The organism is Streptomyces sp. NPDC005799 (genome assembly GCF_040630525.1).
Taxonomy (GTDB): Bacteria; Actinomycetota; Actinomycetes; order Streptomycetales; family Streptomycetaceae; genus Streptomyces; species Streptomyces griseorubiginosus_B.
The window spans coordinates 1-55,836 of the sequence record NZ_JBEXXQ010000032.1; the positions used below are offsets into that span (position 1 = coordinate 1).

The 55,836-nt window shown below is 72.3% G+C and carries 51 protein-coding genes, 4 pseudogenes and 1 riboswitch (1 of these 56 only partly in view); of the genes and pseudogenes, 24 read left to right on the forward strand and 31 right to left on the reverse strand.

Annotation, left to right across the window (positions count from 1 at the left end; translation table 11 throughout):
* Window positions 1-501 precede the first annotated feature (501 nt).
* The 3 genes from ABZ453_RS28565 to ABZ453_RS28575 are packed head-to-tail and all read left to right on the forward strand — an operon-like array spanning window position 502 to window position 3,025.
* Complete coding sequence (locus ABZ453_RS28565) at window positions 502-1,464, forward strand: GAF and ANTAR domain-containing protein (protein ID WP_359019118.1); 963 nt, start codon at window positions 502-504, stop codon at window positions 1,462-1,464.
* Window positions 1,421-2,230, forward strand: coding sequence for a GAF and ANTAR domain-containing protein (locus tag ABZ453_RS28570; protein WP_359019120.1), 810 nt, complete (start codon window positions 1,421-1,423; stop codon window positions 2,228-2,230). Before ABZ453_RS28565 ends, ABZ453_RS28570 begins: the two co-directional genes overlap by 44 nt.
* Window positions 2,231-2,287: 57 nt before the next feature.
* Window positions 2,288-3,025: a GAF and ANTAR domain-containing protein gene (locus tag ABZ453_RS28575; RefSeq protein ID WP_359019122.1), complete on the forward strand. Its 738-nt coding sequence runs from the start codon at window positions 2,288-2,290 to the stop codon at window positions 3,023-3,025.
* A gap of 32 nt (window positions 3,026-3,057) precedes the next feature.
* Here the strand turns inward: ABZ453_RS28575 and ABZ453_RS28580 are convergent, their stop codons facing one another.
* Window positions 3,058-3,831 (reverse strand): hypothetical protein, encoded by a 774-nt coding sequence (locus ABZ453_RS28580; RefSeq protein WP_359019124.1) that lies wholly within the window; start codon window positions 3,829-3,831, stop codon window positions 3,058-3,060.
* 285 nt (window positions 3,832-4,116) lie between these two features.
* On the opposite strand from ABZ453_RS28580, the gene thrS reads away from it, so the two are divergent.
* Both thrS and ABZ453_RS28590 read left to right on the forward strand, forming a co-directional pair.
* Window positions 4,117-5,352, forward strand: coding sequence for a threonine--tRNA ligase (gene thrS, locus ABZ453_RS28585; RefSeq protein WP_359019126.1), 1,236 nt, complete (start codon window positions 4,117-4,119; stop codon window positions 5,350-5,352).
* A gap of 236 nt (window positions 5,353-5,588) precedes the next feature.
* Window positions 5,589-6,554, forward strand: coding sequence for a nucleoside hydrolase (locus ABZ453_RS28590; protein ID WP_359019128.1), 966 nt, complete (start codon window positions 5,589-5,591; stop codon window positions 6,552-6,554).
* Window positions 6,555-6,584: 30 nt separating this feature from the next.
* Here ABZ453_RS28590 and ABZ453_RS28595 read toward each other — a convergent pair whose 3' ends face one another.
* Window positions 6,585-7,667 (reverse strand): HoxN/HupN/NixA family nickel/cobalt transporter, encoded by a 1,083-nt coding sequence (locus tag ABZ453_RS28595; RefSeq protein ID WP_359019321.1) that lies wholly within the window; start codon window positions 7,665-7,667, stop codon window positions 6,585-6,587.
* Between the two features lie 25 nt (window positions 7,668-7,692).
* Window positions 7,693-7,882: riboswitch (cobalamin riboswitch) on the reverse strand.
* 80 nt (window positions 7,883-7,962) lie between these two features.
* Between ABZ453_RS28595 and ABZ453_RS28600 the strand changes: the two genes are divergently transcribed.
* The gene (locus ABZ453_RS28600; RefSeq protein ID WP_356771662.1) at window positions 7,963-8,322 is read left to right on the forward strand and encodes a metalloregulator ArsR/SmtB family transcription factor; all 360 of its coding nucleotides are present in this window, start codon (window positions 7,963-7,965) and stop codon (window positions 8,320-8,322) included.
* A 111-nt stretch (window positions 8,323-8,433) separates the two neighbouring features.
* Here ABZ453_RS28600 and ABZ453_RS28605 read toward each other — a convergent pair whose 3' ends face one another.
* Together ABZ453_RS28605 and ABZ453_RS28610 are read right to left on the reverse strand one after the other, a co-directional pair.
* A complete protein-coding gene (locus ABZ453_RS28605) occupies window positions 8,434-9,369 on the reverse strand; it encodes an LAETG motif-containing sortase-dependent surface protein (protein WP_359019130.1) in 936 nt (311 codons plus the stop codon).
* A gap of 313 nt (window positions 9,370-9,682) precedes the next feature.
* Window positions 9,683-10,435, reverse strand: coding sequence for a DUF4142 domain-containing protein (locus ABZ453_RS28610; protein WP_356771708.1), 753 nt, complete (start codon window positions 10,433-10,435; stop codon window positions 9,683-9,685).
* 265 nt (window positions 10,436-10,700) lie between these two features.
* On the opposite strand from ABZ453_RS28610, the gene ABZ453_RS28615 reads away from it, so the two are divergent.
* A complete protein-coding gene (locus ABZ453_RS28615) occupies window positions 10,701-11,387 on the forward strand; it encodes a DUF6445 family protein (protein ID WP_359019132.1) in 687 nt (228 codons plus the stop codon).
* Window positions 11,388-11,409: 22 nt separating this feature from the next.
* Here the strand turns inward: ABZ453_RS28615 and ABZ453_RS28620 are convergent, their stop codons facing one another.
* The 8 genes from ABZ453_RS28620 to pstC all read right to left on the reverse strand — a co-directional run bounded on the left by ABZ453_RS28620 (window position 11,410) and on the right by pstC (window position 22,519).
* Window positions 11,410-11,778 carry a DUF6479 family protein gene (locus ABZ453_RS28620; RefSeq protein ID WP_359019134.1) on the reverse strand — a complete coding sequence of 123 codons (369 nt, stop codon included), beginning with the start codon at window positions 11,776-11,778 and terminating at the stop codon, window positions 11,410-11,412.
* Window positions 11,779-12,001: 223 nt separating this feature from the next.
* A complete protein-coding gene (gene pstB, locus ABZ453_RS28625; RefSeq protein ID WP_308286651.1) occupies window positions 12,002-12,766 on the reverse strand; it encodes a phosphate ABC transporter ATP-binding protein PstB in 765 nt (254 codons plus the stop codon).
* Window positions 12,767-12,905: 139 nt separating this feature from the next.
* Window positions 12,906-13,796 carry a sortase gene (locus ABZ453_RS28630; protein WP_359019136.1) on the reverse strand — a complete coding sequence of 297 codons (891 nt, stop codon included), beginning with the start codon at window positions 13,794-13,796 and terminating at the stop codon, window positions 12,906-12,908.
* 82 nt (window positions 13,797-13,878) lie between these two features.
* The gene (locus tag ABZ453_RS28635; RefSeq protein WP_359019138.1) at window positions 13,879-15,876 is read right to left on the reverse strand and encodes an Ig-like domain repeat protein; all 1,998 of its coding nucleotides are present in this window, start codon (window positions 15,874-15,876) and stop codon (window positions 13,879-13,881) included.
* Window positions 15,877-16,139: 263 nt separating this feature from the next.
* Window positions 16,140-18,545 carry a hypothetical protein gene (locus ABZ453_RS28640; protein WP_359019140.1) on the reverse strand — a complete coding sequence of 802 codons (2,406 nt, stop codon included), beginning with the start codon at window positions 18,543-18,545 and terminating at the stop codon, window positions 16,140-16,142.
* Complete coding sequence (locus ABZ453_RS28645; RefSeq protein ID WP_359019142.1) at window positions 18,542-20,209, reverse strand: substrate-binding domain-containing protein; 1,668 nt, start codon at window positions 20,207-20,209, stop codon at window positions 18,542-18,544. The genes ABZ453_RS28640 and ABZ453_RS28645 overlap by 4 nt, the downstream gene beginning before the upstream one ends.
* Window positions 20,209-21,501 carry a phosphate ABC transporter permease PstA gene (pstA, locus tag ABZ453_RS28650; RefSeq protein ID WP_359019144.1) on the reverse strand — a complete coding sequence of 431 codons (1,293 nt, stop codon included), beginning with the start codon at window positions 21,499-21,501 and terminating at the stop codon, window positions 20,209-20,211. The genes ABZ453_RS28645 and pstA overlap by 1 nt, the downstream gene beginning before the upstream one ends.
* Window position 21,502: 1 nt before the next feature.
* Window positions 21,503-22,519, reverse strand: coding sequence for a phosphate ABC transporter permease subunit PstC (gene pstC / locus ABZ453_RS28655; protein ID WP_359019146.1), 1,017 nt, complete (start codon window positions 22,517-22,519; stop codon window positions 21,503-21,505).
* Between the two features lie 245 nt (window positions 22,520-22,764).
* Here pstC and ABZ453_RS28660 point away from each other — a divergent pair, with 245 nt between their 5' ends.
* Together ABZ453_RS28660 and ABZ453_RS28665 are read left to right on the forward strand one after the other, a co-directional pair.
* Window positions 22,765-23,166, forward strand: coding sequence for a luciferase family protein (locus tag ABZ453_RS28660; protein ID WP_359019149.1), 402 nt, complete (start codon window positions 22,765-22,767; stop codon window positions 23,164-23,166).
* Between the two features lie 135 nt (window positions 23,167-23,301).
* Window positions 23,302-25,269, forward strand: a complete 1,968-nt coding sequence (locus ABZ453_RS28665; RefSeq protein WP_359019151.1) for an Ig-like domain repeat protein — start codon at window positions 23,302-23,304, stop codon at window positions 25,267-25,269.
* 117 nt (window positions 25,270-25,386) lie between these two features.
* Here the strand turns inward: ABZ453_RS28665 and ABZ453_RS28670 are convergent.
* Window positions 25,387-25,497 (reverse strand): annotated as a pseudogene (locus tag ABZ453_RS28670) (hypothetical protein); the annotation flags it as partial.
* On the opposite strand from ABZ453_RS28670, the gene ABZ453_RS28675 reads away from it, so the two are divergent.
* On the forward strand, window positions 25,459-25,635 hold the full coding sequence (locus ABZ453_RS28675; RefSeq protein WP_359019153.1) for a hypothetical protein: 177 nt from the start codon (window positions 25,459-25,461) through the stop codon (window positions 25,633-25,635). The pseudogene ABZ453_RS28670 and the gene ABZ453_RS28675 sit on opposite strands and share 39 nt — an antisense overlap.
* On the opposite strand, the gene ABZ453_RS28680 is transcribed toward ABZ453_RS28675, so the two are convergent.
* Entirely contained in the window at window positions 25,628-26,053 is a 426-nt protein-coding gene (locus ABZ453_RS28680) for a hypothetical protein (RefSeq protein ID WP_359019155.1), read from the reverse strand. The genes ABZ453_RS28675 and ABZ453_RS28680 overlap by 8 nt on opposite strands.
* Before the next feature lie 259 nt (window positions 26,054-26,312).
* The gene (locus ABZ453_RS28685; RefSeq protein WP_359019157.1) at window positions 26,313-26,843 is read right to left on the reverse strand and encodes a hypothetical protein; all 531 of its coding nucleotides are present in this window, start codon (window positions 26,841-26,843) and stop codon (window positions 26,313-26,315) included.
* Window positions 26,844-27,171: 328 nt separating this feature from the next.
* Here ABZ453_RS28685 and ABZ453_RS28690 point away from each other — a divergent pair, with 328 nt between their 5' ends.
* The gene (locus ABZ453_RS28690; protein WP_359019159.1) at window positions 27,172-27,846 is read left to right on the forward strand and encodes a DUF4328 domain-containing protein; all 675 of its coding nucleotides are present in this window, start codon (window positions 27,172-27,174) and stop codon (window positions 27,844-27,846) included.
* 9 nt (window positions 27,847-27,855) lie between these two features.
* Here the strand turns inward: ABZ453_RS28690 and ABZ453_RS28695 are convergent, their stop codons facing one another.
* Both ABZ453_RS28695 and ABZ453_RS28700 read right to left on the reverse strand, forming a co-directional pair.
* Window positions 27,856-28,683 (reverse strand): hypothetical protein, encoded by an 828-nt coding sequence (locus ABZ453_RS28695; protein ID WP_359019161.1) that lies wholly within the window; start codon window positions 28,681-28,683, stop codon window positions 27,856-27,858.
* A 151-nt stretch (window positions 28,684-28,834) separates the two neighbouring features.
* On the reverse strand, window positions 28,835-29,899 hold the full coding sequence (locus ABZ453_RS28700) for a chitinase (protein WP_359019163.1): 1,065 nt from the start codon (window positions 29,897-29,899) through the stop codon (window positions 28,835-28,837).
* Window positions 29,900-30,111: 212 nt separating this feature from the next.
* Between ABZ453_RS28700 and ABZ453_RS28705 the strand changes: the two genes are divergently transcribed.
* The gene (locus ABZ453_RS28705; RefSeq protein WP_359019165.1) at window positions 30,112-31,242 is read left to right on the forward strand and encodes a substrate-binding domain-containing protein; all 1,131 of its coding nucleotides are present in this window, start codon (window positions 30,112-30,114) and stop codon (window positions 31,240-31,242) included.
* Window positions 31,243-31,407: 165 nt separating this feature from the next.
* Window positions 31,408-32,211 carry a hypothetical protein gene (locus ABZ453_RS28710; RefSeq protein ID WP_359019167.1) on the forward strand — a complete coding sequence of 268 codons (804 nt, stop codon included), beginning with the start codon at window positions 31,408-31,410 and terminating at the stop codon, window positions 32,209-32,211.
* A gap of 54 nt (window positions 32,212-32,265) precedes the next feature.
* Here ABZ453_RS28710 and ABZ453_RS28715 read toward each other — a convergent pair.
* The 3 genes and pseudogenes from ABZ453_RS28715 to ABZ453_RS28725 form a co-directional block, all read right to left on the reverse strand.
* Window positions 32,266-32,415: pseudogene (locus tag ABZ453_RS28715) on the reverse strand (SAM-dependent methyltransferase); the annotation flags it as partial.
* Between the two features lie 12 nt (window positions 32,416-32,427).
* Window positions 32,428-33,087, reverse strand: coding sequence for a response regulator transcription factor (locus ABZ453_RS28720; RefSeq protein ID WP_359019169.1), 660 nt, complete (start codon window positions 33,085-33,087; stop codon window positions 32,428-32,430).
* Window positions 33,075-34,337 carry a sensor domain-containing protein gene (locus tag ABZ453_RS28725; RefSeq protein WP_359019171.1) on the reverse strand — a complete coding sequence of 421 codons (1,263 nt, stop codon included), beginning with the start codon at window positions 34,335-34,337 and terminating at the stop codon, window positions 33,075-33,077. The genes ABZ453_RS28720 and ABZ453_RS28725 overlap by 13 nt, the downstream gene beginning before the upstream one ends.
* Before the next feature lie 171 nt (window positions 34,338-34,508).
* On the opposite strand from ABZ453_RS28725, the gene ABZ453_RS28730 reads away from it, so the two are divergent.
* The 3 genes from ABZ453_RS28730 (at window position 34,509) to ABZ453_RS28740 (ending at window position 38,233) form a co-directional block, all read left to right on the forward strand.
* A complete protein-coding gene (locus ABZ453_RS28730) occupies window positions 34,509-34,745 on the forward strand; it encodes a hypothetical protein (protein WP_359019173.1) in 237 nt (78 codons plus the stop codon).
* Complete coding sequence (locus ABZ453_RS28735; protein WP_359019175.1) at window positions 34,742-35,461, forward strand: ABC transporter ATP-binding protein; 720 nt, start codon at window positions 34,742-34,744, stop codon at window positions 35,459-35,461. Before ABZ453_RS28730 ends, ABZ453_RS28735 begins: the two co-directional genes overlap by 4 nt.
* 252 nt (window positions 35,462-35,713) lie before the next feature.
* Window positions 35,714-38,233, forward strand: coding sequence for an FtsX-like permease family protein (locus ABZ453_RS28740; RefSeq protein ID WP_359019177.1), 2,520 nt, complete (start codon window positions 35,714-35,716; stop codon window positions 38,231-38,233).
* Window positions 38,234-38,246: 13 nt separating this feature from the next.
* On the opposite strand, the gene ABZ453_RS28745 is transcribed toward ABZ453_RS28740, so the two are convergent.
* Window positions 38,247-38,672 (reverse strand): hypothetical protein, encoded by a 426-nt coding sequence (locus ABZ453_RS28745; protein ID WP_359019178.1) that lies wholly within the window; start codon window positions 38,670-38,672, stop codon window positions 38,247-38,249.
* Window positions 38,673-38,914: 242 nt separating this feature from the next.
* Between ABZ453_RS28745 and ABZ453_RS28750 the strand changes: the two genes are divergently transcribed.
* Both ABZ453_RS28750 and ABZ453_RS28755 read left to right on the forward strand, forming a co-directional pair.
* A complete protein-coding gene (locus ABZ453_RS28750) occupies window positions 38,915-40,189 on the forward strand; it encodes a histidine kinase (protein WP_359019180.1) in 1,275 nt (424 codons plus the stop codon).
* Window positions 40,177-40,827, forward strand: a complete 651-nt coding sequence (locus ABZ453_RS28755) for a response regulator transcription factor (protein ID WP_359019183.1) — start codon at window positions 40,177-40,179, stop codon at window positions 40,825-40,827. The genes ABZ453_RS28750 and ABZ453_RS28755 overlap by 13 nt, the downstream gene beginning before the upstream one ends.
* A gap of 47 nt (window positions 40,828-40,874) precedes the next feature.
* On the opposite strand, the pseudogene ABZ453_RS28760 reads toward ABZ453_RS28755, so the two are convergent.
* A pseudogene (locus ABZ453_RS28760) lies at window positions 40,875-41,006 on the reverse strand (TetR-like C-terminal domain-containing protein); the annotation flags it as partial.
* A 4-nt stretch (window positions 41,007-41,010) separates the two neighbouring features.
* On the opposite strand from ABZ453_RS28760, the pseudogene ABZ453_RS28765 reads away from it, so the two are divergent.
* Window positions 41,011-41,634: pseudogene (locus tag ABZ453_RS28765) on the forward strand (zinc-binding dehydrogenase); the annotation flags it as partial.
* A 91-nt stretch (window positions 41,635-41,725) separates the two neighbouring features.
* On the opposite strand, the gene ABZ453_RS28770 reads toward ABZ453_RS28765, so the two are convergent.
* On the reverse strand, window positions 41,726-43,078 hold the full coding sequence (locus ABZ453_RS28770; RefSeq protein WP_359019185.1) for a S53 family peptidase: 1,353 nt from the start codon (window positions 43,076-43,078) through the stop codon (window positions 41,726-41,728).
* A 164-nt stretch (window positions 43,079-43,242) separates the two neighbouring features.
* A complete protein-coding gene (locus ABZ453_RS28775) occupies window positions 43,243-44,664 on the reverse strand; it encodes a helix-turn-helix transcriptional regulator (protein WP_359019187.1) in 1,422 nt (473 codons plus the stop codon).
* A 186-nt stretch (window positions 44,665-44,850) separates the two neighbouring features.
* Between ABZ453_RS28775 and ABZ453_RS28780 the strand changes: the two genes are divergently transcribed.
* Window positions 44,851-45,597 carry a DUF4232 domain-containing protein gene (locus tag ABZ453_RS28780; protein WP_359019189.1) on the forward strand — a complete coding sequence of 249 codons (747 nt, stop codon included), beginning with the start codon at window positions 44,851-44,853 and terminating at the stop codon, window positions 45,595-45,597.
* Window positions 45,598-45,710: 113 nt separating this feature from the next.
* Window positions 45,711-46,331, forward strand: coding sequence for a hypothetical protein (locus ABZ453_RS28785; RefSeq protein WP_359019191.1), 621 nt, complete (start codon window positions 45,711-45,713; stop codon window positions 46,329-46,331).
* Between the two features lie 26 nt (window positions 46,332-46,357).
* Here the strand turns inward: ABZ453_RS28785 and ABZ453_RS28790 are convergent, their stop codons facing one another.
* Window positions 46,358-47,398 carry a substrate-binding domain-containing protein gene (locus ABZ453_RS28790; protein WP_359019193.1) on the reverse strand — a complete coding sequence of 347 codons (1,041 nt, stop codon included), beginning with the start codon at window positions 47,396-47,398 and terminating at the stop codon, window positions 46,358-46,360.
* A gap of 119 nt (window positions 47,399-47,517) precedes the next feature.
* Window positions 47,518-48,291 (reverse strand): polysaccharide deacetylase family protein, encoded by a 774-nt coding sequence (locus tag ABZ453_RS28795; RefSeq protein ID WP_359019195.1) that lies wholly within the window; start codon window positions 48,289-48,291, stop codon window positions 47,518-47,520.
* 178 nt (window positions 48,292-48,469) lie between these two features.
* Between ABZ453_RS28795 and ABZ453_RS28800 the strand changes: the two genes are divergently transcribed.
* Window positions 48,470-48,844 carry a hypothetical protein gene (locus ABZ453_RS28800; RefSeq protein WP_359019197.1) on the forward strand — a complete coding sequence of 125 codons (375 nt, stop codon included), beginning with the start codon at window positions 48,470-48,472 and terminating at the stop codon, window positions 48,842-48,844.
* Window positions 48,845-48,892: 48 nt separating this feature from the next.
* On the opposite strand, the gene ABZ453_RS28805 is transcribed toward ABZ453_RS28800, so the two are convergent.
* Both ABZ453_RS28805 and ABZ453_RS28810 read right to left on the reverse strand, forming a co-directional pair.
* A complete protein-coding gene (locus ABZ453_RS28805) occupies window positions 48,893-49,720 on the reverse strand; it encodes an MBL fold metallo-hydrolase (protein WP_359019199.1) in 828 nt (275 codons plus the stop codon).
* Window positions 49,721-49,862: 142 nt separating this feature from the next.
* Window positions 49,863-51,335, reverse strand: coding sequence for an MFS transporter (locus ABZ453_RS28810; RefSeq protein WP_359019201.1), 1,473 nt, complete (start codon window positions 51,333-51,335; stop codon window positions 49,863-49,865).
* A 141-nt stretch (window positions 51,336-51,476) separates the two neighbouring features.
* On the opposite strand from ABZ453_RS28810, the gene ABZ453_RS28815 reads away from it, so the two are divergent.
* A complete protein-coding gene (locus ABZ453_RS28815; protein ID WP_359019203.1) occupies window positions 51,477-52,421 on the forward strand; it encodes a LysR family transcriptional regulator in 945 nt (314 codons plus the stop codon).
* Between the two features lie 9 nt (window positions 52,422-52,430).
* On the opposite strand, the gene ABZ453_RS28820 is transcribed toward ABZ453_RS28815, so the two are convergent.
* The 3 genes from ABZ453_RS28820 to ABZ453_RS28830 form a co-directional block, all read right to left on the reverse strand.
* A complete protein-coding gene (locus ABZ453_RS28820; protein WP_359019205.1) occupies window positions 52,431-53,237 on the reverse strand; it encodes an AfsR/SARP family transcriptional regulator in 807 nt (268 codons plus the stop codon).
* Window positions 53,238-53,401: 164 nt separating this feature from the next.
* The gene (locus ABZ453_RS28825) at window positions 53,402-54,517 is read right to left on the reverse strand and encodes a transposase (protein WP_359019207.1); all 1,116 of its coding nucleotides are present in this window, start codon (window positions 54,515-54,517) and stop codon (window positions 53,402-53,404) included.
* Window positions 54,518-54,699: 182 nt separating this feature from the next.
* On the reverse strand, window positions 54,700-55,311 hold the full coding sequence (locus ABZ453_RS28830) for a TetR/AcrR family transcriptional regulator (protein WP_359019209.1): 612 nt from the start codon (window positions 55,309-55,311) through the stop codon (window positions 54,700-54,702).
* 182 nt (window positions 55,312-55,493) lie between these two features.
* Here ABZ453_RS28830 and ABZ453_RS28835 point away from each other — a divergent pair, with 182 nt between their 5' ends.
* Window positions 55,494-55,836: the start of a glucose 1-dehydrogenase gene (locus ABZ453_RS28835; RefSeq protein ID WP_359019211.1), read on the forward strand. The gene runs 428 nt beyond the window's last position; 343 of the gene's 771 nt are visible here — the first part of the coding sequence; its start codon is at window positions 55,494-55,496; the stop codon falls past the right edge of the window.

Here is a 55,836-nt window from a genome sequence, read left to right on the forward strand (position 1 = left end):
GCCCCGGGCCCACCCCCCCCTGTGACGGGGCCCCCCCGGCCACCGGGGCTGGGGGGGCGCCCACCGCCGGGTGGTGGGGGGGGGCCGCCGGGCGAGGGCGCGCCGCTCCCCGTACGCGCGCCCGCCCGGGAAGCCCCCGTGCCCGCCCGGGACGGCGGGAGACGCCCCGGTCGGCGTGGCGGTCACGGGGACGAGGGCTCGGGGGCGGTCCGGCGGGACGGGTCGGCGGTGCGGAACGGCACCGTGCGGCCCGGGGCGGAAGAAGGGCTCGCACCGGGAGCCGGCCAGAGCCCGGCACACCGCCCGTGAAGTCCACCCGGGCGCGGCGCCACCGGGCTCGCCCTCGTGCGGCCGCTGCCTGACACGCACCACAGCCGACGGCAGCGAGCGGTGCCCGCGCGGGTGAAGACCGGTCCGGGAAGCCGCTTCCGGGCTGGTTCCGCGAGTCCCGGGTACTCGGGGGCGGCTTCGGTTTCCTTGCCACGAGAGGGGCTCCACCCCATGACGCAGCCGCGATCCGCCGGGCCGGGCGACGGCGAGCGGCTCCTTGCCCGCCTGCAGACCCTGCTCCTGGAGGCCGACCGGCTGGACGAGTTCCTGCGGGAACTCGTCGGCCTCGCCGCGACCTCGCTGCCCGTACCGGCGCACTGTTCGGTCACCCTGACCGCCGAGGACCACTCCCACCCCTACACCGCCGCCGCGAGCGACGAGCTGGTGGACCGCTTCGACCAGCGCCAGTACGAGGCCGGTGAGGGCCCCTGTCTGCGCACCCTGCGCACGGGGGTGCCGCACCGCATCGACGACGTCGACGACGAGGACCGCTTCGGGGCCTTTCCCGACCTCGCCCGGGAGATCGGGATGCGCAGCATGCTCGCGCTGCCGCTGTCCCCGCCCCGCCAGCAGGTGGCCGGCGTGATGAACCTGTACTCCACCGACGCCCGCTCCTTCACCGAGCCGGTGCGTGAGCAGGCCGTCGTGCTCGCCGGCCATGCCTCGGGCGCGCTCGGCGTCGCCCTGAAGTTCGCGGGCCAGCTGCAGTTCAGCATGGATCTGCAGCGCGCGATCGTCTCGCGCGCCGTCATCGACCAGGCCCTCGGCGTGATCATGGCCGGCCGCCGCTGCACCGCCGACGAGGCATTCGAGCTCCTCACCCGCGCCTCCCAGCGCCGGAACATGAAGCTGCGCGACGTCGCCGCCGAGTACGTCACCGGTGTCACGGGCGAGCTTCCTTCCCCGCGCCCTCCGGCACCGCGCAGGTCACCGCTGGGTGGCGAGGACACGACGACGTTTCGCCCCTCGGCCGACGGGTATTCGGAGTGCGCCCCTGAGCGGGCTCGCCACGATTCACGAACCCTCCCCCGGGTGAACCCGCCCCGGGGAACCGTGGTCGATAATGGCCGCGCTGCGATTGAAGGAGGCGGTGGCCGTGCGGCCCAGGGACGACCGCGACGGCTTCTACGGTGACGGACAGGGAGACGATCCGCGTCGCGGCGGTGCCGACGCACCGGCGGAGCGCCGGATCGACCGGATCCGGGCCGCCGACGTGATCGCCGAGGGGGTGCGGGGCGCCGAACCCCACGAGATCCCCGGCCGGCTCTGCACGGTCGCGGTCAAGCTGCTGCCGGTGGCCGGTGCCAGCGTCTCCCTGCGCAGCGACGGCATGCCGATACAGCTCAGCGCCAGCGACGACCACGCGGCCCACCTCGCCGAGGTGCAGGCCACCCTGGGTGACGGACCGTGCATGTACGCCGCCGAGATCGGCGCCCCGGTCCTCGCCTCCGATCTGACGGACGGCCCGGACGCACGCCGCTGGCCCGTGTTCGCGCACGAGGCGACCTCCCTCGGCGTCTGCGCCGTGTACTCGGTGCCGCTGGGCAACGACGCCGTCTGCGTGGGCACGCTCGACCTGTACCGCGACACCCCCGGCGAGCTGACCGAGCGCGAGGTGCGCACCGCCCTGCTGGTCGCCAGCGTCATGACGATCGCGCTGATGGCGCTGCCCCGGCAGGCGGAGAATGGACCGCCGGGCGGAGACGAACCCTGGCTGAGCGGCCTCGCCGCCGATCACGACGAGGTCTACCAGGCCATCGGCATGATCATGGCGCAGCTCGGGGTCGACTCCGACGAGGCGCTGGCCCGGCTGCGCGCCCGCGCGTTCGCGCAGAACCGCACGGCGCTCGAGGTGGCGCGCGACATCGTCATGCACAGGAAGAGGTTCGACCGTGACTGAGGACGCTCCGGCACGACGACCGGTGAACAGGCGTAGTGTCGGTGTGAGGAGGACCGGATGAACCGCGAGCTGCGGCTGACGCGTGCCTTCGTCGATCTGGCGGACACCCTCGCTGCGCACTTCGACCCGCTCGACCTGTTCGCCCGGCTCGGCGAGCACTGCCTCGGCCTGCTGGCCGTGGACGCCGTCGGGGTGGTGATGGCGGACTCACGGGGCGAGCTGCGCGCCATGTCCGCCTCCGAGGACGGGCTCGGCCGCCTCGACCTGTTCCAGGTGCAGCGGGACCAGGGGCCGTCCATCGACTGCTACCGCACCGGGGAGCCGGTCGACGCGGACGATCTGCGCTCCGGTGGCCGCTGGCCGGAGTACACCGCGTGCGCGCTGGCCGCCGGTTACGCCTCCATGCACGTGCTGCCCCTGCGCCTGGACGGCCGTCCGATCGGCGCGGTGGCGCTGGCGAACCGGCACAGCGACGTGCTGCCGGCCGACGACCTCGTCGTCGCCCAGGGCATGAGCGACATCGCCGCCCTCACTCTGACCCACTGGCCGGCCGCGCCCAGGCGCCCGCACGACCTGCTGACGTCCCTGCAGGCGGCGGTCTCCGCCAAGGCGACCGTGGAACTGGCCAAGGGCCTGCTCGCGGAGACCGTGGGCATCTCCCTCACCCAGGCTCACGAACTGCTGCGCCGGCACGCGGAGAAACGGCAGCTCTCCCTGTCGACGGTCGCCCGCGCCCTCGCCGAACGCAGACTCGACCCACGGGAACTGATGGAGGAGACCTCGGAGCCCTTCTGAGCGCTCCGCGGGTCCGTGGCGCTCAGACCCGCTCAGACCTGTGCGCGGCCCTGCTTGCGTACGTCGGCAAGGCGTTGGAGGCCCTTCTGCACGGCCGTCGCGGTCACGTCGGGGGAGACGTCCCCGAGGCCGCCGGCGGTGACGGCGACGGTGTCCTCGCCGGCCCGGACCGCGGCGACGTCCAGTGTCAGCACGGTCGGCTCGCCGTCCGCCGCCGCGCCGGTCAGCGTGACCCGCAGCCCCTGCCGGGCGTCCCCGACCTCGGGCAGCCGCGCCTCCGTGACCTGTACGCCCTGCACGGCCCCGTACTGGGTGACGGCCGTGAACCGTCCGCATGTCCGCGGCAGCGTCCGCATCCAGTCCAGGGTCCGCGACACGTCCCCCGCGTCCAGCGTCAGCACCTGGTAGCGCAGCTGGGCCTGGTCGAGGGCGTCGTCGAGCCCCACCACGGCCCGGACCTGGGCGTCGGTGCCGAACAGGTCGTCGGCGTACAGGGCGTCCAGCAGCCGACGGCAGTCGGACGCGTCGGTGGTCGCCTTCAGCACCCCGTCCCGCCAGGTCGCCGCCCCCTGGGTGGGCGCCCAGGGATCCCCCAGGTCCGCGGCCGTGACCAGCGCGGCCTGCGCCTGCGCCTCGGTGAGGGCGGGTGGCGCGGTGGGGGCGGTCGGCGAGGGTTTCGCGGTCGGGGAGGCACCCCGCACCGGCTGCTCCGCCCCGTTCGTCAGAGCCGTACAGGCGCTCGCGCCGGCGAGGACGGCGGCGGTGAGGGCGGAGGCGGCGAGGACGCGGGCGGGGGTGCGGGGCATCGGGGGCTCCTGACCGACGTACAGGACGGTGTACGTCTCCCACGGGACCACCGCCTCCGACGGCCCACCACCGAGCCGGGCCGTACGGGTTACGAGGAGCGTTAATCCCTCGCGGCCCCGGCCGTCCTCGCGCTACGGTCACCGCCATGCAGCGCGCCCAAGCCTTTTCCACGACGACGCCGGAGAACGTCCCGGCGCGCTGAACACCGGACTGGATGTCCGAAGCCCCGGGGCGAGTGCCCCGGGGCTTCGTCATGCGTCGCCCGGGTCGCCCGTCCCTCCCGAGTGAGGAGGAGGACCATGCACGACCACCGACGTCTCGGCCGTGAACTGGCGTTGTTCGACACCGATCCGCTGATGGGCGCGGGGCTGCCGTACTGGCTGCCCGACGGCGCGACCGTGCGGCACGTGCTGGAGGAGTACGTGCGGGGGCTGGAGCGGGCGGCCGGGTACCGGCACGTGTACTCGCCGGTGCTCGGCAAACGCGAGCTGTACGAGATCTCCGGGCACTGGGCGCACTACGGCGACGACATGTTCCCGCCGATGCGGCTGGGTGGCGGGGAGGTCGTGCTGCGCCCGAGCCTGTGTCCCCACCACGCCCTGATCTACCGCTCCCGGTCCCACAGCTACCGCGAACTTCCCTTGCGCATCGCCGAGCTGGGCGGCATGTACCGCTCCGAGCCGTCCGGGGTGCTCGGCGGGCTGACCCGGGTGCGGTCCATCCAGCTCAACGACGCCCATGTCTTCTGCACCCTTCAGCAGGCGGTGGAAGAGGCGCGCGGGGCCCTGGAGTTGATCGGGCGGGCCTACGCGGACCTGGGCATCCGAGCCGCCCGTTACCGGCTCTCCCTCCCCGGCGAGGGCGGCAAGTACGTCGCGGACCCGGCCCTTTGGGAACGGGCCACCGCCCTGCTCCGCGAGGTGCTGGGAGGCGCCGGCGTCGCCTACGACGCGGTCGAGGGCGAGGCCGCCTTCTACGGCCCCAAGATCGACGTGCAGATCACCGACCCGGCCGGGCGCGAGTCGACCCTGTCCACCGTGCAGATCGACTTCCACCAGCCCGAACGCTTCGACCTGCACTACATCGGCGCGGACGGGGCGCGGCACCGGCCGGTCATGGTGCACCGCAGCGTCATCGGCAGCATGGAGCGGGCGGTCGCGCACCTCGTCGAACAGCACGGCGGCGCCTTCCCCGCCTGGCTCACCCCCGTCCAACTGGTGGTGCTTCCGGTGTCCGAGCGGCAGCGCCCGCCGGCGCAGGCCCTCCTGACCAGGGCCGTCGCCCGTGGTCTGCGGGCAGAGCTCGTCGGCCCCGAGCACGGCTCCCTCGGCGCCCGCGTCCGGGCCGCCCGTCTGGTCCCCTACCAGGCGGTGATCGGCGAACAAGAGGCAACCGAGGGCCTGGCAGCCCCGCGCCTCCGCGACGGAACCCGCCCCGGAGCCCTCCCGGCGGAGGAACTAGTGCGCCGGATCGACGCCCAGGTGGCCGCCAGGAGCGCCGCCTTGTGGGCGCCCGCATAGCCGCGAGCGAGCCACCACCGCCGGTCTGCCGCTCGGCGGGTGGCCAACTCGCCGGGCAGCACGCCCTCCACCACGAACCGTCCTGGCGATGCGGACGCCCACGGGCGCGGAGCGGGCCGTGGGGCTCCAGGGGTTGAAGGCGGCGATCCTCGCCGCCGGCGGCATCACGTTGGGGGGGTGTGCGCAGGGCTTAAGGTCGGTCTCGTCCTGATGGTGTGGCGAAGAGGGAGTCCGCTGTGACCGGTCAGCCCGTTCCGGTGATCATCGACTGTGACACCGGTGTCGACGACGCCCTCGCCCTGCTGTTCGCGGTGCGGCACCCGGGGATCGATCTGCGGGCGGTGACCTGTGTCGCCGGGAACACGGACGTGGACGGCGTGGTGCGCAACACCCTCACCGTGCTGGAGCAGGCCGGTGCCCCGGAGATCCCCGTGGGACGGGGCGCCGAGCGGCCGTTGATCGAGGCGGTGCGCACGGCACGGCATGTGCACGGGGTGGACGGCATGGGCGACATCGGCCTGCCCGCGCCGACCCGCGCCCCGGCCGACGTGGACGCCGTGACGCTGCTGCGCCGCGAGATCCTCGCCTCGCCACGCCCGGTGACGCTGGTCCCGACGGCGCCCCTGACCAACATCGCGCTGCTGCTGCGGACGCACCCGGACGTGGTCCGCAACATCGAGCGCATCGTCTTCATGGGCGGCGCGGTCGCGACCGGGAACGCCACGGCGGTCGCCGAGTTCAACGTCTGGCACGACCCGGAGGCCGCCGCCGTCCTGCTCACCGCCGGCGTGCCGATCACGATGTACGGCCTCGACGTCTTCCAGCGGGTCGTGGTGCCGGGCGCGGACGTAAGACGGCTGCGGGCGAGCGCGGAGCCCGGCACCCGTCTCGCCGGTGAACTCCTCGCCCACCGCCCGTCCTCGCCGGACCCGGACAGCGACGAGATCGCCGGCGGGCTCGGTGACGCGGGCGCGGTCTGCTCCGTGGCCGACCCGGCCGGCATCACCACCAGCCTGCTCCCCGTCGAGGTCTCCCTCGCTCCCGGACCCACCCGGGGTCAGACGATCGTCGACCGCCGCGCCCGCCCCGGCGAGTCCGAGATCCACGAGGGCGCCCGCGAACAGCCCCTGGTCGACGTCGCCCTGGACGTGGATGTGTCCCGCTTCGTCAAGCTGTGGCTGTCGGCGGTCGAGAGGCAGTGACGGCGTGCCGGCCGGCAAGGGCGGTGCGGGTCACGGGGTTTCCGCCGTCCGCACCGACCACTTCTGTTCCACCTTCGCCAGCCGCCAGTAGGTCAGCGCAGCCGCCCACACCACCACGAACAGGCCGACGATGACGTAGCCGACGTTGTCCAGGTCGAGGTCGGCGATCCAGCCCGTGACCGAGTCGGTCAGGTCGAACTTCTCGTGCAGGACGCCCACCAGCTCGATCGTGCCGATGAAGAAGGCCACGGCGATGGACAGACCGGTGATGGTCAGGTTGTAGAAGACCTTGCGGACCGGGTTGGAGAAGGCCCACTGGTAGGCGAAGTTCATGAACGTGCCGTCCAGCGTGTCGAACAGGCTCATCCCGGCCGCGAAGAGCAGCGGCAGGCACAGGACCGCGTACCAGGGCAGCCCCGCCGCCGCGCCGGAGCCCGCCATCACCATCAGCGTGACCTCGGTCGCGGTGTCGAAGCCGAGCCCGAAGAGGAAGCCCAGGGGGTACATCTGGCCCGGGCGGGTGATCGACCTGGTGAGGCGGCCGAGGATCCGGTTCATGAAGCCCCGGGAATCCAGGTGCGCCTCGAGCTCCGACTCGTCGTACGTCCCCGCCCGCATCGCCTTGAAGACCTTCAGGATGCCCATCAGGGCCACCAGGTTGAGCGCGGCGATGATGTAGAGGAACGTGCCCGAGATCGTCGTACCGAGGAAGCCCAGCACCTTGTGGGTGCTTGAGTTCTCGTTCATGACCTTGCCGGCGAGCGCCGTGCCGCCCGCGATCATGGCGGCCAGCACCACGACCACGCTGGAGTGCCCCAGCGCGAACCAGAAGCCCACCGACACCGGCCGTTTGCCGTCGGCCATCAGCTTGCGGGTGGTGTTGTCGATCGCGGCGATGTGGTCGGCGTCGAAGGCGTGCCGCACGCCCAGCGTGTAGGCGGTGACGCCGAGGCCGATGCCGAAGGCCTTGGAGCCGACCTCGTAGTGGCCGGGGACGACGAGGAGGAAGAGGATCCCGAAGGCGGCGACATGGAGGGCGGCGATCACCGCCACCAGCCCCACGGTCTTGACGGTGTCCTCGCGCCGCCAGCGGAAAGAAGCGGCGTCGGCCATGTTCACGCTCCAGCACCTCGTGGATCACTTCGTGAGATGCCGTGGCCGGTCTCCTGGCTGACGGGTCGTGCGTCCCCGGTCCGCCTTCCCGGCCGTGGTGAAACGGCCAGTGGCTGTCCCCTGCGGGACGTGGACCGGTGACTTCCCGATCACAGTGGCGAGGGCCGCGTCGGTATCGCACCGACTTCCCGAACACCACGGCCCGCCCACCGTAGGGGGGAGCGGCCCTTCCTGCATAGCTGCGTACCTGTGCAGGTATCGAAGATCACAGAGGCGCGCCTGCGAGGATGTGCGCATGCATCTCGTCCCGGCCGACCGCGCGGACCGCCGCACCATCGACGGCCACCGGGTGTGCGACGCCATCGCCGCCATCGGTGACGAGGCCCATGTGCGCACCTGGGCCGACCGCTTCTCGCTGCTCGCCGATCCCAAACGGCTCGCGCTGCTGCTCGCCCTGCACCGCACCGGCCCGCTCGCCGTCTCCGACCTCGCCATCGCGACCGGCATGAACGACCCCGCCGTCTCCCAGGCCCTGCGCCTGCTGCGGGCGGCCGGGGTGGTCGCCGGCGAGAAGGAGGGCCGCGTCGTCCGCTACCGCGTGGTCGACGAGGACACCCGCCTCCTCCTCAAACACTGCACAGCCGACGGCACGTGACCGCCGACGGCACGTGACCGCCGACGGCACGTGACAGCCGACGGCGCGGTGCCGCGTGCGACGAACGCCCCGGAGCGGGGGATCTCCGGGGCGTTCGTCTTCGGGGGTGGTTCAGGAGCGGGCGCCGCGGCGGCGCTTGCTCGCGACGACGATCGCCGCGCCGCCCGCGAGGAGCGCCGCCGCGCCGCCGGCGATCAGGCCGGAGTTGCTGCCGCCGCCGGTCTCGGCGAGGCCGCCGCCACCGCCGTTCGGCGTGGCCGCCGGGACGGTGGTGGACGCGGAGGCGACCGGGGTGTCGGTCGAGGACGGCGTCGACTCGGAGGCACTCGGCGTCGGGGTGGCGCTCTCGGACGCCGGGGGCGTCGACGGCGGCGTGGAGGCCGGGGTGGAGGCCGGCGGGGTGCTCGGGGGCTGCGACTCGGTGGTCGTGCAGTCCTTCGTACCGCCGTTCCAGGACGCGATCAGCTTGTCCTTGATGACCGCGTGGTCCGGGCCGGCCGGCAGGTCGCCGTGCTGGAACCCGTCCTTGGCGTCCAGCTTGCCGTCGAACTTGGTGGCGCCGCGGTAGAGGTCGATCTGCGCGAAGCAGCCCGCGTCCGGCACCGCGATGTCCAGCGAGTCGGTCTGCCCGGGCTTCACCGTCACGGTGTCGAAGTCGACGAAGACCTGCTGCCCCGAGGTCGCGAAGGTCGCGCCGTGCGCGAGGTAGGAGGCGAGCGAGGCGGTGCAGGTGGAGGCGTCACCGGCGGTACGGACCTTGATGTGGACCTTGCCGTCGTCGGTGGGCTTCAGCGTCTGGTCGTCGACCTTCACCGAGTCGTAGAAGTCCGTGCCGTCCAGCGAGAACTGGCAGCGGTCGGCCTCCGTCTTGGTGCCGGCACCCGTGCCGGGCTTGTAGGAGCCGCCGGCCTTCCAGCCGTCACCGCCCGGAGTTCCGCCGTGGGCCCAGGCGCCGGAGGCGGCGGCGACGGTTGCGGCGCACAGGGCGAGCGACGCGGCGCCCGTCCCCATGAGGCGGCGCACGGTGACACGTCTCGCTATGGTCATGCGGATCCCCATCTTGGCGTGCCTGACCCGGGCACGGCGGCGCGGGAAAGCATGCGGCGGCCGGCCGTGCCGGGGAGAATGGTCTGTGAAAACACCGGGCCCATTGGTCACATGCGCCTCAGTGTGCTCACATGGTGGATCTCCCGGCCGAACGCTGTCAACCTGCGGTGACGCGCCGGAAGTTCAACCAGCCATCACGATTACGCCACAGTAGGAACGGGCGGATCCGCTTCTGTTCGGCCACCCGAACCTCCTGTCCCGCAGGGGCCGTACGACCGTTCCCGCAGGGGTCGTACGACCGTTCCCGTGGGGGCTATCCCACCGTCGGGCTGGGGCTGGCCGCGGTGCCGCCCGCGCCGCCCGTGCCGGGCGAGGACTCGCCGGGCAGGATGGGGGGCTGGGTGGTGGTGTCCACCGGCGGGGTGAGCACGATCTGGGGCTGGCCCGCGAGCGGGGGCGGCGGGGTCAGGTCCTTGGCGGGCAGCTTCGGCGGGGTGGTCTCCTGGAAGAGCACCTGGTCGAAGTTGACCAGCCCGGTCTGCTCCATGACCGTGATGTGGTCCAGGACCGTCGCGTTGGCCTGGTCGGCCAGGGCGCGCACCACCGTGTTCTTGGTCGTGGAGCGGATCTTCGCGATCGTGTTGAAGATCGAACCGTGCGTCACCCGCAGGATGTTGGCGAAGTCCGTGTCGAACTGCTTGCCGCTGTCCGCCTTGAGGGTGTTGACGAAGCCAACCTGCTGGGGGCTCGCGATGTTGGGGATCGTGATGTTCAGCATCGTGCTGATCTTGCGGCAGCTGGCGTCCAGCGCCGCGTGACCGTCGATCAGGTGCTTGCTGGCGATCTTGACCGCCTGGCTCTGGCCCTTCTGCAGGCCCAGTTGGCCCACGGGGTACTCCCACAGACCGGCCGCGCGCACCTTGACCACGAAGTCGCGGTCCGACTCCGTCAGCGGACCCCACTGGGTCTGAGCGATGACTCTCGTTCCTGAGGCCGACACGGTGTTCACCCCGAGCATCGCGGGATAGGCGAGCGCGGCCAGAGTCAGACTCAGAGCACCGCCCACGAAGAGAGTTCCCGTCGCGTTCCGCGAAAAGCGCACCGTGCCTCCTGCCCGGTCGGGGATCCGCCGTCGCGCGGCGGGGTAGGACGGTGTGGAATACGGACCCGACCCGGGCGCGGAACCTTTTGGTTTGGTAAAAACCCGGGGATGTGAGCCATGTCTCCGGGGAGTTGGCGGTCCGGTCCTTCGGTGGTCATGACAAGGCGTTGACGGAATGTTGACCCGTTCACGGGAGAGCGCGGGGGAATCCCCGACCTAGATTCGGCTCATGCCCCCACAGCCCGCTCCCAGGGTCCCCGCGGCTCTTCCCGTCCTGCCCTACCGCAAGCCCACCAAGGGCCGTGACTACTGGGTCATCGACGACGTCCTGCCGGACGTGGACGCCGTACGGGAGCGCTGTCTGGCGAAGGACGACTGGGTCAAGGGCTACCCGTACACCTCGGAGACCTGGCCGGGCCTGCGCACCATGCCGGGCCTGGAGCCGGACGAACTCGCCCGCGTCGAGCGCCTGGTGAGGAAGGCGACCGGGGCGAGGGACCTGTGGGTGCAGCGGGCGCCCGGCGGCGGCACGCTCAACCACAACTGCGTCCAGGTCGTCGGCGAGGGCGAGAGCGAGCCGCGGCCGCACACCGACTCACGGGCGCTGTGCCGGTACGCGGCCGTGCTGTATCTCAACCCCGGCGTCGGCAAGGACTGCGGCACCGCCTTCTACCGCCAGTCGCTGCCCGGCGGACGGCTCGGCGGCAACATCGTCCAGGCGCCGCACAACAACCTCGTCGAGGCGCTCGGCACCCGGTTCGTGCCCGGGGACCACTTCGAGGAGGACGTACGGGTCCCGCACAAGTACAACCGGCTGCTGCTGTACCACGCCAACCTGGTGCACAGCGCGACCGGCTACTCCGGCAGCACGCTGGAGGACAAGCGGATGACGGCCGTCTTCTTCTGGATGGCCTGAGCCGGCGGCTCCCGCCGCGGGGCTAGCGCACGCCCAGGCCGCCGCTGCCGAAGGAGCCGCTGGAGCCGGGCATCCAGCGCCGTCGGTGCTGGTCCTTGCCCGTCCTGCTCGACGAGCGATGCATCTCGTGGGGCATCAGCCGTTTCCCGTCCTCGGAGAGCGGCACCTCGTCCGGTTCGCGCACCTCGCGCATCTCGCGGACGGCTCCGCCGTCGGGGAGGTGTGGCTGCTCGTCCGGGAGCGGCCGCGGCAGCTCGCGGTCGCGCACCCGCATGCCGAACCAGAAGGCCCAGACCAGGGCACCGGCGATGACCAGGCCACCGATGAAGGCGCCGACCACGTGGCTTACGTCCACCGACGTGGCCGCCATGACAAACGTCGCCGTACTCATGGCTCGATTATCGACCCAAACGCCGCGAAAGGAGAGGTCGAGCATGCGCATCGTCGCCTCCGATTCGGACTGACCCCACCGGGCGGTGGAGGCGATCGACGCGATCCTGGCCGCCGCCCACGCAAAACGCCCGGCTGGGAAACCCCCGGGCCGCGCGCCTGCATGAACCGCTCACGGCCTGATCGACACAACCACGTGTGGCCACGACCGCCAGAAACCCCCGTCAGCCGAAGCGGCCCGCCACGTAGTCCGCCGTGCGCTGGTCCTTCGGGGTGCCGAAGACGTCGTCCGTCGGGCCCGCCTCGACGATGCCGCCGGGGGTGCCCTGCTCGGCGAGGAAGAAGGCGCACTGCTGGGAGACGCGGGCCGCCTGCTGCATGTTGTGGGTGACGATCACGACCGTCACCTGGTCGGCGAGCTCGTGGATGGTCTCCTCGACACGGCGGGTCGAGGTGGGGTCCAGCGCCGAGCAGGGCTCGTCCATCAGCAGCACCCGGGGCCGTACCGCCAACGCCCGGGCGATGCACAGCCGTTGCTGCTGGCCGCCGGAGAGCGCGCCGCCCGGCTTGCGCAGCCGGTCGCGGACCTCCTTCCACAGGCCGGCCCGGGACAGCGACTCCTCCACCAGCTCGTCCTTCTCGCGGCGGCTCGCGCGGGCGCCGGTCAGCCGGAGGCCGGCCACCACGTTGTCGTAGATCGACATCGCCGGGAACGGGTTCGGCTTCTGGAAGACCATGCCGATCCTGCGGCGGGCGTCCGTCAGCCGCCAGGAGGCGTCGTAGATGTCCTCGCCCTCGAAGAGCACCTCGCCCCCGAACTGCGCCCCCGGGATCAGCTCGTGCATCCGGTTGAGCGTGCGCAGGAACGTCGACTTGCCGCACCCGGACGGCCCGATGAGCGCGGTGACCCGCCCCGCGGGCATGGTCAGCGACACCTGGCTGAGCACCTGGTGCCCGCCGAACCAGGCCGAGACCGACCGGGCCTCGATCGTGGCGGGAGCGGTCGCCGCGGCGGTCTCCACCGGCGGCAGGACGACCGTGTCGGTCAGGGAGTCGGTCAGGGAGTCGGTCAGGGAGTCGGTCAGGGAGTCGGTCTGGGAGTGGGTCACTTCGGTCACTTGGGACACCTCACAGCAGGTTCGGCAGGAGTTCGGTGGTGCGCGTTGCGACCTGGAGGCCCAGCACCGCGACGAGGGGCGCGAAGACGATCCACGTCTGGTGGCGACCCCAGCGGTGCCAGGTCCACACGGCGGCGACGGCGGCCAGCAGCAGCGCCTGCAGCCACATCACCAGCGGCCACGGCACCCCGGAGGGCCCGGCCAGCGGCTCCTCGGAGCCGGGCAGCGTGCCGGTGCGGATCACCGCCGCCGGCGTCTGGAAGGGCGCGGAGACCAGGTCGGCGTCGACGCGCAGCACCCCGGCCGGCACGAACCGGGCGCCGGTCGCGGTGACCAGCACCAGCCGCCCCTTGCCGGCGGCCACGGGGGCGGGAGCCGGATCACCGGCCCGGCGCACGTCCAGGACCTGGTACGTCGCCTTGCCCTGGCCGGTGACCACGGTGATCCGGTCGCCGGACGACAGCGAGCCGAGTCCGCGGAACGGGCCGCCGTAGGCCGCGGCCCGCCCCATCAGCACGCTGGTGCCGGCTTGCCCGGGCATCGGGGTGTCCCGACGGTGACCGGGCCCGTCGGTCAGCACCGAGGAGTCGGTGCCCTCCAGCACCACCTGCGTCGTCCCCAGCCTGGGGATGTCGACGATCGCGACCGGCGTGCCCGGCGCGAGCAGCCTGCCCTGCTGGTCGGTCTGCGCCACCGGCGCGGTTCCGAGGGCGAGTTGGCCGCGCAGCTCGTCGAAGGCGGAGTGCTGCGCGGACCGCTCCTGGATGCCGCTGACCAGCAGCAGCTGGGCGGTGATGCCGAGCAGCAGGGCGGCGAGGCTGAGCAGGCCGCCCCGGGCGAGATGGCGGACGACGGTGACGCTCCGGACGCGCGTGAGCGTGAGGGGTACGGCGAGTGTCACGGCGGCCCGCCTCCTTCGGGAAGTTCGAGAGGGGGGCTGCCGGGGAGGAGGGGCCCTCCCCGGCAGCCCGGTGGGAGATGGATCAGGTGGACTTGATCGTGAAGACGGGGCCGGTCTTGGCGTTCACCGTCGCGGAGCCCGAGTAGGTGGCGTGCAGGCTGTGCTTGCCCCGGGCCAGCTTCGGCAGGGTGATCGTCACCTTGCCGCCGCTGAGCGTGCCGGTGCCGAGCAGCCTGGAGCCCTCGTAGATCTTCACGGTGCCGGTCGGTGTGGTGCCGGTCGCGGTGACCTTGACGGTGACCTTGGCGCGCGCGGTGTGGCTGATCGTGGCCGGCGCGGTGCTCGCGATGGAGGCGGTGGCCTTGGTGACCTTCAGGGTGGCGGTCGCAGAGGAGGAGTTCAGCTTGGCGGCGCCGCCGTAGGAGACGGTCAGGGAGTGCGTGGCGACCTTGAGGTGGTTCGACAGGGCCACGGTGACCTTGCCGGAGGCGTCCAGCGTGCCGCTGCCGAGGACGGTGGCGCCCTCCTTGACGGTGACCTTGCCGGTGGGCGCCACGCCGTGGCTGCCGGTCACGGTGACGGCGACCTTCGGGGCCTTGCCGTAGGGGGTCGTGGCGACCGCGGCGGTGGTGGCGCTCTGGTACTTGACCGGGCCGGTCCAGGTGGACGCGGCACCGGTGCCGTTGATGTTGTCGCCGGTGACCGTGGCGGTGTACGTGCCCACGGCCAGACCCGTGAAGCTGTACGAGGTCGTGGTGGCCGGCAGGTCCTTGACGGCGACGACCGCGCCGTCCGCGTCGGTCAGCGTGACGCGGTAGTCGGTCAGCGGAAACGCGGTGGCGGCCGGAGCGGTCCAGCTCAGCTTCAGGCTCGCGTCACCCGGCGTGGCCTTCAGCGCCGGCGCGGCGGGGACGGCGGTGGAGATGCCCGACTCCTCCAGGCCGCCCTGGTGGACGTGCTTGTTGGCGAGGTTGATGAAGCCGTTGTACGACTCGTTGACGAAGCCGAAGGAGGCGATGACCTTCTCGGCGTCGTCGGAGGCCAGGGCGGCGGTGTGGCTGCCGCTGGTGACGAAGACGTCGTAGAGGTCCTTGTCGAAGAAGATGCTCGTCGGGTCGATCGCCCGGGTCGGCACGACGTTGAAGACGTCGCGGCCGAAGGTGGAGTTCTCGTAGTACGGCTGGACGGGCGCGAGCTTGCCGTTGACCGTGGTCACCGGGCTGGTGGCGCCGTCGTCGCCCGGCAGCTGGATGGCGGCCAGGTGACCGCCGTTGCCGACCGAGGTCTTGGTGTAGTCGGGGGCCACGCCGTTGTTCTGGGCGATCCAGCTGCCGACGGAGAACGGGACGAGGGCGCCGTCCTCGGTGAGCGCGCTGTTGCCCTGGTTCTCCTGGACCGCCTGGACGCCGGGGGCGAGGTCGGAGTCCTGCAGGCCGAGGATGGACAGGAAGAACTTCCGCGTGCCCGAACCGCTCTGCGGGATCTTCGGGTGCACGGTCTGGCCGTTCACCGTGGTGAGCGTGCCGACGTAGATGTCGTGCAGCTGGGCCACCGTCAGGGTGTCCAGGCCGGAGCCGCGCACCGCCACGCCGATCGCGTCACGGGCCATCGGGACGTAGGTGAGCGCGGTGCCGGCGAAGGACGGACCGCTGGAGGAGCGCGCGAAGTCGACCTGGCCCTTGATGGCGACGCCGGAGGAGTCCGGGAACTTGTCGCCGGTCAGCGACTCGCTCAGGGCGAGACGGCCCTTGCCGGATCCGTTCGGGCGCAGGAAGGACGGGCCGCCGGAACGGGTCGTGATGGTCGACGTGGTGGAGCCGGTGCCGGGCTCGATCGCGTCGTAGGAGGCGACGCCGGCACCGCTCGCCGACTTCACGGCGGTGGCGGCGTAGCTCTTGCCGGCCACGGTGTCGCCGGCCAGGGCGTTGAGCACGTCCTGGGTGGTGTCGGAGCCCACGCCGACCAGCTGGCGGAAGGTACCCGCGGGGGTGGGGTCGGCGTACGCCGGGCTCGCGAGAGCCAGGCCGCCGGCCACCACGGCGGCGGCGACGAGCGCCGCCGTAGAGCGCGTTCTGCGCATCGAGAGTCTCCGTGACTGTGCGAAGGGGTGGATCTGGCAGGGTGGTACGGGCCGTCCGCCCCGACTGCCTTTCGGGGCGGGCGGCCGTCTGTGGGAGCGCGGGTCCCGCGGGGGGCTCGGCTCGGAGGGTGCGGCGCGGGCCGGTGAGGGCCGCGCACCGAAGGCCCATGGCGCGGTCTGGTTGCTCGATGGGGCCGGAGCGGCCCGGCGTCAACTCCCGCCCGGCGGCGGGCCGGTGCCCGCCTCGGTCCGTGGCACGGCGCTCACCCCCGGCCCGGCGGCAGCAGCTTGCGCAGCCGCTCCGGCAGGGTGTCGGGTACGAGCGTCACCGTCCGGCCGCCCGGCAGCGGCATCCGCAGCGGCAGGCGCAGTCGGCCGCCGCCCGAGGAGCCGGAGCCCGTCGAGCCGCCCGTGCCCGTGCCGCTGCCGCCGGACCCCGCGGACGACCCGGAACCGCCGTCCGCGGAGCCGCCCTTGTAGTGCTCGAGCGTCCCGGCGACCTGCAGGGCACGGGCGCGCAGCTGCTGCGGCAGCGGGGCGTACCCGGCCGGCAGCCGGCCCGGGTCGGCGCCGCTGAGCTGCCCGTTGCCCGCCGCGTACCGCAGCAGGGCCGCGTAGTCCCGGCGGGCGTCGGCGGTGAGCTTGGCCGGGCGGGCGGCCGCGTAGACCAGCTGGGCCAGCGGGTAGGCGCCCTTCGCGGTGGCGCCCGCCGGGGTGATCTCGGCGACCGTCTTCCCGGCGGCGCTCTTCGCGGCGGCGGTCAGGGAGTCGGTCGTCGGGGCGACGAACGTGCCGGCCGCGTTGCGCAGTTGGGCCGTCTGCAGGCCGTAGCGGGCCGCGGAGGCCGCGTCCGTGACGGTGATGACGAAGCGCGAGCCGACCATCTGCGGGCCGGGGCTCTTGAAGGCCGGCGGGCTGGCCAGCGGGTCCCAGCTCGACTTCCACAGGATGTCTGTGCGCCGGGTGTGCAGGGCACCGGCGTGCATGTCGTCCACGTACGGGTGGAAGTCGGTCATGCACTGCTGGAGCGTGGCGCCGGTGCCGGGCGGGATCGTGCACCAGGGGTCGCTCTTCGGGTACTCGTCGAGGTTCGACGGGTCGAAGGCGGCGCCGGTCGGGTTCAGGTCGGCGTTGGTGCCGTAGTACGGGTTGACCCGCATCCCGTCGTCGTCGGGGACACCGGCGAGGAACTGCCGGGCCTCCTTGTCGGCCCAGATCCACTGCCACAGGTCGTGCGCGGTGTCGCTGTGGCCGAGCGAGGTCATCAGGTCGGTGTCGGTGGCCGGGGTCTCGGCGACCGACAGATACGCGAACTCGGGGTTGAGCGCGATGAACTCTGGGTCGCTCGCGAGGCCCGCCGGGTTGTTCCTCGCCCAGCCGTACTTCCCGGCGACGGTGGAGCCGACGACCGCTCCCCACGGCGAGTTGCGGTAGGACTCGGTGAGCAGCTTGGCGACCAGCCGGGGCGTGAGCCGGATCGACTCCACCTTCGTGCCGGCGAGCTTCGTCACCGAGTCGGGTGCCCCCGCCTTCGGTCTGCGTTCGATGGTGAAGCCGATGACGGCTCCGGAGAGCGCGACCGGCGCGTACGTCGTGGTGTCCGGAGGCGCGGCCGAACTGGCGTCGGCCCCCAGTGCCCGGGTGGTGAAGGCGAGTCCGGAGGAGCCGTCGTTGCCGAGCCGGCCCCGGGCGTCGGGCTCGCCCTGCTCGGTGTAGCTGTACACCTTCCCGGCCGGGCACAGCGCCGCCTGCCAGCTGGTCATGGCGTCGGCGGCCAGCTCGCTGCCGGTGGTGGGGCGTTCCTTCGCGCCGAGGGCGCAGTTGGTGCCGACCGAGTTGAAGTGCAGCGGGATCGCGACGCGGTTCTGCCAGTTGGTGGAGGACACCGGGGAGCCCGCGTTGACCTGGCTGTGGTCGGCGTACGGCTTGCCGTCGAGGTCGAGGTGGCCCTGGGGGACGATCACCAGCCAGCAGTCGCGCGGCTTCGTCACGCCGTTCGTCTTCACCGGCAGGCCGCAGCCCAGGTGCGGGGCCTCGTTGGCGGTCTGCACCTCGAAGTACTCGGTGCCGGTGCCGCCGGCCCCGGTGCGGGCGAAGTCGACCTCGTTGGTGGTGTTGCGGTTGAAGAACGGGTTGTTCTGGGTGTTCGTGGTGACCGTGGTGCCGTCGACCGACTTGAAGGGGACCTCGCCGGGCGCGTTCGGGTTGGCGGCGCCGTACCGGTTGTCCTGGCCGTAGTTGGTGGGGTCGGCGCTGTAGAAGACCTTGCGGGTGTCGTCGTAGTCGTTGCCCGGCCAGCTGGTGCGGTCGGTGGTCGGGGAGGCGCCGTACTGGCACTGGGTGCGCGGCGGACCGGGGTTGGACGGCACCGTGCCGTCGTCGTCGCCCCAGCACTGCATGATCTGCACGAAGTCCGTGTTGAACTGCGTGCCCGCGAAGGTCGTGGGGGTGCCGCCGGTCCAGGAGACGGTGATCGCCTGGCTGGTGAGATGGCTGGTCTGGGAGACCGTGAACTTCATCGTGCCGAACTCGCCGCGCCCCGACACCGTGACGGCGGAGGAGCTCGCCGCCGTCGCCGGCGGTGCCGACTGGGCGACCGCGAACCCGGCGAGCGCGCCGACGGCGGTGCCGGCGACGACCCTCAGCAGCAGACGTCGTACCCGGTTCATCGCGAACCCCCGTCCGAGGCGCGGCTGATGAGGCGGGAGACCAGCGAGGGCAGCAGGACCAGGCCGAGCACCAGGAAGACGGCGAGCACCATCAGGGTCTGCGTGGTCGTCCAGCCGCTGTGCCCGGCCACCGCGACGGGCTGTGCGAGGGCGATGGTGCCGCCCGCGGTCGTGGCGGCCCCGGTGCCCGTGCCGTCGGCGGCGATGGTCTGTCCGGTGTCGGGGTCCACGGAGGGCTGCGCGGAGGTGCCGGCGCCCCCGGCCGCCGTACCGCCCCCCGCCGCCGTGCCACCGGAGGACCCGCCGGCCGAACCGCCCGTGGACCCGCCCGTGCCGCTGCCGCCCGAACCACCGCTTGAGCTGCCGGACTTGGCGCCGCCGCTGCCGCTCGTGCAGGGAGCCGCGCCCTTCTTGTCGCAGGCGGCCGGGTAGGGAGCCGTCTCCGCGAGCTTGTTGCGGCCGTTGGCGGTGAAGGTCGGGTTGTTGCAGCCCCTGATGTTGATGTTCTGCGTCTGCACACCCGGGATGCGGCGGATCTGGTCGAAGCCGGCCTGCACCAGGTTGATCGGCAGCGGAGAATAACCGAGCTGCGGCGCCTGCTGCTGGCCCTGGCACATGAAGTAGTACGAGAACGCGCCCAGCGTCTTGCCCTTGGCCTTGGTGAAGGTGCCCTGCACCTTCAGCGGCAGGATCATGTACGAGTAGCTGGAGAGCGGGTAGTTGCGGCGGTCGCTGTCGGTGTAGACGCCGTCGAGCTGCTGGGTGAGGTAGTCCGGCGAGCTCTTGTTCGTGTTGATCTTCGCCTTGAGCAGCGAGACCGCCACGTTCTGCGGGGTCGGCTCGGTGAAGTAGCCGGCGTGGTTGAGGACCTTGGCGACCGGATAGTGCGCGTTGAGGGCGTAGGAGTAGTTGACGTAACCGATCGCGCCCTCGCCGTAGTTCTGCGCGACGTAGCCCGCGACGCCGAGGTCGCCGGACTGGGCGATCATGCCGGAGACGGTCGGGTAGTACGAGGTCTGTCCGCACGCCCCGGAGCGGCCGACCTTGGCGCAGTACGCCTGCCACAGCGCCCTGTGCTGGTTGGCCATCCACATCGTGAACTGGGCGGTGGAGCCGGAGCCGTCGGAGCGGACGACCGGGACGACCGGGCGGTGCGGGAGCTGCAGACCGGGGTTGTCGGCCTTGATCGCCGGGTCGTCCCAGGTCTTGACGACCCCGGTGAAGATCTTGGTGACGACGTCGCCGGAGAGGCGGAGGTTGGTGACGCGCCGGCCGTTGACCGTCAGGTGGTACATGAAGACGGTGCCGCCGGCGACGATCGGCATGTAGGCGTACGACCCCTGCGCGGGGCGTTCGGCCGCGCTTCCGTCGGTGGGGTGGGTCTGGAAGGGGATGTCGGAGACCGCGAAGTCGACGGTGCCGGAGAGGAACTGCCGGCGGCCGTCGGAGGAGCCGGTGCCGGCGTAGCTGATGCGCATGCCGTACTGGTTGACGGCCCGGCGCCACTCGTCGACGGCGTTCTCGGCCCAGGTGGATCCGGCTCCGGCGATCGGCGTGTAGCTGTCGGCGGAGGCGGGGGTGGCGGCTGTCGGAACGGCGAGGATGCCCAGCAGGGCGGCGAGGATGCCCAGCCGACGGAGGGCGTTGATGACAGGGCTGGACATCAGTGACTGTCTCCGGAGTCGTTGGTCTGCTCGGTGTCGTCTTGGGAACCGCTGTCGAACAACTGCAGTGCGGGAGCGTGCAGTTCGGCGAACCTCTCCTCGTCCCGGCGGGACGCCTTCGCCGTTCTGCGGGCCTGGCGCTTGCTCTGGTGGCCCGGTCCCCTTCCGCCGATCACCCGGGCGATCGCGAACAGCACCAGGACCAGGGCCATCAGGACCGCCGCCGCTCCGAAGCCGCGGGCGATCATCGCGGGCTCGGGGGACCTGACGAAGGTGAAGACGGCCAGCGGGAGGGAGATCATCGGGCCGTCGGTCGGGTTGCCGTTGAGGGCCGCCGTGAAGCCCGCCGTCAGCAGGACCGGGGACGTCTCGCCGATACCGCGGGCCGTGCCGAGGATGACCGCGGTGGCCAGCCCGGAGCGCGCGGTGGGCAGGACGACGTGCCAGACGGTCCGCCAGCGCGGAGCGCCCAGCGCCTCCGCCGCCTCCGTCAGCGTGCCGGGGACCAGGCGCAGCACCACGTCCGAGGCCCGGATCACGATCGGCAGCATCATCACGCTGATCGCGAACCCGGCCGCGAGGCCCGACTTCTGCATGCCGAGACCGAGGATCCAGACCGCGTACACCATCAGGCCGGCGACGATCGACGGCAGCGCGGTCATCGCCTCGACGATGGTGCGCACGAACCGGGAGAAGCGGCCCGGGATCTGGTTGAGGTAGACCGCGCAGGCCAGGCCGAGCGGGACCGTGATGGCGAGCGCGATCGTGATCATGATGAGCGTGCCGAGCATCGCGTGCGCGATACCGCCGTTGGTCAGCGGGTCCAGGGGGCCCGCCGCCTGCATGTCCTGGGAGAAGAAGTTGCCGTGCGGCAGGGCCTCGCGGCCACGCCAGGCGGTGAAGCCGACGACGAGGATGAGCGCGGCGAACAGCAGCACGGCCGTCGTCCACAGCACGACCGTCATCACCCGGTCCCGTACCGCCTGCCGGTCCTCCTCCAGACCGGTCAGCACCGCGTAGATGGCGAGGAAGGCCGCGTACGCGGTGACGGTGAAGCCCAAGGCGCCCGAGAAGGGGGCGACTTCGCCGAACAGCAGCACGGTGGCACAGAAGCCCGAGACGGCGGCGCCGGCCAGGGACAGCACCCCGGAGCGGCTGACGCCGCCGATACGGCGGGGACGGTCGGGGAGTTCGGTCCCGGGGACGGCGTCCTGCGGGCCGTCGGCGTCCGTCCGGACGTCGGTTCCTTCTCCTCGGCCATCGCTCAGGCCGGTCTCTTCGACGACGGTCATCTCATGCCTCGCTCTGCGCGCCGGACCGGGAGCGGGCCACGATGGAGGAGGCGGTGAAGTTGACCGCCAGGGTGAGCAGGAACAGCGCCAGGCCCGCCGCCATCAGCGCCGACATGCCGAAGGTGGACGCGTCGCCGTAGTGCAGGGCGATCAGCGAGGACACCGAGTTGGAACCGGTCTGCAGGATGTGCGGCTGGATCACGAAGACCGGCGAGATGATCAGGTACACGGCGATGGTCTCGCCGAGCGCCCGCCCGAGCCCGAGCATCGTGCCGCCGATGATGCCGCCCTTGCCGTACGGCAGGACGACCGCCCGGATCATCCCCCAACGGGTCGCGCCCAGCGCGTACGCCCCCTCGCGCTCGCCCGCCGGGGCCTGCGCGAACACCTCGCGCATCACCGAGCACTGGATCGGCGCGACCATCAGCGCCACCACGATCCCGGCGACGAAGGTGGAGGCGGTGTAGACGCTCTCGGAGGCCAGCGGCTCACCGGGCCGGGTGCCGTCCACCGTGAACAGCGGTATCCAGCCAAGCCAGTCGGACAGCCAGCGCGACAGACCGATCACGTGCTGCTGCAGGAAGAACAGTCCCCACAGCCCGTAGACCACCGAGGGGACGGCCGCCATCAGGTCGACCATCGTCACCAGCGTGCGGCGCAGCCGGCGCGGTGCCACGTCGGAGATGAACAGCGCGGTCCCCACGGCCAGCGGCACCGAGAACGTCACCGCCACGGCGGCGATCAGCACGGTGCCGGTGAGCACGGCGGCGATGCCGAAGTTGTGGACGTCCGGCTGCCAGGCGGCGGTGGTGAGGAACTTCAGGCCCCGCACGCGCAGTGCCTGCGCGGCCCGCAGCAGCAGGAAGAGTCCGACGGCCGCCATGATGGCGAGGACGGCGAGCCCGCTGGCCGTGAGCTGGTACCGGAAGAGACGGTCGCCCAGGCCACGCGCCGTGAGGAGCCGGCGAGGAACGGGTCTGTCGGGCTCCGGTTCGCCGGAAGCCTCCACTGCGGACACCACTGAGGCCCCCCAAAGGAAACGGTATTCCCCATGCGGCCTCGTGTTCGAGCCGCGCGGGGGAGAGTCAATGGCCGGTTCCTGTCGGCGCGAGGCGTCCGATATGGAGGTCCGGTGAACGGCTGATGTCATTTCGGTGGGACTGCTGTGGAGGTGGCGGCCCGGTCAACCGGACGTTCGTCACCTGAGGGTTACGGATCCCTCAATCCCTGGTGGCCGGGCGGTGAGCACCGCACCATGGGCACATGACACCGGCCCAGAAAGCCATGCGGCAGTTGGAGACGTGGCCCGACCTCAGCCCGTGTCCGGCCGACTGCGGGACGGGCCGGGCGCTGCGCTCCGCCCACCACGAGATCGTCCACTTCCACTCCGAGCGCGATGTGGACCTGCAGCTGACCGCCCGGGCGATTCAGCGGCTGCACTACGACTTCGCCGAGTCGACCGCCATCCGCCTGGTCCCCGGCTCGCGTTGGGTCACCGTTCACCTCGACTGCGACGCCGACGTGGACCTGCTGCTGGGTCTGGTGAGCGTGGCCCTCAAGGCGCACTCCGCCGGGCGCCCGGGGAGCGCGCCGAGCGAGCGCGCGGTGTGCAACTTCCGCCGGGTGACCGTGCTCGACACCGTCACGGAACCTCCCCACAGCTGAAATTCCCTCCACGACTGTCACAGGCATGACATAGGCTGCCCGGGCAGCCGCGCCCCGTGTGTCATCGCCGGGTGCTGCGCGGCGCACTCGTCTGCCCGGTCGTACACCGGGTTTTCCTCAGGGGGTTACACCACTGTGCGTACGCGCAGCATCTCGACCGCGACAGCGCTTGCTGTCCTGTTCTCCTCGGCGGCGCTGAGCGTCGTCGCGGCCGGCACCGCCTCCGCGGCCGCCGCCCGGGTCACCGCGCCCGGCGGCATCGTGGCCGACGACGCGCTGAAGCGGGTCTTCGTCGGCGACGCGGCGGCCGGCACGGTCACGGCGGCCGACTACTCCGGCAACACCCTCGACTCGGTGAGCGGGGTCCCCGGCATCACCGACCTGGCGGTGTCGGACGACGGCGCCACCCTCTACGCGGCCCTGCCCGCCACCCACGAGATCGTGGCCCTGGACGCGGCCACCCTCGACATCCAGCACCGTTACACGGTCGCCACCAACACCGGTCCGCGCCATGTCGCCTTCAGCGGCGGCAAGGTGTGGTTCACCTACGGCGACCAGTGGGACGGCGACCTGGGCTCGGTCGACCCGTCGGTGGACCCGGCGGGCGGCACCGACCCGGTGACGCTGCAGCAGTTCCCGAACCAGGGCACTTCGGTCGACATCTGGGGCCAGGCCCTGCTGGACACGGACCCCGGCCAGCCCGGCATCCTCGCCGTCGGCGAGACGGGCATGTCCACGGACTCGATGGCCGTGCTGGACGTCTCCAGCGGCACGCCGGAGATGGTCTCCTGGTACCAGGGCAGCTACACGCTCAACAGCGGCATCGGGGACATCGACCTGGTGCCGGGCGGCAAGCAGGTCCTGGTCAACGGCAAGGACCGGGACGCCTACGCGGACGGCAAGTTCACGGCGGCGGGCTCCTACCCGACGGGACAGTTCGCCGACATCGCGCCGAACGGCGTCGTCGCCCAGGCCGACGGCCACAAGGTCCTGACGTACCGGCCCGACACCGTGGAGCCGCTGCACGCCTACGACCTGGGCACCTCCTACGCCTCCGCGCTGCGCTGGGCGCCGGACCTCTCCCGGGCCTTCGCGCTGGTCGGCACCGGCTCGGACGGCGCCGGCTACACCCTCAAGGCGCTCACCGGCCCGACCCTGAACAACCCGACCCTCACGGTGAACGCGCCCTCCAGCGCGCCCCGCGCCAAGAAGCTGACGGTCACCGGCAGGATCTCGGCGTCCGTCGCGCTGCCGGCCGGCGTGAAGCTCCAGGTCACCCGGACCGACCTCGCATCCCCCAACGGCAAGGCGCTGCCCGCCGTCGCGGTGCGCTCGGACGGCACGTACTCCTTCACCGACACCCCGCCGGCCGGCGGCACGGTCACCTACAAGGTGTCCTACGCCGGCGACGCCGCGCACTCCGCGGTGACCGCGTCCGACAAGGTCGCCGTCTCCCGCACGGCGACCGCGCTCAGCCTGAACAACAACGGCAAGGTGTACGCGTACGGCGCGGACGTGAAGTTCACCGCGCACCTCGGCAAGACGTACAAGAACCGCACGGTGGAGATCTGGGCCGACCCCTTCGGCGCCGACAAGCCCAACAAGCTGGTCAGGTCCGCGAAGGTCAACTCCAGCGGCAACCTCACCGTGACCGTCGACATGACCCGCGACACCGCGGTCACGGCGGTGTTCAAGGGCGACGCCCAGTACGCGCCGAAGTCGGTCAAGGTCAACGCCTTCGCCAAGGTCCGCGTCTCCACGGCCATCACCAAGCACTACAAGAAGGCCGCGATCGGCTCGCACACGTACTACTGGTTCCACAAGAACACCGCGCCGATCGTCACGACGACGATGACGTACTACAGGGGCCGCGCCCAGCGCCTCGAGCTCGAGATCTACTACCAGGGCAAGTGGTACCCGAGTGAGGACAGCCCGCAGTACTTCGCCCTCGGCACCAACGGCAAGTCGGCCGTGAACCTCGGCGCCCCGGGCCAGTCCGGCATCAAGGCCCGCGTCCGGGCGGCGTACGTCAACGGCGCGTCGGGCGACACGGTCAACACGACGACGCTGAGCGACTGGAAGTACCTCTACTTCACCAACTAGCGCCGCGTCGGCGGCCCGTGCCGCCCGTGCCGGGGACCTCAGCCACAGGTCCCCGGCACGGACGCCGGCCTGGAACGGTCTCCAGGCGGAGACGGCGAAACGGAGCACGGGGCCACGGGTCTTCTTGGAGTCGCGGACGGCGACGGTGCCGGGGATGTTGCGGGCTGTCTCGACGCCCTGCGCATCGCCGTGACCGACCCGAGAGGCGAACGCCTCGCCGACCCTCAACCGCCCGCCCTCACCGACCAGTTCGGCAGAGGTCTGCTCATCGTCGGTACTCTGGCCGACCGCTGGGGCACGCAGAAGCTCACCGTCGGCAAGACGGTCCGGGCGGAGCTGGACCTCAAGAAGGGCTTCGTCACGTAGTGGAGCGGAGTCGCGCGGATGCGATCCGCTGCACCTCGACGAACCGCCCGTCCTGCCGAGTACCACCGGCAAGCGCGCTCAGGGCGTACGCCGTGTACTTGAACCCGTCCGTCGTGTGGAACTCCGCTCCCCAGTTCCCCAAAACCACCGCACTGACGCGCGACCACGCCAGTCGCTGTGTGCCCCAGGGGTTCACCATGACAATCACGTCTTCCTGGAGTTCCAGTCGTACCCGGAGCAGGACCCACCAGGCGAAGAGACCGAACCCCACGGCGACGGCGGTCGCGATCCCCGCGGAGCCGAAGTTGTGCGCACTCGGGTGGATGAGAGCGCTGAGCCAGGCGATCACCGCGCCCAGCGCAGGGCCGAGAGCCAGGAAGTAGCCGCCGACCCGACCGGACAGGCCGACTCGCCACACGCCGAGAGTGCCAGGTGGGGCATGGTCCGCACGGTGCGCGATGCCCCATCGCGAGACCGGCCTCATGCTTTTCGCGACCACTTCACCATCGAGCGCATCCGCCACCACAGCTTCCGCAGGGCAGGAGTATCGGTGGAGTAGGTGACCGGCGTCCTTGACCCGTGGGAGGGACTGCGTCCCAGGGGCTTGCCGTCGGCCGGGTATTTCTCGGACGGGATCCGTGCCATTGATCCTCCAGGGGCTCGACTGATCGAACGGCTCACCGGGGTTTGGGCGGGTGCCGATCCAAGCCGACGGTGAAGGACCACATGACGTCCGGCTTCGCGGTGAACCGCAGTGAGCCCAGGGAGTGGCTCGAATCCATCTGGAACTCGTTCAACGCGGGCAGCACCGTGTCCTTCTCGCACGGAAGGGAGAAGGACATACCGACCGCCCGCACCTCCGCGTCGAGCCGACCGGGCCCCTGACAGTTGACCGCGATGACGAGGGCCTCACCGGCCCTGACTCGGCCCGGAATCGGATAAATGACACTGCCCTTGAGGTGCGACCCGCTGACCAGGGCGGTGATGCCGTCCGAGGCGAGTTTCGGGGGTTTGTCGACCGAGGCGGCGTAGGGGTCACGGGTGGCGTCGGGGGAAACCGCAGCGGGAGACGCCTTCACGACACGGGCAGTGTTGTCCGCGGAGGTGCTGTCGTGGTGGCCGAAGCCGCAGCCTGTCGCCGCCAGCACGACGGCGACAGTGGAGGCGGCCAGACGGGCGGCGCGCAGCACATCAAGGCGCACGTTCATCAGTCAGCCCACGTACCCCTCGAGGCCGGCGATGACGTCGACCGTGCCAGGCGCCTGCGGCTCATGGACGTATATCCCCCCGGGCCGTGCGACGACGGACGTCGGCGCGCGCAGCCACTGAAATCCAGTCACCTGTCTGCTGGAGTTGGCGGAACGATAAGCCAGTGATCGACTCGATGGGTGTCCCGGTACCGACTTTTGAGTGAGCCATTACCGTGGGGCGGGTCAGCGGCGCGCGGCGCCGGGTGCGTGAAGTACGAGTGAAGAGCGGGGTGTCGGCGGCCCGTCGTCCTGGTCATGCGACCCCGTCGTAGGCCAGGATGCCCCGGTGAACGATCACATAGCACCCCCCGCCCCCCGTCCCACCCCCGCACCGCATCCCCTGGGCGGAGCCACCCGGTTCGCTGTCGGGGCGCTCGCTCTCGCCGGGGCCGCATGGGCGGTGCGGGCCATATGGGAGATACGGCTGGCCCTGGCCGGGGAGCCCGCCTCCGGGCCGCCGGATCAGGGGAACGGGGCGCACCGGCCGCTGACCGGGCTGGAGAACCAGTACCACCTGGTCGTCTCGGTCTGCGGGGTCGCCGTGGTCCTCTGCGCGGTGGCGTTCCTCGGATGGCTGGGGCGCGCGCGGGACAACGCCCGTGAGCTGTCCGGGAAGCGGCCCCGCTACTCGGGGCTGTGGGTCTTCCTCGGCTGGGTCGTCCCGGTCGTCAATCTCTGGTTCCCGCGCGGCATCGTCGCGGAGGTCCACCGCGACAGCGCGCCCGGCGAGCGGCTGCCGCGGTCCGTGAACGTGTGGTGGGTGCTCTGGCTGATCGGGCTGTTCAGCGGCGTCGGACTGATGTCCGCCGACTCCACGGACCAGATCATCGCCCGCGCCTACACGAACGTCGGGACGCTCCTGGTGTCCGACGCCGCCATCGTGGGCGCGGCCGTCGCCGGCGTCTTCGTCGTCCGCGCCCTCACCGCCGTACAGCAGCGGCGCGAGGCGCGGACGGGTTGAGCCGGAAGCTCAGCTCACGCAGATCAGGTTGAGCACGCACAGGCCCGACGGGGACGTCGAGGCCGTGCTGGTGCTGCTGCTCGTACCTGTGCCTGTGCTGGAGGACTGGGACGACGTTCCGGACGCACCGGTGTCACCGGCCGACGTGGACGACGTCGAGGAAGAGGAGGACGAGGAGGACGTCGACTGGCCCGACGTCGTGCCCGTGCCGGTCGTCGTCGTGGCGCCGCCGGCCGTGGTCGCCGTCCGCGGCCGCGTGTCCGTCGAGGACGTGTGTGACGTGGAGGCGCTGTAGGGCGCGGTGTGCGCCGAGTCGGTGTGCGCCGCGGTCGGCGTGGTGCGGCGGTGCTTGCCGCCGGTCGTGGCGGGCGGGGAGGAGTCGCCGCGTGAGGTGTGGAGCGGGGTCGGGGCGGCGGGGGTGTCCGTCGGCTCCACCGCGGGCTGCTCCTCCGTGCCCATGCTCGTGAGGTCGGGGCCCGCCGAGGCCTGACTGTGGTCGCCGGAGCCCCCTTCCATCGAGGCGACCGTCAGGCCGCCGCCGACGAGCGCGACGGCGGTCGCCACCACCGCGCGGCGCTGGTTCTTCTTCCAGCGCGCCCGCTGGCGGCGGCGTGCCGCCCGGCCCGCCGGGGCGGACGGCACATCCTCCATGTCCTCGTGTTCGGCAGGATCGGCGGACGGCCCGGGGGCCGGTTCCGGCCGGCTCGCCGGTGTGGCGAGGGCCGGGGCCACCCGGCCGGCCCCGGTAACCGGCGCGATGTCGGGCGCATAGGCACCGCAACCGGGGCACACCAGAGCGCCGTTGAGGTGCCGGCGGCACGAGGAGCAGTAGTCCATCCGCTGTTTACCTGACCATTCGCACGAGGGATCGAACGGCCAGCAACGCTAACGAGGGATTCGAAAGAGTCTATGGAGTCCTTGTGGGGCTCCTGCACGGATTCGGCGCTGAAGTTCCAGACGGTGCCGGAAGTGCGCCCGTATCGACCCCTCAGCCCCGGGTGAACCGCTCGAACGCGTGGCTGAAGTACCACGTGTCCTGCGCGATCCCGGAGCAGGCGTTGGCGCCCGCCGTGCCCACGCAGCCGCCGTTGTCCCGCTGGAGAGCCCAGAAGGAGAGGGTGTTGATGCCCCGCGCCGCGGCCCAGCGCTCCACCTTCACCGCGTCCTGCGTGGTGAACGTCTCCTCGGGGCCGAAGTCGTCGATGCCGGGCATCTCCGTGACACCGATGCGGTGCCACAGCCGGGCCGGGTCCGACTTCGGGTACAGCGCGGTGAGCTGGGTGTGCAGGCCGGTCGCGGCCGTCACGGTGTCGGCGGCCATGTCGTGCGTGGCGCCGTCCCAGTAGTCGAACGTCATGATGTTCACGACGTCCACACGGGCGTGGTTGTCGACGGCGTTCTGCAGCAACGCGACCCCGCTGGGCGCGAGTCCGGTGTTCGTCGTCGGGAGCGTGTACGAGAACTGCACCTGCCGTGCCGTGTGCGCCGCCCAGCGCTGCACCTGCGCGATCGCCTTGTTGCGGCGGTCGATCCCGGCCGCGTTGGTGATCGAGTCGGCCTCGACGTCGAGGTCGATGCGGGTGATGCCGTACGTCGTCACCAGGCTCTCGTAGACCTTGGCGATGGAGTCGACGTCCGTGCAGCTGTCGGCGAGTTCGGTGTTCGTGGTGTCGGCGCTGTAGCCGCCGAACGAGGGGATGACATTGCCGCCGCGCGCCTGGATGGCCGCGATGTCCGCGCCGAAGGTGGACTTGGAGATGGGCTGGGTGGTGTCGCCGTTCCAGTACGCGGTGCAGGAACCGGGCTGGTCCGTCTGGAGGAAGGCCATGGTCAGGTACTTGTTGCCGGAGGCGGCCGCCAGCGCGGCCGGGCTGTCGCCGGTCCAGGCCTCGAAGTAGGGAGCCGCCACCTGGGCGGGCAGGGGCCGTACGGGATGGGCGGGCGCCTGCTCAGCGGCGAGCGCGCCACCTCCTCCGAGGGCGACGAGACCGGCCGCAAGGCCGGTCACCGAGATGCAGGACAGCAGCGCACGCAGCGCGCGGGGTCGTCTCATGGCGACCCATAGTTGGACTAGACCATTCCACTGTCAAGGTTCTTTACGGTTGCCTGACCAACCGTTCCACCGCGGCGCTGCCATAAGAGGGCGGGGAGATTCCGTGGGTATTCGCGAAAAGACATCCAGATGTCTTGACCTCACCTTCACAGCGCCGTTGGCTTCTCAGTCACCGTGGCCCGCTCCCCTCCCGCCCGGAAGGCACCTCGCACGTGAATGCAACTCCCCGCAGAAACGCCGCACTTCGCCCCGCCCTCCCCCTCGCCGCCGCCGGTGCGCTGCTGCTCAGCGGATGCGGTGTCGTCGACGGCGTCACCGGCAGCGGCGACTCCTCCATGCCGCCCCGGCGCGAGGACATCAAGGTGGGCCTGCTGCTGCCCGACAAGGACACGGCCCGTTTCGAACGGTTCGACTACCCCCTCATCAAGTCCCGGGTCGCCTCCCTCACCGGCGGCAAGGGCAAGGTCGTGTACGCCAACGCCGAGGCCAGCGCCTCCCGGCAGAACAAGCAGTTCGCGCGGCTCGTCGCCGACAAGGTGGACGTGATCCTCGTCGACGCGGTGGACGCCAGGGCGATCGCGCCGGGCGTTCAGAAGGCCAAGGACGCCGGGATACCGGTCATCGCGTACGACCGGCTCGCGCAGGGCCCGATCGACGCCTACGTCAGCCATGACAACGAGCTGGTGGGCGAGGTGCAGGGGCGGGCGATCGTCGACGCGCTCGGGGACAAGGCCGCCACCAGCAAGATCGTCATGATGAACGGCTCGCCGGCCGACCCCAACACGGCGCTGTTCAAGGAGGGCGCGCTGAGCGAGCTCAAGGGCCGGGTCGTCATCGCCAAGTCGTACGACACAAGGGAGTGGCTGCCCGAGGTCGCCAAGGCCAACATGGCGAAGGCGATCGGGTCGGTCGGCCTGAAGAACATCGCGGCCGTCTACTCGGCCAACGACGGCATGGCGGGCGCCGTCATCGACGAACTGGAGCAGGCGGGAGCCACCAGGCTGCCGCCGGTGACCGGGCAGGACGCCAACCTGGACGCGGTGCAGCGGATCGTCGCCGGCGAGCAGACCATGACGGTCTACAAGTCCTTCCTGCTGGAGGCGCAGGGCGCCGCGGAGATGGCGGTCTACAAGGTGCAGGGACGGGACATCGCCTTCGACGCGATGACGCAGGACACGATCGACAGCCCGACACAGAAGGACATCCCGGCGATGCTGGTGCCGGTGGTCGCCCTCACCAAGAGCAACATCAAGGACACGGTGATCAAGGACGGCGTCTACACCGTCAAGGACATCTGCACGGCGAAGTACGCGGCGGACTGCGCGGCCATCGGCCTGAAGTAGCGCCGCTTCTACCACTGTTCACAGACCCCTGGCCAGCGATACGGCTGCGGCTTTCAGGTTGTGTTCAGGCTCGGGCGCACCCCGGGCAACACCATCTCCAGAAGCGCCAAAACAATGGCAAAGGGGTCTGTGGCAGCCGTGCGGCGCCGTGTCATCGTGCCCGCCATGAGCACAGATCGCCTCGCCCCCGGCCGGCACCCCGGCCCCGTACGCCACGCCCTGAGCAAGGTCCCGGAAGTGACCGTCTACTTCTGGGTGATCAAGGTGCTGACCACCGGCATGGGCGAGACGGCCTCGGACTGGCTCGCCCATCTCCTCGGCCCCGTCCCGGCGGTCGCGCTCGGCGCGGTGGCGCTCGCGGCGGCCCTGGTCGTGCAGTTCGCGGTGCGCCGGTACGTGGCCTGGATCTACTGGACGGCGATCGTCATGGTGAGCGTCTTCGGCACCATGGCCGCGGACGTCCTGCACGTCGGCCTGGGCGTGCCCTACCTGCTCTCCACGCCCTTCTTCATGGCCGCCCTCGCCACCGTCTTCGCGCTCTGGTACGGCAGCGAGCGCACCCTGTCCATCCACAGCATCCACACCCGCCGCCGTGAGGTCTTCTACTGGGCCGCGGTGCTCGCCACCTTCGCCCTCGGCACCGCGGCCGGCGACCTCTCCGCCACGCTCGGCCTCGGCTACCTGGGCTCCGCCGTCCTGTACGCCGCCGCGATCGCCGTCCCCGCACTCGCCCACCGCGGCGGCAGGCTGAACGCGGTGACCGCCTTCTGGTCGGCGTACGTCCTCACCCGTCCGCTCGGCGCCTCGGTGGCCGACTGGATGGCGGTCGGCCACGGCCGGGGCGGCCTGGCGTGGGGCCTGGGCCCGGTGACCCTCGCATGGACGGTGGCGATCCTGGTCCTGGTGGCCTATCTCGCCGTGTCCCGGAAGGACGTGCAGAGCGACGACGTCCAGAACGTTCGGAGTTAGCGCGTTCGGAGTCGGCCGGCCCAGGGCTCAGCGGTCCTTGCGCGCCACCCCGCCTTAGATGCCGATCGGCGGGGCGTCCGGCGCCGGGGGCTCGTCAGGACGCCACTGCGGGACGGGGACCAGGCCCGGTTCGAGAAGCGTGAAGTCGCCGAAGAACCGCGCCACTTCGGCGTGCGAGCGGAGGTTCATGCTCGCGGTCGCCCGCGGCAGATACGTTCATGTCAGCCGGCGCAGGTCCTCCAGGTACCGCAGGACCGCGGCCACCCGGCGGTCCACTCGGTCCGTGGGGGCCAGGTCGAGCTTGGCGAAGATGCTTCGGATGTGCTTGTGGACCGCGCCGTCGGTGACCACGAGGCGTTCGGCGATGGCCCCGTTGCCCAGGCCCTCGGCCATCAGGGCGAGGACGTCACGCTCGCGCGGGCTGAGCCGCTCGAGGCGGCTGTCCTGGCGGGAACGTGTGAACAACTGCGCGACCACCTCGGGGTCGATGGCGGTGCCACCGCCCGCCACCCGGTGCAGCGCGTCCAGGAACTCCTCGACACGGCCCACCCGTTCCTTGAGCAGATAGCCGAGCCCGCCCACGCCCTCGCTCAGCAGCTCGGTGGCGAAGCTCTGCTCCACATACGCGGACAGCACCAGGACCGCGAGGTCGGGCCGGCGGCGCCGGGCCCGCACGGCCGCGACGATGCCCTCGTCGGTGTGGGTCGGCGGCATCCGCACGTCGAGGATGGCGACGTCCGGTTTGTGCTCGTCGATCGCGGCGAGCGCCTCGTCGGCCGTGCCCGCGGTGGCCACCACGTCCAGGCCCTCGGCGCGCAGCAGCAGAGCGAGCCCCTCGCGCAGCAGGGGGTCGTCCTCGGCCATCACGATCCGCATGGAAGCTCCACTTTCAGGGTGGTCGGGCCGCCCGGCGGGCTGGCCAGGGACAGGGTGCCGTCGTGGGCCGCGACCCGGCGGCGGATGCCGGTCAGCCCGGAGCCGCCGTGCTCGTCGGCGCCGCCCCGGCCGTCGTCCTCGACGCACAGGACCAGACGGCCACCATCGCCGCGCGCCGTGACGGTGGCGTGCGCGGCGCCGCTGTGCTTGGCGATGTTGGTCAGTGCCTCGGCGACGACGAAGTAGGCGGTGGCCTCGACGGAGGCGGCGCACCGCGCGGGTACGTCGACGACGATCCGGCACGGCACCGCGCAGTTGGCCGCCAGACCGGACAGCGCGCCCTCGAGCCCGCGGTCGGCGAGGACCGGCGGCAGGATGCTCCGGGAGACGGTGCGCAGCTCGGCGAGGGCCTGTTCGGCGGCGGACTGGGCGCGTTCGAGGAGTTCGTCGGCGCCGGCGGGGTCGCGGGCGACCATACGGCGGGCCGCGCCGAGCAGGACCGTGACGGAGACGAGGCGGTTCTGCGCGCCGTCGTGCAACGACCGCTCGATACGGCGCAGTTCGGTGGCGTGGGCGTCGAGGGCGGCGGCCCGGGTGGCGGTGAGCTCGGCGACCCGGAGCGAGAGGTCGGTCTCCGGTCCGGCCGCCAGCAGCGCGCGTCCCGGGCGGCCCTGCAGCCGGGCCATGCCGGGGCCGAGCCCGAGGAGGATCAGGATCCAGCCGACGCCCAGCAGGGCAACCGCGAGCGCGTCCGGCCAGGAGTGCGCGGTGCCGATCCCGATGGAGGTGGCGGTCGCGTCCTTCGGCGCCAGCTTCCAGTAGAGGGGGAAGGCGCTGTCGCGCACGGCGGAGATCGGGAGCAGGACGCCGAGCAGCCCCAACAGCAGGCCCAGGGTGCCGTGTTGGGTCAGCCAGCGCAGTTCGCGTCGGGTGGTGGCGTCGACCAGGGCGGCGCGCAGCCGGGTGGGCGGCGGGTCGGGTGCCAGGACCTCGGGACCCCAGCGGCCGAGCCGCCGCCGCTCCCGCTCCGCCAGGGCGTGCAGCGCCCGCAGCGGCGCGGGCGCCATGAGCAGCCCCACGCCGGTCACGCCGGTCAGCGCGGTGACGGCCAGCCACAGCAGCACGATCAGGGCCGGGAAGGCGGTGCCGAGCCCGGAGGCGAGCTGCCCGATCGCGGCACCGGCGGTGCCCAGGGCCCGTACGACGGTGTCCTTGAGCCCGGTGTGCGCGGTCTCCGTCCGGACGGCCATGCGCGCCCTCCCTTCGTCGCGAAGGACCTTATGCCGCACGCCCGTTCGCCGTCAGCCGCGGGGCCGGGAAGTACAGCCTGCTGTACCTCGAACCGGGCGGGCTGCGGGATCGGCCCGACGGGTGCCCGGTCCCTAGCGTCGAGGAAGACAGCCGACCTCCGGAGGAACACCGTGCCGAAGACCGACCCCTACCGTCTGACCAGCGCCGACACCACACCGTCGACCACCACCGTGAGCCGCGGCGAGGTGGCTCGCGCGCTGTTGTGGAGCCTGGTGGTGATCAGCGCCGTCGCCAACATGGCCGCCTCCTACGGCGACGCGAACACCTGGATCCATCTGGCGTGCGGCGCGGTCACCGTGCTGTGCGGCGGCACCCTCGTCGTGCGCAACCTGCGGGGCCGTCGGTGAACCCGGCGATCGCCCTGGACCGGGTCAGCAAGGACTATCCGGGAGGCGTACGGGCGCTCGACGAGGTGTCGCTGACGGTGGAACACGGCACGTTCCTCGCGGTGATGGGGCCCTCGGGCTCCGGCAAGAGCACGTTGATGCACTGCGCCGCCGGGCTGGACTCGCCGACCTCGGGCAGTGTCCGCATCGACGGACGGGAGATCGCGGGCCTGAACGAGACCCGCCGTACCGAACTGCGCCGGGAGCGCGTCGGGTTCGTGTTCCAGGCGTACAACCTGATCCCCTCGCTCAGCATCGAGGACAACATCACCCTGCCGCTGCGGCTCGCGGGGCGGACTCCGGACCACGACTGGCTGCGGACGCTGGTGGAGCGCGTGGGCCTCGCCGACCGGCTCACCCACCGCCCGGCCGAACTCTCCGGCGGGCAGCAGCAACGGGCGGCCGTGGTCCGGGCGTTGGTGGCCCGGCCGGCCGTCGTGTTCGCGGACGAACCGACCGGCGCGCTCGATCTGCGCAGCGCCCACGAGGTCCTCGACCTGCTGCGGGACCTCGTCCAGGACCTCCACCAGACCGTCGTCATGGTCACCCACGACCCGGCCGCCGCGGCCCGCGCCCACCGCGTCCTGGTGATGGCCGACGGCAGCGTGGTCGACGCCCTCGACAAACCGACGGCCCCCGAACTGGCCGACCGCCTGGTCATGTTGGGCGAGGCCTGAGCCATGTACCGCGTCACCGCGTGCTCTCCCGCCGCCGGTCTCCCCGCCCGCACACCCGCCCCCCACCCCGAGCCACGGACGCCCGCCACCGGTCTCGCCACCCGCCCCGGGGCAGGGAGGTACGCCGCCGGTCTTGCCGCGCGGAGATCTGCCGCGCGCCCCGAGCCACGGACGCCCGCCACCGGTCTCGCCGCGCGGACACCCGCCCCCCACCCCACCCCCCACCCCGCCGCTCCGAAGGAGAACTGAGCCATGCTTCGTCTTGCCACGCAGATGGTCCGGCATCGGCTCAGCGCGCTGATCGCCGTGGCCTGTGCGGTGCTCGGCGGTGCCGCGTTGATCACCGCCACCGGGGTTCTCGCCGAGTCCGGGCTGCGGTCCCACCTGCCCGCCGGTCGCCTCGCGGGCGCGGACGTCGTGGTCGCCGCCGACCAGGAGTACCACCCGCCCGGTGACCTGCCGATCGCCCTCCCCGAACGCCGAACCGTCCCCTCCCGGCTGGTCGGCGAGCTCGCTCATCTCCCAGGTGTCACCGCCTCCGTCGGCGACCTCGGTTTCCCCGCCGCTCTCCTCGACGCCCACGGCCGCCCCGTACCCGCCGCCGATCCGCGGTCGGCGGGGCACGGCTGGTCCTCGACGCGGCTGCTGACCGGTGCCCGGATCGACGGCAGGGCGCCCGCCGGGGCCGCCGAGGTCGCCGTCGACAGCGCCACGGCCGCCGCGGCCGGCGTCCGGCCGGGCGACCGCGTCCGGATCGTCGCCGCCGGACGCGAGGCCGCCGCCTACCGCGTCTCGGCGCTCGTCGACGCCCCGGGCGCCGGCGTCTACTTCGCCGACCCGACGGCCGTACGACTCTCCGGCCGCGGTGACCGGGTCGACCTGGTCGGCCTGCGCACCGCGCCCGGCGCCGGGGAACGGGTCGCGGCGGAGGTCCGTACGAGGCTGAAGGGCACCGGCCTCGTCACCGCGACCGGAGCCGGACGCGGCGACCTGGTCTCGCCCGGCGAGGGCGCCTCCCGTTCGCTGCTGGTCCTGCTGGCCGGTTCGCTCGCCGGGGTCATCCTGCTGATCACCGGGTTCGTGACCGCGAGCGCGCTCGCCGTGTCGATCGCCGGTCAGCGCCGGGATCTCGCGCTGATGCGGGCCGTCGGTGCCACGCCGAAGCAGATCCGCCGGCTGGCCGCCGCCCAGTCCACGGTGGTCGCGGCCGTGGCCGTCGCTCCCGGCGTGGGTCTCGGCTATCTGCTCGCCGGACAGTTCCGCCGGCTGCTCGCCGACCGAGGGGTCATCCCCTCCGAACTCCCGCTCACCGTCAGCCCGTTGCCCGCTCTGGCCACCGTCCTGCTGATGGCCCTGGCCGTGCAGCTCTCCGCCCGGGGCTCGGCGTGGCGCACCTCGCGGATGCCGGCGACCGAGGCGGTCGCGGAGTCACGCAGCGAGCCCCGCACTCCCTCGCGGACCCGGACCCGTCTCGGCCTGCTGGTCGTGGTCGCCGCGACCACCATGTCGGTCGTCCCCCTGTTCTCCCGCACCGTCATCGCCGCGACCGCCACCTCCATCGCGGGCATCCTCGGCGCGATCGGACTGGCACTGTCCGGCCCCGCGCTCGTCCGGGCCGTCGGTGCCGCGGCGGCCCGGCGCACCCGCACCGGGGCCTCCGCGCCGACCTGGCTGGCGATGGCCAACGTGCGGGCCTACGCGCTGCGCAACGCGGGAATCGTCAGCACGCTGGCGATGGCGGTCGTGTTCGTGCTGACGTACACCCTCACCCAGACCACCGTGCTGGCCGCCACCGCCGACGACACCCGCACCGGCACCACCGCCCAACTACGACTGACCGCTCCGGCGTTGGGAGGGATGCCGGAGGGCACACTCGCCGCTGTGCGCCGAACACCCGGTGTGCGGGCGGCGGCACCCGTCGGGTCGACGACCGTGGTGTGGCCGTACGACATGCTCGGCGACACGGAGACCGACTCCGGCTCGGCGATGATCCTCACCCCGGACGCGGCGCACGTCCTCGACCTGGACGTGCAGGAGGGCGGCCTGGACCGGCTCACCGGGAACACCGTCGCCGTCAGCAGCGATGTCGTCCGCTCGCGGGACGCCGGGCTGGGGAAGCGGGTAGGGCTGGTGCTCGGCGACGGCACCCCGGTCGAGGCGACGGTGGTCGCCGTCTACGGGCGCGGGCTGGGCTTCGGCACCGTGGTCCTGTCCCGGGAGCTGGCCGCCGGGCACACCACGACGCGGCTCGACCAGAGCCTGCTGGTCCGGACCGACGGAACGGCGGCCGCGCGGCAGGCCCTGACCGCCCTCACCGCCGCCCGGCCGGGGCTGGCGCTCACGGAGACGACTCCCGCCTCGGGCCTGAGGAACGCCCCGCCGGAGGTGTGGATCAACCTGGCCACCATCGTGGTCCTACTGGTCTACCTGCTGCTCAGCATCGCCAACAAACTGGTCGCCGCGACCGCCCAACGCCGGGTCGAGCTGGGCGCCCTGCGCCTCAACGGCACGACCCCGCGCCAGATCCGCACGATGATGCGCCGTGAGGCGGCGGTGACGGCGGCGACGGCACTCGTCACGGCGCTGCTGCTGTCGGCCGTACCGCTCGCCCTGCTCGGCCAGGGTTTCCTCGGCCGCCCCTGGCCGTCCGGACCGGTCTGGCTGTTGCCCGCGCTCGCCGTCACGGTCACCGTCACGGCGTTCCTCACCACGGAACTCCCCACCCGCCAGGCCCTGCGCACCCCGCCGGCCGACGCCATCCGGGCCCAGTGACCCCGGGGGCGGGTCAGCCGTGGTTCCTCCGGGGCAGCGCACGGACCGCGAGTGCCGTGCACAGGGCGGCCATGGGCAGTTCGGCGCCCAGGGCCATCGCGACGGCCGTGGTGAGTTCGGGGCCCGGCGCCGAGGTCGTCACGTCGAACCAGGCGTCGGCGACCAGCAGCGCGGCCGTCGCCGTGGCCGTGAGGCAGAAGCGGGGGTCCCGGCGCAGCAGCAGCCGGCCGGTGGCGGCCAGACCGAGCGCCTCCAGGGCGTCGAGCCCCACCCAGGCGGCGGACCAGTGCCGGACCTGGGCCGTGTCCGGCAGGGTCTTCGCCAGGACGACGAGCCAGGGCACCATCGCGACACCGCAGCCGACGAAGGCCAGACCGAGATGCGGGGACCGGAGCCCGATCGGTCCGCGGCGCGGTGCGGGCGGTGGAGGGGACCCCATGGGCGGGCGGTCCCCTACCGTCTGCCGGGCTCCCGAGTCGTCCGTGTGCGCTGTGTGCATGGCGTCCTCACCCCGTTCGTGTTCGCCAAGTTCCGCCGTCCGACGGCCTGTTCACCAGCCTGGGCGTCGGGGCGGCGGCTGTCGGTAACGGCCGGGTCCGGGTTCGGGGTGGTGCCTGCTTCACCATGGATCCTGCAGACAGGTGCATGGTCCGGGCCCGCCCCGGGTTCTACGGTCGGTGCATGACGCTCCCCTCCGTACTGGGGCCGCCCGCCCGTCTGCTGCGCCGCCGGTTCGGGACGGCCCGGCGGGACACCGCCTTCCTCGCCTCGGGTGTGCTGCCGCATCTCGCCGCCGTACCGGGGTGGCTGTGCCTCGACGCCAAGCCGGTCCTCAGGTCGGTCCACCTGCCGTGGGTCGTCCTCCCCTGGCTCCTTTGCGTCTTCCTCCTGCTCCCCCTGCTCGCCCTCCCGCTGACGGCCCTCCAGCGGTGGCGGTACGCCGAACTCCTCGCCGTGGACATCCCGCGCTCCCCGCCGGCCGAAGGGCCGCGCCTTCGGCGAGCGCTGCGGCAGCTCATCTCCGCGCACACCTGGCGGCGGGTCGCCTACCACACCCTCCTGGGGCCGTTCCTCGCCGCCGCGGAGCTGCTGGTCCTCGCGGTGTGGGGCGCGGGCATCGCCTGCGCCACCGTCTATGGGTGGATGTGGGCGGTGCCGACCCACACGGGCATCGCCGACCTGTACACGGTCCAGGCGGCGTACGTCACGGCCGCCGGGCTGCTGCTGCTCGCCGCCGCGCCCGGGTTCGCCGGGACGGTGACCCGGGCGGAGAGCCGCGCGGCACGGGCGCTGCTCGGACCGAGCCGCGCCCAGCGGCTGGAGCGGCGGGTCACGGACCTGTCGCTGAGCCGGGCCGACCTGGCGGACGCGGCCGACGCCGAGCGGCGCCGCATCGAACGCGATCTGCACGACGGCACCCAGCAGCGGCTGGTCTCCCTCGCGGTCAACCTCGGGCTCGCCCGGGCGACGCTCGGGGACCTGCCCGAGGAGGCCCGCCGGGTGATCGACGAGGCGCACCGCGAGGCCAAGGAGGCCATCAGCGAACTCAACGACCTGGTACGGGGGTTGCACCCCGCGGTGCTCGACGACCGCGGCCTCGACGCGGCGCTGTCCGGACTCGCCGCGCGGGTACCGTTGCCGGTGCGCCTGCACGTGGACCTGGACGGGCGGCCGGCGCCCGCCGTGGAGTCGGTCGCGTACTTCGTCGTCTCCGAGGCGCTGGCCAACGTCACCAAGCACGCCCGCGCCGGCCGGGTGGAGGTGACGGTACGGCGGACCGGGAGGGCGGTGCGGGTGGAGGTCACCGACGACGGGGTGGGCGGCGCCGACGCGGCCGCCGGCACCGGACTGACCGGGCTGGCCGGACGTGTCCGGGCCGTCGACGGCATCTTCCGCATCGACAGCCCTGTCGGGGGCCCGACCTCCCTGGTCGCGGAGCTGCCGTGCGGGCGGTGATCGCCGAGGACTCGGTGCTGCTGCGGGTGGGCCTGGTCAGGGTGCTGCAGACGGCGGGCTTCGAGGTGGGCGCCGAAGTGGGCGACGCGGAGGCCCTGCTGGCGGCGGTCGAGGAGCAACGGCCCGACCTGGCGCTGATCGACGTCCGTATGCCGCCCGGGTTCAGCGACGAGGGCGTGCGCGCGGCGCTGTCGATCCGCCGCCGGTGGCCGGGGACCGCCGTCGTCCTGCTCTCCCAGTACGTCGAGGAGCGCTACGCCGCCGATCTGCTCACCGCCGACACCAGCGGCGTCGGCTATCTCCTCAAGCAACGCGTCGCCGACGTCGAGGAGTTCGCGGCGACGGTACGACGGGTGGCGGCCGGCGGTACGGCCCTGGACCCGCAGGTCGTCGCCCAGTTGCTGCTGCGCCGGGACAGCGACCCGCTGGAGCGGCTCACTCCGCGCGAGCGGGAGGTGCTCGCGCTGATGGCGGAGGGCCGGTCCAACGCCGCCATCGCCGAGGACCTGGTCGTCACCGACAGCGCGGTCGCCAAGCACATCAACAACATCTTCGCCAAGCTCGACCTGCCCCCGGCGGACGGCCACCACCGACGCGTCCTCGCGGTCCTGCGGTTCCTGGGCGCGACCCGGGACTGAGGGTGGGCCCGACCGGCGGCCGAGCGATGCCTCGAGCGGCCTCGGGGTCAGTGCGCCGGTCGGCCGGTCAGGTCGTCCAGTTCGGCGGCGAACAGGCGTGCCGGGTCGAAGCCCATGCCGGTGAAATGGCCGGCGAGTTCCAGGGACAGCACGCCGTGCAGCCGGGTCCAGAAGGCCAGGGGGCACCGCAAGGCCCGCGTCCGCGCCGGGCACACGGTCGTGGTGTACGGCGCCAACGGCGGCGTCGGCTCGGTCCTGGTCCAGCTCGCGCTGGCCACGGGCGCGCGCGTCATCGGCACGGCGTCCGTACGGCACCACGACGCCCTGCGCGAGCGGGGGGTCGTCCCCGTCGACTACCGCGCGGCCGACGTCGCCGCCCGCATCCGCGAGCTCGCCCCGGGCGGGGTGGACGCCGTCTTCGACCACGTCGGCGGGCGCGGCATCGTCGACTCCTGGCGGCTGCTGGCCCCCGGCGGCACCCTCGTGTCGTACGGCAGCGCCTCCACCCGGGACGCCGAGGGCTCGAAGCAGCTGCCCGTGCTGAAGCTCATGGGCCGGGTGTGGCTGTGGAACGCGCTGCCCAACCGCCGCCGCGCCTGCTTCTACAACGTCTGGGCCGGCCGCGCCCCGGCGAAGAACCGCTTCCGCTCCCGGCTGCGCGCCGACCTGACCGAGGTCTTCGCGTCTCTCCGGCGCGGCGACCTCACCGCCCAGATCGCCGCGGAACTCCCCCTCACCGACGCCCCCGAGGCCCTGCGCCTGGCCGAGTCCGGCACGGTCGCCGGGAAGGTCGTGCTGCGCCCGTGAGGAGCGGCGGCGACCCAGGCGTCGCATCCTGCGCGGAACGCGGGACGGCCCGGGTGCGATGACCCGGGCCGTCCTTGTGCGGTGGTGCGTGTCAGCCGTGGCGGCTCGCCTTCGCGAGGGCCGGGACGAAGCGCAGGGCGTCCACCGTGCCGACGCCGGTGGCGAGGTCGTAGCCGTTGACCGCCTTGTAGCCGGTCACGCCCTGGTAGCTGTTGTCCGTGCCGTCGTTGACGTCGACGACGCCGTTGCGCCCCGCGTGGTGGGCGGAGAGGCCGTACAGGGCCTGCTGGATGTTGCCCACCCGGTGGCCGGCCACCTGGTCGGCGAGGGCGACGATGCCCGCGAAGAGCGGGGTGGCCTCGCTGGTGCCGCCGGTGACGTCCCAGCCGACGGCGGTCGGGTCGTAGCTGGAGTAGATCCAGGCGCCGCCGTTGACCGCGGCGGCCATCGAGACGTCCGGGGTGCCGCGGCGGGCGCCGACGACCTTCTTCACACCGTTCTGGAAGGCCGGGCGGGTGAACACGTGGGACTGGCCGCCACCGCCGGAGCCGTAGTCGTTGTAGACGCTGTCCGGCTTGACGCGCTCGCCCTTGTCGTCGAGGTGCAGCTGCGTACCGCCGATCGAGGTGACCAAGGGGTCCGAGGACGGCCAGGAGTTGACCCGCTTGTTGTAGTAGGTCTTGCCGTCCAGCTGGAGGTCGGTCGCACCGCCGTCACCGGAGGCGGCCAGCACCGTCACATGCTTCTTGTCGGCGTCCTTGAAGGCGTACCGCAGCTTCTTGAGGCTGGAGAAGTCGCCCTTGTCGAAGCCGGGGAAGGTGTTCTCGGTGGCACCGAAGCTCTGGCTGATGACATCGCCGACGCCGTGGTCGATCAGGTGCTTCTCGGCGTCCATCATCTCCGGCAGACCGGTGGTGCCCTCGGTCTCGGAGACCGCGGTCTCCACCAGGATGATCTTGGCCGCGGGCGCCACCGCGTGCGCCATCTCGACGTCGAGGGTGCTTTCGCCGGCCCAGCCGGTCATGTCCTCGTTCTTGGGGTCGAAGACGGGGACGTTGCCCCACTTCACCACCTGCACCTTGGTGCTGGGCAGCCCGAACTGCTTGCTGTAGACGTCGAGATCGTGCTGCACGGTCGGCGAACCGTAGGAGTCGACGATGACGATGGTGCGTCCCTTGCCCGTGACGCCCTTCTTGTACAGCGCGTTGAGGTCGTACGCGGTGCGGTACTGCAGCGGGTTGTAGCAGTTGATGTGCCACTTGGCCTGGCACTGCTCACTGCTGAGCGGGCTGCTCACACCGTGGACCAGGGTGTGCCCGGCGACGGCCGGTACCGCCAGGGTGTGCGGTACGGCGGCGGGCGCGGCGGTCCCCAGCGCGGTGACCGCGAGGGCGGCGGCCGACGTGGCGGCCGCGAGGCCCAGCCCGGTACGGGCTATGTGCATGGATCCCCCTGGATTCGGAGTCTCACGAAGTGATCGCGATGTGATCGCGAGAGGTCTCCGCGCATCCCATCCAATGGGTCATGCACATATCAAGGCCATTGAACGGACGATTCCGAACCCTTTACCCGCGACGGACCGCCGGGTGGCGGTCCCTTGACTCGAAGTCAGCCCTCCTCCCGCTTGATCCACTCACTGCCGCCCAGCGGATAGTCGTAGCCCGGCCGGTTCGCGTCGGCGCTGGTACGGAACGGTGTGCCCGAGTTGTCGATGTGGACCGTGCCGCGGCGGCTGCCGCTGGACCAGTCCAGGGTGAGGTCCCAGCGGACGTCGTACGCCGTGGTGTGGGCGACGACGTAGAAGACCTCCGGGTCGGACTCGCTGACCTTGTACGGGAAGTCGCGCTGGCCGCCCTTGACGGTGACCGTGGGGCTGCCGCCGTCGAGGGCGATGTCGAAGGACTTGGTGTCCACGCCACCGCCGCAGCCGACGCCCATCGAGTAGTCGTTCCAGGCGAGCGGCGCGCCCTTGCTCAGGACGCGGACGTGCATCGCCTCCAGTACGACCGTCTCGGCGCCGGTGCCCTGGACGGTGAGGGCGATCTCCTGCTCGCCCGAGGAGACCGCCCCGTACGCGGCGGCCCAGCGCGGCGCGTCCTGCTCACTGGCCGGCGGGCCCACTTGCGCGGGTTCGCTGTCGACCAGGAAGTGCTGGCTGCACGGACTGTCGTAGACGTAGGGCCGGGTCCCGACGGTGAGCGGTACGGCGCCACCGGTGGCGTCGGCGGCGGGCTTCTCGGTGCTCCGCGCGCCGCCGCCCTTCGACGTGCCGGTCCCAGAACTCGCCGACCCGGAGGGGGAGACGGAGGTCGACGCGCTCGCTCTGCGCGGGGACGGGGTCGCGGAGGACTTCCCGGCGTCCGCCGTGCCGTCGGCCCGCTCCGTCACCCCGGCCGGCCGCCGGGCGCCCGTGTCGTCCCCGCTGAACGGCTGCACGGCGAGCACCACGGCTCCCACCACGGCGGCCGCGGCGACGGAGGCGATCAGCGCGGTACGGCGGCCACGCCCGGACCGGCGCGACGGCGCGGATCCGCCGGGGACGTCCACGACGACCGGCTCGTCGTCGTCGACATCGCCCTGCCCGAGCGGGCCGGCGGAGGAGGGGAGTGACGTGACGGGCGGCGTGGCCGAACGGTCCGCGGCGGCAGTGCTGTCGGAGCCCGCTGCCGGATCGGAACCGGTCGCCGCTTTCTGATCCGAGTCCGTCAGCGCGTCCTGATCGGTGTCCGCCGCCGCCTCGGCCGCCGTCCCCGCAGCCTCGGCCCTGCGACCCCGCGCCGCGTCCGCCAGGATCCAGCGCCGGTGCAGCTCCACCAGTTCCTGCGGAGTCGCCCGGCAGACCCTGGCGAGGCGCTCCACCGGCGCGTACTCGACCGGCACCGCGGTGCCGTTGCAGTAGCGGTGCAGCGTCGACGTACTCATGTGGAGCCGCTTGGCGAGCACCCCGTAACTCAGCCCCGAGCGGTCCTTCAACTCCCGTAGCAGCCGCGCGAACTCCTCGGTCCGCTCGGCCTCCGTTGCTCCCGACACCCGTTCCCCTCAACCCCCGCGTTCCAGTCGCGCGTTCCAGGGCCCCTGCGTTCGCCCTGGTCAGCGCCTGTTCCGGCGTTCCGGCGTCCCCAACTGCCCGTTGGGCGTGGCGGTTGGGACGGATCGCCGCACAAGCTTCGGTCATCCAATCACCACCGCCACCCGAACACCGAAGGGCTCAGACGCATGTTCAAGCTCCGCACCTCCCGCACCCGTCTCGCCGGCGTCGCCGCGACCGCCGTTCTCGCCGCTCTCTCCCTGACCGCGTGCGGTGACGGGACGGGCGCCAAGAACGAGGGCGCCGCGAGGAGCACCTCCACGAACTCCTCGTCGGACGTGGTTCCGGCCGGCTCCGTCGCTTCTCCGCACCCCGGCGGTTCGGCGAGCGCGACGGCCTCGACGGTTTCCAAGAGCTCCTCCGGCTCGACCGGTTCCGGTTCGGCCACCGCCCATTCGAAGCGGACCGTACGCACCCCCGCCCCGAAGGCCCCCGCCGCGTCGAACAGGCCGGTCACCTGCCAGGGGTCCAACACCCGTACGGTCGCGGCCCCGTTGACCCGGCCCGTGAACCACATGCTGCTCACCGTGACCAACACCGGCAGCAGGACCTGCTACCTCTACGGCTACCCGGCCGTCCAGTTCACCGGCGCCCAGTCCGTGCCCCCGGTCATCGACGAGTCGCAGCCCCAGGCGGTCGTCACCCTCCAGCCCGGCGAGTCCGGTTACGCCTCGGTGAGCCTGTCCGCCACCGACGGCAGCGGCACCAACGGCCGCACGGTGAAGTCCCTCGCCGTCCACTTCTTCGGCCGCTCCCTGTCCGGGAGCGTCGGCACCGCCGCCCATCCGTCGCTGCCCGCGAAGGGCGTCTACATCGACGACTCGCTCAAGGTCAGCTACTGGCAGCAGTCGATGGACGACGCCCTCGGCTGGTGACACCGGCCGGGCTCCCCGCCCGGGAGCGAGACAACAACAACCCAAACGTTTGGGCTCATCCCTTGACCCAAACGTTTGGGTTCGTCATTCTGGGCGTTCGGAAGGGGGAGCCGATGAAGCAAGAGGGGGAGCCCATGCGCGTCGGCCGGGTGGTGTCCATGGTCCTCGGGTTCCTGGCCGGTGCCGTCGTCGCGGCCGGACTGTGGGGTGCGGCACGCGGGCTCGCCGGGCTGGCGTACGACCAACGCAACGACAGAATCGTCCTGTTGTGGCTCCTGGTGACCGCCGTGGTGTTTCTCACCGCCGTGCAGATGAGCGAACATGGCTGGGTCGCGGCCCTGCTCGCCGTGGCGGTCTGCGCGATGCCGATGCTGCGTCTGCACGTGCTGCACCAGGAGACGTTCCACGACCGCGGCCGGGTCGAACGGGCCGTCCTGACAGCCGAGTACGAGCAGGCCTCGATGGACGGCAGCAGTTACTCGTACGACCTGAAGGTGCCCGGCGCGACTGCCGTCGGCGGACTGAACACCGGTGTGCAGCGGTTGAGGGTCGGCCACACGGTGACCGTCACCGTCGACCCCCTCGGCGAGGTCGCCCCCGCCCTGGGCCGCCGTACGGGCGCACCGACGGTCACCCGCGCCCTGGAGACGGGTGCCGAGGTGACGGTGGCGCTGATGACCGTCGGGTTCGGGGCGTGGCGGGGGCTGCGGCGACGCGTGGTGGGAGAGCCGTAACGGCGTCGCTGTCTCACCCTCGGCCGTCAGCCGAGGGACGGACCGACCGGACCGCCCGTCGAGGCGCGGGCCATCAGTTCCGGGCGCAGCCGCTCGGAGTCGGCGCTCTCCCCGGCGATCAGGCGCACCAACTGGCGTACGGCGATCCGGCCGAGGTCGGCCATGGGGGAACGGACGCTGGTGAGCGGGACGGGGAGTTCGGCGGCGAGCGGGGTGTCGTTGAAGCCGGCCAGGGCCAGGTCCTCGCCGAGGCGCAGGCCGAGGTCGCGGGCGGCGCCGATGGCTCCGATCGCGGCGAGGTCGTTGACGGCGAACACGGCGGTCGGCCGGTCGGGGCGGCCGAGCAGTTCCGTCGCGGCGCGATGCCCGCCGGTGGTGTCGAAGCGGCAGTGGCGGACGCGGCTGGCGGGCAGGGGCAGCCCGGCCTCCTGGTAGCGGTCGGTGAAGCCGGCGGTGCGGTCGGCGCCCGTACTGGCGAACGGCTCACCCGCGATCACCGCGACGTCCCGGTGTCCCAGGGCCAGGAAGTGCTCGGCGACCAGCCGACCGCCGAGCAGGTCGTCGCAGGTCACCGCCGGAAGACCGGTCCGGGTGCGGCGGTTGACGAGGACGAACGGGGCACGTTCGAGCGCCGGGTCGGCGAGCGCGGCGCCGTCCAGATGTGCGTCCCCGATGATCAGCCCGTCCACCCGGCGGCCCAGCACCATCGCGATCCGCTCGCGCTGCAGGGCGGGGTCGTCATGGGTGTTGGTGACGAAGGTGGACAGGCCGTGCTCGGTAGCCTCCTCCTCCACGCCCTCGTAGATGGTCGCCACGACGATCTCCGACAGCCGGGGGAACAGCACGCCGACGAGGTTGCTGCGGCGGGTGCGCAGGCTGGTGGCGTGCGGGTTGGGCCGGTAGCCGAGCTCGTCGGCGAGTTCCCGGATCCGCCGGGCCGTGTCGCCGGAGGCGGCGCCTTTCCGCGCGTCCGCCGGGCCGTTGAGCACCCGCGAGACCGTCGAGACATGCAGCCCCAGGCGCGCCGCGATGCCCTGCAACGTCACCGGCCGTCCGTCACCCGCCACACCCGACACCTGCTCACCGCCACCCGATCCGCGCGCCTCGTCCCCCCATTCTCACCGGCGGCCGGCCCCGCCTGGCGCGGGGCTCTCCGGCTGGTGGTCCTGGCGCGGCCCGCGAGGGCTCAGCGCACCGGGAAGCCGAAGGAGTAGCCCTGTCCCTTGAGCCAGGGGAGGATCCGGCGCAGCGCCTCGACGGTCTGGGAGCGGTCGCCGCCCGCGTCGTGGAAGAGGAGCGTCGGACCGTTCGGCACTTCCCGCTGGACGGTGGCGACGATGGCGTCCGTGCCCGGCCGCTCGAAGTCCTTGGAGTCCACGTTCCAGCCCAGCGGCCGCATGCCGCGGGAGGCGGCCAGCTTGCGGCTGTAGGGGGTGAACGCCCCGCCGGGCGCCCGGTAGTACATCGGCCGTACGCCGCCGGACGCCTCGGTGATCATGCGCTCGGCGTCGAGTATCTCCTTCGACTGGTAGGCCTCGGGCTTCTTGTCCATCGTGGTGTCGTGCGAGACCGAGTGGTCGCACAGCCGGTGTCCGGCCGCGACCACCTTCTTCACCAGGTCGGGGTGGGCCTGGGCCTGTGTCCCCACCATGCAGAACGTGGCCTTCACCCCGTACTGCCGGAGCACGTCGAGCACTTGGGGCGTCCACACCGGGTCGGGACCGTCGTCGATGGTGATGTTGACGCCGCGGGCACCCTTGTCGGAGGCGTGGACGATGGTCACGGCGACCGGCTTGACCTCGGTGTTCCGCTTGGCCGACGCGTTCGTCCGCGGCGACGACCCGTTCACGGCACCCGCCTGCGCGGTCCACACCGAGGCCCCGGCGGCCAGCAGCGTCACCCCGAGCGCCGCGCCGATCACCTTGCCGTACCAGCCCCGCCCACCGACGTGCCGTGCCATGTCCGCCCCGCTTCCGCTCAGTTCCTCGCCGGCCCTCGGCCGCCCCTCGACCATCTGGCAGGACGAGCGGGGAGGACCGGGGGATGCGTCCGTTACGGATCACGGACAATTCCGGGGAGGTTCGCGGACAACTCGTCCGGCCACGCGTTCGGCCGCCGGTCCGGAATAAACTCCTGTCATGTCGAACCCTGATGAGCTGCTCGTCGCCATCTCCGCCGCGGTGGAGTCGGAGCGGAGCAATCAGATGACCCTCACCGTGGTCGTCGGCGGTGCCGTCATCACCGGCCGGCTGGCTCCCGAGGCCGTGTGGCGCGAGCGGGTGGCGGAGGTCCTGAAGAACTCGGACCGCCTCGGCCCGTTCGCGGACGTCTTCGCCGGCCCGCCGCGAGCGAAGGGCCCCGCACGCGGCGAGGCGCCCACCCATCTGCACTTCCATCTCGCCCGGATCCTGCAGGGCAGCCTCGGGATCCCGGAGACGGGCGGCATGTACCGCGTCGCGATCAAGGACGTCAGCGCGTGGACGGTGGGCGACCTCACCTACACGGACCGCTGAGACGCGCGCCCCGCCCGGTGCCGTGCGGCGCGCTGACGGGGCCGCGGGTCACAGGGGGTGCCAGGCCGCCCCCTTCCCGTGGGGCCGTACCCGGCCGAAGACCACGTCCGCGAAGCGGATGCCGAAACCGAGGGTGTCCGGGCGCAGCAGCTCGGCGATCAGCAGGCGACGGTCGTGTGCGGAGCGGGCGGGGTCGGCGTCGGGGATCGCGGACCACTCCGGGTGCCGTATCTGCAGTGAGGAGACCAGGGCGTCTCCGAAGGCGAGCAGACGGGTGCCGTGGGAGGCGATGACGAAGCCGCCCTGTTCGGCGCCGTGACCGGACAGGTCCAGGGCGTGGACCCCGGGGAAGATCTCGTCGCCGGCGAGCACCGGCCTGGTCCGGGGTCCGAGGGCTGCCACCGCGGGGTCGCAGGGGTCCCACGCGGGCTTGTGGATCACGAAGTCGGCCCGGGTGAACAAGGGCGGGTCGACGCACGCCCAGCCGGTGCGGTCGGGGCGGAGGCGGGTGAAGGCCACCGTCTCGATGTCCTCGGGCGACCGCCCCAGCAGGGCCAGGTTGCCGGGCAGCGAGCCGCCGTGCGCCGCGCCCCGGCCGGGGTCGCCGGGGTCCTCCGGCACCGCGCGCGGACCGAACCCCGCGTCGATCAGCAGGGCCCGGCCGCGGAACTCGACGAGCAGGCCGCCGGTGTTGGCGACCAGCCGCCGGGTGTCGTTGAGGTGGGCGCCGTACCCGCTCCCGGGGCCGTCGGCGGTCCCGGGCGGCGTCCCGGCGGGTTTCAGCAGCATCGCACCGTCGGGCACGTAGCTGACCTTCAACTCCCCCACGCGCAGGGTGCGCACGGCGGAGGGTCTGCGCAGGCGGCTGTCGTTCACGGATGCTCTCCTCGCGGGCGAAGGCGCCCGGCGCGGCTCGGACACGGGGACGGCGCGGCCGTCCGCCGAGTGGCGGCGGACGGCCGCGCCGGGTGCGCGGACGGTGCCGGCGGGCGATGCCGTGTGCCGGACACGGGACGGCCTACGCCGCGGTCCGCTTGCGCAGTACGGTCCCCACGAGCAGGGCGCCGACGAGGGCGACGACACCGGCCGTGACCATGCCCGCGTGCAGTCCGCCCAGGATGTCGGCGCGGGACGGAGCGGCTCCCGAGGAGAGGGCGTTGGTGCGGGCGGCGGCGATCGCGCTCAGACCCGAGACACCGATCGCGGCCACGTACTGCGGCAGCTGCGACAGGCCGCCGACGACACCCTGGTCCTCCTCCGTGACGCCCGTGGTCATGACGGTGATGAACGACACGACGCTGGAGACGTGGCCGAGCCCCATGACCGAGGACGTGACGAGCAGGGCGGCCAGGTTCACGTCCTGGGGCAGGGCGAACATCGCGACCGTGCCCACGCCCTGGATGAGCAGGCCCGCGGCCAGCACCCGCACCCCGCCGAACCGGCCCAGCAGCTTCGCGACGTACATGCCGCCGAGGGTCGCCGCCGCGCCCTCGCCGAGGTAGCTCAGACCGGCCTGCAGGGCGGTGAAGCCGAGCACGTCCTGCATGTACAGGCTGAGCAGCACGGTCGTACCGGCGCACATGCCGAAGGTGATGACACCGAACAGCCCCGACCACTTCACGGACGGCCGGTTCAGCACGGACAGCGGCACCAGCGGCTCCGGGTGGCGCCGCTCGACCAGCAGGAACGCGGCCAGCAGCACCAGGCCGCCGACGATCGGGCCGAGGGCCGCGGGGCGGGTCCAGCCCTGGTCACCGCCGGTGGAGATGCCGTAGACCAGGCCGAACAGGCCGAGCGTGGCCAGGATCGCACCCGGGATGTCCATCCGCCGGGCGGCGCCGGACTCGTGGATCGGCGGCAGGGCGAGCGCGCCGGCCAGCGCCAGGGCGCCCATCACGCACAGCGCGACCATGGTCCAGCGCCAGCTGAAGCCGTTGGTGATGACACCGCCGCCGAGCGCGCCGAGCACGAAGCCCAGCGACATGACGGCCCCGTTGAGGCCCAGGGCGCGGGCGCGCTTGGGCCCCTCCTGGAAGTAGCCGGTCATCAGCGCGATGGCGGCGGGGGCGATCATTGCGGCGGCGGTGCCCTGGCCGATGCGGGTGGCGATCAGCATGCCGGGGCTGTTCGCGAGGGCGGCGCCGAGCGAGAACAGGGTGAACACGGTGACGCCGAGGGTGAACAGCCGCTTGCGGCCGATCAGGTCGGCGACCCGGGCGAACAGGGGCAGCAGGCTCGCCGACGGCAGCAGACTGGCGGTGGCCACCCACTGCAGGGTGCCGGCCGAGGAGAACCCGAGGGCGCTGCCGATGTCGGGCAGGGCGACGGTGACGATGGAGAAGTCCAGGCCGCACATGAAGGTGGCGCAGCACAGGGTGATCAGCACCAGCCACTCCCGTGTCCCGAAGGCGGAGCCTTCGGCGGCGGGCCCGGGCGGTGCGGCGACGTCGTGCGTGGGGTGGGCGGGGGGTGAGGATTCGGTGACGGCCATGAGCGGTCCTTCCTGGCGATCCGGATTACCTGATCAGCTTCGAATCGGGGGACCTGCGCAACAAGGACGATCTGTGCAACGATCGATTCGCTGAGCTCATCGTTCGAGGTCGCGGAAGTGAGGGGCGCGGGAGAGGCGGTCATGGAACGCCAGGAGATCGAGATTTTCCTGACCCTCGCGGAGGAGCTGCACTTCGGGCGGACCGCCGATCGGGTGGGCGTCTCGCAGAGCCGGGTCAGTCAGACCATCGCCCGGCTGGAGCGCCGTGTCGGCGCCAAGCTGTTCGACCGCACCAGCCGGCAGGTCACCCTCACCCCCATCGGGGAACAGCTCAGGGACGATCTCGCGCCCGCGTGGCGGGGGGTCGAGGAGGCCGTGGCGAGGGCCATGGCGGCCGGGCGGGGCATCACCGGCTCGCTCAGGATCGGATTCTCCGGCGCGTTCACGGGCCATCTGCTGCACAGCCTGGCCGAGGTGTTCGGACGCCGGTATCCCGGTGTGGACGTTCAGATACGGCAGGTACAGATCTCGGACCCCTACGGCCCGCTGCGCGCAGGAGACATCGAGCTGCAGGTCACCGAACCTCCGGTGGCCGAGCCCGATCTGACGCTGGGTCCGGTGCTGGTCTCGCAGCCGAGGGTGCTGCTGATGGCGTCCACGCACCCCTTCGCGCGGCGCGACGCGGTGAGCGTGGAGGACCTGGCGGAGGCGACGCTGCTGACGGTCGCCGGGAACGTGCCGGCGCACTGGCTGGACCATCACTTCCCGCGGCAGACGCCCTCGGGGCGGCCCATTCCGCACGGGCAGGCCATGACGCACTGGGAGGACGCGCTCTCGCTGGTTCTCGCGGGCAAGGGCGTGACACCGGTGGCGGCCGCCGGCGCGCACTACTACAGCCGTCCGGGCCTGGTCTTCAAGCCGTTCACGGACGCCCCGGGCATCGACTACGCCTTCGTGTGGCCCACCGGCCACGAGACGGCCCGGTTACGGGCCTTCGTCCGGGTCGCCGTGGACGAGGTCCGCGGGCTGGGCGGCCCGACGCGGGCCGTGGAGAGCCTGTGGACGGACGGGGACGCCGGCACCTGACAGAACGCGTCAGCGCAGGGCGCCGGCGCCCGCGGCGGCGAGGTACCGCTGGTCGGGGCTGTCCTGCAGCATGACGTGGTGCAGGGTCGTGGTGGACGGTGACGGCGGGATGCCGAGGTCGTCGGTCATACGGCGGTGCAGCGACTGGTAGACCTCCAGCGCCGCCGCCCGGCGGCCCGAGGCGTACAGCGCCCGCATCAGCTGGGTGTGCAGGTTCTCGTGGTACGGGTGCTCGTCGACCAGGGCTACGGCCTCCCCGACCGCCTCCTGGAATCGCCGGCACAGCAGCAGCGCGTCGATCCGCACCTCGCAGGCCGCGAGGTGCGCCTCGTTCAGCACCCGGGCCTGCACGGTGAGCCGGCTGCCGTGCCGGACGTTGCCGAAGGGCGCGCCGCGCCACAGGGCCAGTGCGTCGCTCAGCACCTCGGTGGCGGTGTGCGCCTCGCGCTTCTCCAGCAGCCCGCGGGCCTCGAGGACCAGCCGCTCGAAGCGGGGGCGATCCCAGTCCTCGGGGCGCAGCCGCAGCACATAGCCGTTGCCGTCGGTGACCAGCCGGTGCTCGGCGATGTCGCGGGCACTGGTGCCGCTGCCGGCGGCCAGTGCCTTGCGTATCGCCCCTATGTACGTCTGCAGGGCGGTCGTCGCGGTCCGGGGCGGCTCGCCGTCCCACACCTCGCTCAGCAGCGCCGGCACCGACACCCGGTGGTTGGCCTTCGCCATGAGCAGGGCCAGCACCTGCCGCTGTTTGGGCGCGCTGGGGGTGACGTCTCGCCCCTGCTCGCGGATGTCGATCGGTCCAAGAACGCGGAACTCCACAGCCACTCCTCAAGGTTGGGTGTCACCGCCCGGCGCGGCGCGCGGTGTACGGGCGAACGGATCGGCGGGAGCCCGGCCTCGCTGCGGGGTTCCCGGGGTGCTGGGTGGGGGGTGCGGGGGGAGGGGGAGACCGTCGGCCGACGGTCCTGGCCCGGGTACGGCGGTCAGCCGCCACCCGGTGGCGGACACGCCGCGTGCCCGAGGCTGCGGTGCGCCGAGGCGACGGAGACCAGCGTCGCGTGGCGGTGCCAGCCGGGGTAGGACCGGCCGGCGAAGTCGTGCAGGCCGAGGTCGGCCTCGGTGTCCCCGATCCGTACGGCGCTCGCGGAACCGATGACGCCGAGGGCGCGGGTGTCCGCCTCGGGCAGGTTGGTCAGCCAGATCCGGTCCGGCCGCGGCCGGGAGCCGGTCCAGACGCCGACCAGCAGGCCCGCCCCGGTCCCCGGCAGCAGCACCCGCACGGTGCCGAGCCGGGACCGACCGGGGGCGAGGGGGCCGCCGGCGGCCGGCCGGGCGTGCCGCCGCAGCAGGTCGCCCGCCGGCCGCGGGGCCGTGGTGAGCGCCGCCGGGCCCGCCGGGTGGGGGCCGGCGGCCGGGGCCGGCGACAGGGGCAGGGTGTCGGGTACGGCCACGATCCACTCCAGACCACGGGCCTGCAGGCCCGCGATCACGGGTTCGGCGTCGATGTGACCGTCGGTGTGGACGACCACCGGCGCCATCCGCGGTGTGTTCCGCGCCAGTTGGACCGCGAGGGAAAGGCAGAGCTCGGCCACGGTGGCGTGCCCGGTGGACTCCGGTATGCGGGCCTGCTGCCGCAGCGTCGCGTCCTCGGTCCAGCGCCGCGGCAGATACAGCCGCCAGTCCACGGACAGGTCGCCGAACTCGCCGGAGTGGAACGCGCCCACGGCCAGCTGGCAGTTGACGGTACGTCCGAAGGCGGGCACGAAGCGCCGGTGGACACCGGCGGACAGCGCGCCCCGCTTGGGGATGACCACGGGGGAGAGCGTCCAGGTGTGTGCGGAGGTGTGTTCGGCGATCCAGCGCGCCAGTTCGGCGCGGACCGGGCGCCACGGCCAGGCGCTGTCGTTGACGAACTGCTGCAGCGACTGGGGCGCCGTCGGGGACGGCGTCACCGAGGCCGCTATGCGCCGCAGCGTCTTCTTCCCGGGGGTCGCCAGCAGCCCCTTGAGGTAGACGTCGGCCCAGCGCCGTTGGTCGGCCCGCGGCAGATGGGCGAACAGCCGCTGGGCCGGGGGGATCTGCTCGGTGGCCGTACCCATGGACGGGCTCCTCTCTCCCGGTCGGCCATAAATATACAGAACATTCTCTATGTTTCTAGTCCGGAGTCCCGGAAGAGGAGGGGTGGAGTGGCGTGCGCAAGCCTCTGAGCTGCGACAGGAGGGATCCGCCGGATGCGGGGAATTCCATACGGAACGAGATGTTCCGCCGATGTGAGGGCTGGTCAGTCCCCGGCCGGGTCAGGGGTGTTCGCGGGGGCGAGGAGGGTGCCCAGGGCCTTGAGGGCCTGGGCGAGGCTCTCCTCGGGGGCGTCGCCGGTGACCGGCCGCAGCGCGTCCGGGGTGGCGGAGGTGGCCTCGACGCCGAGCAGGACGTGGGAGAGCAGCGAGGTGGCCGCGAGCGGGGTCAGTCCGCTGTCCGGGCGCCTCTCGTACCAGGCCCGCTCCAGTGCCTCGCGCAGGCCGGGGGCCCAGGAGTCGTACCAGCCGTGGCCGGCGGCGTGGCCCTCGCGGGTGAGCCGGGCGGCGGCGCGGACGGTCCGGGCGGTGCGCAGGGCCGAGGCCAGTGCCAGCACCTCGTCGAGCACGCCCTGCAGTCCCGGTGCGGGCGCGGTGGCGTCGAGGATCTCGCGGGTGGTGGCGGCGCCTGCCTCCTGGACCGCGTCCGCGAGGGCCGACTTGCTGGGGAAGTGGAAGGTCAGCGCGCCCATGGTGACCCCGGCCGTCCTGACGATCCCGTGCAGGGAGGTGCCGTCGTAGCCGTGCTCGGCGAACTCGGCGGCCGCGGCCTCGATGAGCCGCTGCCGGGTCTGCTCAGCCCTCTCCTGCCTCGCCACCTGTGCCTCGTCCTTCCTCCCGCCCCCGTGCGCCGCGGCAGGTCCGCGACAGCACCACCATAGGTCAAGAGATTCCCAAGAGATCCGGAGAACGAGCAGCTCGGAACGTTCTTGGCAGGTTGGCTGGTAACAGCTGCCCCATCCGGCTGACTCTCCCGGAGACGGCTGTTTGACTGGGCGTCATGATCGAACAGACGTGCGTAATGGACGACCGAGTGGTCATGGTCACCGGGGCTTCGTCGGGCATCGGCGCGGCGGCGGCCCGGCTCTTCGCCGAGCACGGCGCGGCGGTCGTGCTCACGGCCCGCCGGGAACGGGAACTCGCCTCGGTGGTCGAGGAGATCGAGGCGAAGGGAGGCCGCGCGACCCACGTTCCCGGCGACATACGCCGTGGTGAGGACGTCGAACGGGTCGTGGAGACGGCCGTGGAGCGCTACGGCCGTCTGGACGCGGCCTTCAACAACGCCGGGCACGCCACTCTCGGCACCGATTTGCACGAGATGTCCGACGACGACTACGACGCCG

Coding starts and splice junctions, on each gene's coding strand:
- ABZ453_RS28565 (WP_359019118.1), top strand. CDS start 502: ATGACGCAGCCGCGATCCGCCGGGCCGGGCGACGGCGAGCGGCTCCTT.
- ABZ453_RS28575 (WP_359019122.1), top strand. CDS start 2,288: ATGAACCGCGAGCTGCGGCTGACGCGTGCCTTCGTCGATCTGGCGGAC.
- ABZ453_RS28580 (WP_359019124.1), bottom strand. CDS start 3,831: ATGCCCCGCACCCCCGCCCGCGTCCTCGCCGCCTCCGCCCTCACCGCC.
- ABZ453_RS28595 (WP_359019321.1), bottom strand. CDS start 7,667: ATGGCCGACGCCGCTTCTTTCCGCTGGCGGCGCGAGGACACCGTCAAG.
- ABZ453_RS28600 (WP_356771662.1), top strand. CDS start 7,963: ATGCATCTCGTCCCGGCCGACCGCGCGGACCGCCGCACCATCGACGGC.
- ABZ453_RS28605 (WP_359019130.1), bottom strand. CDS start 9,369: ATGACCATAGCGAGACGTGTCACCGTGCGCCGCCTCATGGGGACGGGC.
- ABZ453_RS28615 (WP_359019132.1), top strand. CDS start 10,701: ATGCCCCCACAGCCCGCTCCCAGGGTCCCCGCGGCTCTTCCCGTCCTG.
- ABZ453_RS28620 (WP_359019134.1), bottom strand. CDS start 11,778: ATGAGTACGGCGACGTTTGTCATGGCGGCCACGTCGGTGGACGTAAGC.
- ABZ453_RS28635 (WP_359019138.1), bottom strand. CDS start 15,876: ATGCGCAGAACGCGCTCTACGGCGGCGCTCGTCGCCGCCGCCGTGGTG.
- ABZ453_RS28640 (WP_359019140.1), bottom strand. CDS start 18,545: ATGAACCGGGTACGACGTCTGCTGCTGAGGGTCGTCGCCGGCACCGCC.
- ABZ453_RS28645 (WP_359019142.1), bottom strand. CDS start 20,209: ATGTCCAGCCCTGTCATCAACGCCCTCCGTCGGCTGGGCATCCTCGCC.
- pstA (WP_359019144.1), bottom strand. CDS start 21,501: ATGACCGTCGTCGAAGAGACCGGCCTGAGCGATGGCCGAGGAGAAGGA.
- ABZ453_RS28660 (WP_359019149.1), top strand. CDS start 22,765: ATGACACCGGCCCAGAAAGCCATGCGGCAGTTGGAGACGTGGCCCGAC.
- ABZ453_RS28685 (WP_359019157.1), bottom strand. CDS start 26,843: ATGAACGTGCGCCTTGATGTGCTGCGCGCCGCCCGTCTGGCCGCCTCC.
- ABZ453_RS28695 (WP_359019161.1), bottom strand. CDS start 28,683: ATGGACTACTGCTCCTCGTGCCGCCGGCACCTCAACGGCGCTCTGGTG.
- ABZ453_RS28700 (WP_359019163.1), bottom strand. CDS start 29,899: ATGAGACGACCCCGCGCGCTGCGTGCGCTGCTGTCCTGCATCTCGGTG.
- ABZ453_RS28710 (WP_359019167.1), top strand. CDS start 31,408: ATGAGCACAGATCGCCTCGCCCCCGGCCGGCACCCCGGCCCCGTACGC.
- ABZ453_RS28720 (WP_359019169.1), bottom strand. CDS start 33,087: ATGCGGATCGTGATGGCCGAGGACGACCCCCTGCTGCGCGAGGGGCTC.
- ABZ453_RS28725 (WP_359019171.1), bottom strand. CDS start 34,337: ATGGCCGTCCGGACGGAGACCGCGCACACCGGGCTCAAGGACACCGTC.
- ABZ453_RS28740 (WP_359019177.1), top strand. CDS start 35,714: ATGCTTCGTCTTGCCACGCAGATGGTCCGGCATCGGCTCAGCGCGCTG.
- ABZ453_RS28745 (WP_359019178.1), bottom strand. CDS start 38,672: ATGGGGTCCCCTCCACCGCCCGCACCGCGCCGCGGACCGATCGGGCTC.
- ABZ453_RS28750 (WP_359019180.1), top strand. CDS start 38,915: ATGACGCTCCCCTCCGTACTGGGGCCGCCCGCCCGTCTGCTGCGCCGC.
- ABZ453_RS28770 (WP_359019185.1), bottom strand. CDS start 43,078: ATGCACATAGCCCGTACCGGGCTGGGCCTCGCGGCCGCCACGTCGGCC.
- ABZ453_RS28780 (WP_359019189.1), top strand. CDS start 44,851: ATGTTCAAGCTCCGCACCTCCCGCACCCGTCTCGCCGGCGTCGCCGCG.
- ABZ453_RS28785 (WP_359019191.1), top strand. CDS start 45,711: ATGAAGCAAGAGGGGGAGCCCATGCGCGTCGGCCGGGTGGTGTCCATG.
- ABZ453_RS28795 (WP_359019195.1), bottom strand. CDS start 48,291: ATGGCACGGCACGTCGGTGGGCGGGGCTGGTACGGCAAGGTGATCGGC.
- ABZ453_RS28800 (WP_359019197.1), top strand. CDS start 48,470: ATGTCGAACCCTGATGAGCTGCTCGTCGCCATCTCCGCCGCGGTGGAG.
- ABZ453_RS28810 (WP_359019201.1), bottom strand. CDS start 51,335: ATGGCCGTCACCGAATCCTCACCCCCCGCCCACCCCACGCACGACGTC.
- ABZ453_RS28815 (WP_359019203.1), top strand. CDS start 51,477: ATGGAACGCCAGGAGATCGAGATTTTCCTGACCCTCGCGGAGGAGCTG.
- ABZ453_RS28825 (WP_359019207.1), bottom strand. CDS start 54,517: ATGGGTACGGCCACCGAGCAGATCCCCCCGGCCCAGCGGCTGTTCGCC.